Annotated in this window: 48 protein-coding genes and 4 pseudogenes (1 of these 52 cut by a window edge); 34 read left to right on the top strand and 18 right to left on the bottom strand. The window is 72.0% G+C overall.

What is annotated here, in order from left to right; translation table 11 throughout:
* The 3 genes and pseudogenes from AB0O01_RS20130 to AB0O01_RS20120 form a co-directional block, all read left to right on the top strand.
* Positions 1–394, top strand: partial view of a metalloregulator ArsR/SmtB family transcription factor gene (locus AB0O01_RS20130; RefSeq protein WP_365315077.1) — the 3' portion only. Its footprint begins 23 nt before the window's first position; 394 of the gene's 417 nt are visible here — the last part of the coding sequence; the start codon falls outside the window, past its left edge; its stop codon occupies positions 392–394.
* A pseudogene (locus AB0O01_RS20125) lies at positions 391–882 on the top strand (SRPBCC domain-containing protein); the annotation flags it as partial. The gene AB0O01_RS20130 and the pseudogene AB0O01_RS20125, both read left to right, overlap by 4 nt.
* 355 nt (positions 883–1237) lie before the next feature.
* A complete protein-coding gene (locus AB0O01_RS20120) occupies positions 1238–1456 on the top strand; it encodes a DUF397 domain-containing protein (RefSeq protein WP_365315468.1) in 219 nt (72 codons plus the stop codon).
* Positions 1457–1824: 368 nt separating this feature from the next.
* Here AB0O01_RS20120 and AB0O01_RS20115 read toward each other — a convergent pair.
* Positions 1825–2289 (bottom strand): annotated as a pseudogene (locus AB0O01_RS20115) (ATP-binding protein); the annotation flags it as partial.
* Between the two features lie 352 nt (positions 2290–2641).
* Between AB0O01_RS20115 and AB0O01_RS20110 the strand changes: the two are divergent.
* From AB0O01_RS20110 to AB0O01_RS20085, 6 genes are all read left to right on the top strand, one after another.
* Positions 2642–3466 carry a helix-turn-helix transcriptional regulator gene (locus AB0O01_RS20110; protein WP_365315075.1) on the top strand — a complete coding sequence of 275 codons (825 nt, stop codon included), beginning with the start codon at positions 2642–2644 and terminating at the stop codon, positions 3464–3466.
* Positions 3467–3676: 210 nt separating this feature from the next.
* On the top strand, positions 3677–5140 hold the full coding sequence (locus AB0O01_RS20105) for an aldehyde dehydrogenase family protein (protein ID WP_365315073.1): 1464 nt from the start codon (positions 3677–3679) through the stop codon (positions 5138–5140).
* A 145-nt stretch (positions 5141–5285) separates the two neighbouring features.
* Entirely contained in the window at positions 5286–5834 is a 549-nt protein-coding gene (locus AB0O01_RS20100; protein ID WP_365315072.1) for a DinB family protein, read from the top strand.
* 37 nt (positions 5835–5871) lie between these two features.
* Positions 5872–6513: a PadR family transcriptional regulator gene (locus tag AB0O01_RS20095; RefSeq protein ID WP_365315070.1), complete on the top strand. Its 642-nt coding sequence runs from the start codon at positions 5872–5874 to the stop codon at positions 6511–6513.
* A 163-nt stretch (positions 6514–6676) separates the two neighbouring features.
* Positions 6677–7636, top strand: coding sequence for an ATP-binding cassette domain-containing protein (locus AB0O01_RS20090; protein ID WP_365315069.1), 960 nt, complete (start codon positions 6677–6679; stop codon positions 7634–7636).
* A gap of 14 nt (positions 7637–7650) precedes the next feature.
* Entirely contained in the window at positions 7651–8454 is an 804-nt protein-coding gene (locus tag AB0O01_RS20085) for an ABC transporter permease (protein WP_365315466.1), read from the top strand.
* A 334-nt stretch (positions 8455–8788) separates the two neighbouring features.
* On the opposite strand, the gene AB0O01_RS20080 is transcribed toward AB0O01_RS20085, so the two are convergent.
* The gene (locus AB0O01_RS20080; protein ID WP_365315067.1) at positions 8789–10072 is read right to left on the bottom strand and encodes an ion channel protein; all 1284 of its coding nucleotides are present in this window, start codon (positions 10070–10072) and stop codon (positions 8789–8791) included.
* 139 nt (positions 10073–10211) lie between these two features.
* Here AB0O01_RS20080 and AB0O01_RS20075 point away from each other — a divergent pair, with 139 nt between their 5' ends.
* Positions 10212–10979 (top strand): MerR family transcriptional regulator, encoded by a 768-nt coding sequence (locus tag AB0O01_RS20075; protein WP_365315065.1) that lies wholly within the window; start codon positions 10212–10214, stop codon positions 10977–10979.
* 764 nt (positions 10980–11743) lie between these two features.
* On the opposite strand, the gene AB0O01_RS20070 is transcribed toward AB0O01_RS20075, so the two are convergent.
* Positions 11744–12109 carry a YbjQ family protein gene (locus AB0O01_RS20070; protein WP_365315063.1) on the bottom strand — a complete coding sequence of 122 codons (366 nt, stop codon included), beginning with the start codon at positions 12107–12109 and terminating at the stop codon, positions 11744–11746.
* Between the two features lie 139 nt (positions 12110–12248).
* Between AB0O01_RS20070 and AB0O01_RS20065 the strand changes: the two genes are divergently transcribed.
* Positions 12249–13358: a VTT domain-containing protein gene (locus AB0O01_RS20065; protein WP_365315062.1), complete on the top strand. Its 1110-nt coding sequence runs from the start codon at positions 12249–12251 to the stop codon at positions 13356–13358.
* Positions 13359–13421: 63 nt separating this feature from the next.
* Here the strand turns inward: AB0O01_RS20065 and AB0O01_RS20060 are convergent, their stop codons facing one another.
* Positions 13422–15086 carry a threonine/serine exporter family protein gene (locus AB0O01_RS20060; protein ID WP_365315061.1) on the bottom strand — a complete coding sequence of 555 codons (1665 nt, stop codon included), beginning with the start codon at positions 15084–15086 and terminating at the stop codon, positions 13422–13424.
* A gap of 122 nt (positions 15087–15208) precedes the next feature.
* Positions 15209–15700 (bottom strand): inorganic diphosphatase, encoded by a 492-nt coding sequence (locus AB0O01_RS20055; RefSeq protein WP_355745171.1) that lies wholly within the window; start codon positions 15698–15700, stop codon positions 15209–15211.
* A gap of 79 nt (positions 15701–15779) precedes the next feature.
* On the opposite strand from AB0O01_RS20055, the gene dacB reads away from it, so the two are divergent.
* The 6 genes from dacB (at position 15780) to folE (ending at position 24167) form a co-directional block, all read left to right on the top strand.
* A complete protein-coding gene (gene dacB, locus AB0O01_RS20050; protein WP_365315059.1) occupies positions 15780–17375 on the top strand; it encodes a D-alanyl-D-alanine carboxypeptidase/D-alanyl-D-alanine-endopeptidase in 1596 nt (531 codons plus the stop codon).
* A gap of 320 nt (positions 17376–17695) precedes the next feature.
* Complete coding sequence (locus AB0O01_RS20045; RefSeq protein WP_365315057.1) at positions 17696–18820, top strand: zinc-dependent metalloprotease; 1125 nt, start codon at positions 17696–17698, stop codon at positions 18818–18820.
* 211 nt (positions 18821–19031) lie between these two features.
* Positions 19032–20201, top strand: a complete 1170-nt coding sequence (tilS, locus tag AB0O01_RS20040) for a tRNA lysidine(34) synthetase TilS (RefSeq protein ID WP_365315056.1) — start codon at positions 19032–19034, stop codon at positions 20199–20201.
* Between the two features lie 64 nt (positions 20202–20265).
* Positions 20266–20826 carry a hypoxanthine phosphoribosyltransferase gene (gene hpt / locus AB0O01_RS20035; protein WP_365315465.1) on the top strand — a complete coding sequence of 187 codons (561 nt, stop codon included), beginning with the start codon at positions 20266–20268 and terminating at the stop codon, positions 20824–20826.
* 263 nt (positions 20827–21089) lie between these two features.
* Positions 21090–23132, top strand: coding sequence for an ATP-dependent zinc metalloprotease FtsH (gene ftsH, locus AB0O01_RS20030; protein ID WP_365315054.1), 2043 nt, complete (start codon positions 21090–21092; stop codon positions 23130–23132).
* A gap of 429 nt (positions 23133–23561) precedes the next feature.
* Positions 23562–24167 (top strand): GTP cyclohydrolase I FolE, encoded by a 606-nt coding sequence (gene folE, locus AB0O01_RS20025; RefSeq protein WP_355745159.1) that lies wholly within the window; start codon positions 23562–23564, stop codon positions 24165–24167.
* Between the two features lie 254 nt (positions 24168–24421).
* Here folE and AB0O01_RS20020 read toward each other — a convergent pair whose 3' ends face one another.
* The 6 genes from AB0O01_RS20020 to AB0O01_RS19995 all read right to left on the bottom strand — a co-directional run bounded on the left by AB0O01_RS20020 (position 24422) and on the right by AB0O01_RS19995 (position 29750).
* A complete protein-coding gene (locus AB0O01_RS20020) occupies positions 24422–24910 on the bottom strand; it encodes a DUF3180 domain-containing protein (protein ID WP_365315052.1) in 489 nt (162 codons plus the stop codon).
* An 87-nt stretch (positions 24911–24997) separates the two neighbouring features.
* Positions 24998–25606, bottom strand: coding sequence for a 2-amino-4-hydroxy-6-hydroxymethyldihydropteridine diphosphokinase (gene folK / locus AB0O01_RS20015; protein WP_365315051.1), 609 nt, complete (start codon positions 25604–25606; stop codon positions 24998–25000).
* Complete coding sequence (folB, locus tag AB0O01_RS20010) at positions 25603–25962, bottom strand: dihydroneopterin aldolase (RefSeq protein WP_365315049.1); 360 nt, start codon at positions 25960–25962, stop codon at positions 25603–25605. Before folB ends, folK begins: the two co-directional genes overlap by 4 nt.
* Positions 25963–26312: 350 nt before the next feature.
* Positions 26313–26834 (bottom strand): nuclear transport factor 2 family protein, encoded by a 522-nt coding sequence (locus AB0O01_RS20005; RefSeq protein WP_365315047.1) that lies wholly within the window; start codon positions 26832–26834, stop codon positions 26313–26315.
* Positions 26831–27748, bottom strand: a complete 918-nt coding sequence (folP, locus tag AB0O01_RS20000; protein WP_365315046.1) for a dihydropteroate synthase — start codon at positions 27746–27748, stop codon at positions 26831–26833. Before folP ends, AB0O01_RS20005 begins: the two co-directional genes overlap by 4 nt.
* 199 nt (positions 27749–27947) lie before the next feature.
* Positions 27948–29750, bottom strand: coding sequence for a phosphatidylglycerol lysyltransferase domain-containing protein (locus tag AB0O01_RS19995; protein WP_365315044.1), 1803 nt, complete (start codon positions 29748–29750; stop codon positions 27948–27950).
* A 1040-nt stretch (positions 29751–30790) separates the two neighbouring features.
* On the opposite strand from AB0O01_RS19995, the gene AB0O01_RS19990 reads away from it, so the two are divergent.
* On the top strand, positions 30791–32506 hold the full coding sequence (locus tag AB0O01_RS19990; protein WP_365315042.1) for a hypothetical protein: 1716 nt from the start codon (positions 30791–30793) through the stop codon (positions 32504–32506).
* Between the two features lie 85 nt (positions 32507–32591).
* On the opposite strand, the gene AB0O01_RS19985 is transcribed toward AB0O01_RS19990, so the two are convergent.
* Complete coding sequence (locus tag AB0O01_RS19985; protein WP_365315040.1) at positions 32592–34196, bottom strand: PH domain-containing protein; 1605 nt, start codon at positions 34194–34196, stop codon at positions 32592–32594.
* Positions 34197–34324: 128 nt separating this feature from the next.
* Positions 34325–34828 (bottom strand): PH domain-containing protein, encoded by a 504-nt coding sequence (locus AB0O01_RS19980; RefSeq protein WP_365315038.1) that lies wholly within the window; start codon positions 34826–34828, stop codon positions 34325–34327.
* Positions 34829–34859: 31 nt separating this feature from the next.
* Between AB0O01_RS19980 and AB0O01_RS19975 the strand changes: the two genes are divergently transcribed.
* A complete protein-coding gene (locus AB0O01_RS19975; RefSeq protein WP_365315036.1) occupies positions 34860–36011 on the top strand; it encodes an NADH-quinone oxidoreductase subunit D in 1152 nt (383 codons plus the stop codon).
* Positions 36012–36171: 160 nt separating this feature from the next.
* Here AB0O01_RS19975 and AB0O01_RS19970 read toward each other — a convergent pair whose 3' ends face one another.
* Entirely contained in the window at positions 36172–37188 is a 1017-nt protein-coding gene (locus AB0O01_RS19970; protein ID WP_365315463.1) for an SAM-dependent methyltransferase, read from the bottom strand.
* A gap of 247 nt (positions 37189–37435) precedes the next feature.
* Between AB0O01_RS19970 and AB0O01_RS19965 the strand changes: the two genes are divergently transcribed.
* From AB0O01_RS19965 to AB0O01_RS19955, 3 genes are all read left to right on the top strand, one after another.
* Positions 37436–38638 carry a sensor histidine kinase gene (locus tag AB0O01_RS19965; RefSeq protein ID WP_365315034.1) on the top strand — a complete coding sequence of 401 codons (1203 nt, stop codon included), beginning with the start codon at positions 37436–37438 and terminating at the stop codon, positions 38636–38638.
* 122 nt (positions 38639–38760) lie between these two features.
* Positions 38761–39432: a response regulator transcription factor gene (locus tag AB0O01_RS19960; protein ID WP_365315032.1), complete on the top strand. Its 672-nt coding sequence runs from the start codon at positions 38761–38763 to the stop codon at positions 39430–39432.
* 107 nt (positions 39433–39539) lie between these two features.
* Complete coding sequence (locus tag AB0O01_RS19955) at positions 39540–40172, top strand: AAA family ATPase (protein ID WP_365315030.1); 633 nt, start codon at positions 39540–39542, stop codon at positions 40170–40172.
* 351 nt (positions 40173–40523) lie between these two features.
* Here AB0O01_RS19955 and AB0O01_RS19950 read toward each other — a convergent pair whose 3' ends face one another.
* Complete coding sequence (locus tag AB0O01_RS19950) at positions 40524–41624, bottom strand: DUF5937 family protein (protein ID WP_365315028.1); 1101 nt, start codon at positions 41622–41624, stop codon at positions 40524–40526.
* Between the two features lie 254 nt (positions 41625–41878).
* Here AB0O01_RS19950 and AB0O01_RS19945 point away from each other — a divergent pair, with 254 nt between their 5' ends.
* A complete protein-coding gene (locus AB0O01_RS19945; RefSeq protein ID WP_365315026.1) occupies positions 41879–42112 on the top strand; it encodes a hypothetical protein in 234 nt (77 codons plus the stop codon).
* A 148-nt stretch (positions 42113–42260) separates the two neighbouring features.
* Here AB0O01_RS19945 and AB0O01_RS19940 read toward each other — a convergent pair whose 3' ends face one another.
* Positions 42261–43694 carry a beta-eliminating lyase-related protein gene (locus AB0O01_RS19940; RefSeq protein ID WP_365315024.1) on the bottom strand — a complete coding sequence of 478 codons (1434 nt, stop codon included), beginning with the start codon at positions 43692–43694 and terminating at the stop codon, positions 42261–42263.
* Positions 43695–44012: 318 nt separating this feature from the next.
* On the opposite strand from AB0O01_RS19940, the gene AB0O01_RS19935 reads away from it, so the two are divergent.
* The 10 genes from AB0O01_RS19935 (at position 44013) to AB0O01_RS19890 (ending at position 53344) form a co-directional block, all read left to right on the top strand.
* Complete coding sequence (locus AB0O01_RS19935) at positions 44013–44960, top strand: DUF2520 domain-containing protein (protein ID WP_365315022.1); 948 nt, start codon at positions 44013–44015, stop codon at positions 44958–44960.
* On the top strand, positions 44957–45949 hold the full coding sequence (panC, locus tag AB0O01_RS19930; RefSeq protein WP_365315020.1) for a pantoate--beta-alanine ligase: 993 nt from the start codon (positions 44957–44959) through the stop codon (positions 45947–45949). Before AB0O01_RS19935 ends, panC begins: the two co-directional genes overlap by 4 nt.
* Entirely contained in the window at positions 45946–47691 is a 1746-nt protein-coding gene (locus AB0O01_RS19925; RefSeq protein WP_365315018.1) for an L-aspartate oxidase, read from the top strand. The genes panC and AB0O01_RS19925 overlap by 4 nt, the downstream gene beginning before the upstream one ends.
* A gap of 5 nt (positions 47692–47696) precedes the next feature.
* Positions 47697–48668 carry a carboxylating nicotinate-nucleotide diphosphorylase gene (nadC, locus tag AB0O01_RS19920; RefSeq protein WP_365315017.1) on the top strand — a complete coding sequence of 324 codons (972 nt, stop codon included), beginning with the start codon at positions 47697–47699 and terminating at the stop codon, positions 48666–48668.
* 14 nt (positions 48669–48682) lie between these two features.
* A complete protein-coding gene (locus tag AB0O01_RS19915; RefSeq protein ID WP_365315015.1) occupies positions 48683–49480 on the top strand; it encodes a type III pantothenate kinase in 798 nt (265 codons plus the stop codon).
* 1094 nt (positions 49481–50574) lie between these two features.
* Positions 50575–51237 carry a hypothetical protein gene (locus AB0O01_RS19910; protein WP_365315461.1) on the top strand — a complete coding sequence of 221 codons (663 nt, stop codon included), beginning with the start codon at positions 50575–50577 and terminating at the stop codon, positions 51235–51237.
* Positions 51238–51398: 161 nt separating this feature from the next.
* Positions 51399–51590, top strand: a complete 192-nt coding sequence (locus AB0O01_RS19905) for a hypothetical protein (RefSeq protein ID WP_365315013.1) — start codon at positions 51399–51401, stop codon at positions 51588–51590.
* Between the two features lie 156 nt (positions 51591–51746).
* Complete coding sequence (locus tag AB0O01_RS19900) at positions 51747–52232, top strand: BlaI/MecI/CopY family transcriptional regulator (RefSeq protein WP_365315011.1); 486 nt, start codon at positions 51747–51749, stop codon at positions 52230–52232.
* A 9-nt stretch (positions 52233–52241) separates the two neighbouring features.
* On the top strand, positions 52242–52784 hold the full coding sequence (locus AB0O01_RS19895) for an amino-acid N-acetyltransferase (protein ID WP_355745093.1): 543 nt from the start codon (positions 52242–52244) through the stop codon (positions 52782–52784).
* 224 nt (positions 52785–53008) lie between these two features.
* The gene (locus AB0O01_RS19890; protein WP_355745090.1) at positions 53009–53344 is read left to right on the top strand and encodes an Lsr2 family protein; all 336 of its coding nucleotides are present in this window, start codon (positions 53009–53011) and stop codon (positions 53342–53344) included.
* Here the strand turns inward: AB0O01_RS19890 and AB0O01_RS19885 are convergent.
* A pseudogene (locus AB0O01_RS19885) lies at positions 53323–53511 on the bottom strand (hypothetical protein); the annotation flags it as partial. The gene AB0O01_RS19890 and the pseudogene AB0O01_RS19885 overlap by 22 nt on opposite strands.
* 429 nt (positions 53512–53940) lie before the next feature.
* A pseudogene (locus AB0O01_RS19880) lies at positions 53941–54450 on the bottom strand (hypothetical protein); the annotation flags it as partial.
* A gap of 441 nt (positions 54451–54891) precedes the next feature.
* Between AB0O01_RS19880 and AB0O01_RS19875 the strand changes: the two are divergent.
* The gene (locus tag AB0O01_RS19875) at positions 54892–57417 is read left to right on the top strand and encodes an ATP-dependent Clp protease ATP-binding subunit (protein WP_355745088.1); all 2526 of its coding nucleotides are present in this window, start codon (positions 54892–54894) and stop codon (positions 57415–57417) included.
* Positions 57418–57671 lie beyond the last annotated feature (254 nt).

Here is a 57671-nt window from a genome sequence, read left to right as displayed (position 1 = left end):
GGACACACCCCCACCGCACGGAACTGCGGCACCCCCCGGACCGACCCCCGCCCCCCAGACAACCACCCCCACCGACCGCCTCTTCGCCGCCCTGGCCAACAGCACCCGGCGTGAAGTGCTGCGGCTGCTGCGGGACGGCGGCCCGCAGTCCGTCCAGGCGCTGGCCGATCACTTCGCCATGCGGCGCCCGAGCCTCTCCGAGCATCTGAAGGTGCTCAGAGAGGCCGGTCTGGTCTCCGAGCAGCGCTCCGGCAGGCAGCGTATCTACCGCCTGGAGGCGTCCCCGCTGGCCGATGTACAGGACTGGCTGCACCCGTACGAGCGCTTCTGGCGCGAACGGCTGACCGGCCTCGGCGCGCTGCTGGACCGGATGCCCGACGATGGGGCGACATGAGCACCGCCTCCCCGGACCAGCCGAACCGGCCCCACGAACCCGCCGACGACGACCTGACGGCCATCCATGTCGACCACTTCTTCCCCCATCCACCCGCCAAGGTCTGGCGCGCGCTGACCGAGCCCGAGCTGCTCGTGCAGTGGCAGATGCCAGGTGCGGAGCACTTCCGGCTGGAGGTCGGTCATCACTACCGGATGACTTCGGTGCCAAGGCCGAACACGGGATTCTCCGGCACGGTGGAAGTACGTGTGCTGGCCTACGACATTGAACGGATGCTTCGAGTCCGCTGGGCCGACACCGATCCGACCAACTCCGCCGACTGGACGCTCACGTGGACATTGGAACAGGAAGGGCGGGGAACGCGTCTGTTCCTAGTGCACGAGGGATTCGACCCCGACGATCCTGCGCAGTTGATGGCGCGGAGGATCATGGGCGGAGGGTGGAGATCGCATGTCATGCGGTCTCTGGGGCAGACGCTCGACCGGATGGAAGCACCGGATGGAAGCAGATGGAACCACATCCGTGAAACGTCCGTGAAAACGAATGGATCACCCTGGGGGAATGGGTAAAGCTGGGGCGGCGGAGGTAAAGCGGTCGTCAAAGCTGTAATCACAGGAACACCCCGCGTGCACGTGCATCTGCGCATGCATTCGCCCATGCATCCGCAGGTGAACAAGGTTATGATCCGGCACAGTTGACCGATGCATCAATGGCCACACCAGCCAGTGCACCACCGGGGAGCGACCTGTGGACCACGACGTGTACGACGGTGATGTGTACGACGGTGACCCCTATGGCGGTGACCTCTACGGCGGAGTCCCCGCCCCCGGCGTCTACAACGGCATGGCCGCCGCCAAGCTGGGCTCAGTGGCCTGGCAGAAGAGCCGGCACAGCAATTCCCAGGGATCCTGCGTGGAGTTCGCGAGACTGCCCGGCGGCGCGGTCGCCGTACGCAACTCGAACTTCCCGGACGGTCCCGCGCTCGTCTACACCCGCGCCGAGATCGAGGCCATGCTGCTCGGTGTCAAGGACGGGGAGTTCGACCATCTGATCGCCGGCTGAGGCGCGGCCCGTCCGGCGCGCCCACGGACGTGTCGCGCGACGGGTCGCGGGGCCTGGTCCGTACCAGCCGGTAACGCGCGTAGAACCGGGGCACCATGAAGTGCTCCGGTCCATCAACATCCATCGCCGGGCCGAAGGCCCCCTCTCAGCCGGGCCTCACCCCGCACCCGGACCCCCTCCACCCCCTGGACCCCTTCCATCCCCCGGGCATCCTCCCCGGGTATCAGCCCGCCCCTCTCGCCGCCACCGATCTCCCCACCGCGGTCCACCCCACCGCGGTCCACCCCACCGCGGTCCACCCCACCACGATCCACCCCACCACGATCCTTCTCACCGCGGTCCAACTCGCCGCGCTCCTCCCCGAGGCCGAACATCGCCCAGACGACCTTCCCGGGCAGTGATCCGGCCAGCGGGTGCCAGCCCCAGCTATCGCTGAAGGAGTCCACCAGGAACAGCCCCCGGCCGGACTCCGCCGAGAAGTCCTCGGTCTCCCGGGCGACCGGTGTATCGGCGCTGGGATCGCGTACGGCGCACACCAGGCGGCCGGTCCAGCGCATCAACTGGAGCCGCACCAACTGCTCATGGCCCAGCGGCCCCACCGGACAGGGGTCGGGGTGCGGCAGGGCGTGGCGCAGCGCGTTGGTGACGAGTTCGGAGACCACCAGGCAGATGTCGTCGAAGCGGTCGCCCACGTCCCAGCCGCCCAGGGTGGCGCGCGCGAACCGGCGGGCCTCGCGCACCGCTTCGTAGCGGGCGGGCAGGGCGCAGGAGGCGGCGTCGGACGCGGCCGAGGGGTCCAGTGGCGGAAGGCCCTGCCGTAACGGCTTGAGCATGGTCGATCCATTCGTCCCCATGCGAGGCACTCCCGGGAATTCGCGGTCGTTGCGATGCAGCGGTGGCGCGAGTCCATGGTTTCGGATGCGTACATCAGATGCAAGGGCAGATGCACGTGCACGCGACCGAATTGGACCCTCCCGTACCGCTTGTTGGTCATTTTTTCCGTCACCTTTGCGCCACCTGTGGGCAGTGAGCGGCCCGGAGCGGATGCGGAATGTTTGGCTTCTTTCCGTCTCTGTAACCGGACGAGTACTGCTCGAAGTGCTTTAGTGGCAGACTGCGGGCCCTGAAGACGGTTGGGAGGCGGCGAACGTGAGCGCGGGAGAGCCCGGATCGGTGGTGCGACGCATGCTGCTCGGCTCGCAACTCAGGCGACTGCGCGAGGCGCGCGGCATCACGCGCGAAGCGGCGGGGTACCACATCCGCGCCTCCGAGTCGAAGATCAGCCGGATGGAACTGGGCCGGGTGAGCTTCAAGACGAGGGACGTGGAGGACTTGCTGACGCTGTACGGCATCACGGACGAGACCGAACGCGCCTCCCTGGTCTCCCTGGCCCGTGAGGCCAATGTGGCTGGCTGGTGGCACAGCTACTCGGACGTCCTGCCGACCTGGTTCCCCACCTATGTCGGCCTGGAGGGCGCGGCCTCCCTCATCCGCGCCTACGAGGTGCAGTTCGTGCACGGTCTGCTCCAGACCGAGGCGTACGCCCGCGCGGTGGTGCGGCGCGGGATGAAGGGCGCCGGTGAGGCGGATGTCGAGCGGCGGGTGGCGCTGCGGCTGGAGCGGCAGAAGCATCTGGTCGCCGAGGACGCCCCCGACTTCCACATCGTCCTGGACGAGGCCGCGCTGCGCCGCCCCTACGGCGACCGCGAGGTGATGCGGGGACAGCTCCAGCATCTGATCGAGATCTCCGAGCGGCCCAACGTACGGCTCCAGGTCATGCCGTTCGGCTTCGGCGGGCACTCCGGCGAGTCCGGTGCCTTCACCCTGCTCAGTTTCCCGGAGTCCGATCTGTCCGACGTGGTCTATCTGGAGCAGCTCACCAGCGCCCTCTATCTGGACAAGCCCGAGGACGTCGCCCAGTACGAGACCGCCCTCAAGGAACTCCAGACGGACAGCCCCGGTCCCGCGGAGAGCCGGGATCTTCTCCGCGGACTGCTTCAACTCTCCTGAAACACAAGTACGATGACGTGCGATCAGAGCGTCAGGTTTTCCGGGTGGGTTCCGGGCGGCTCTCGGTGGCCGGCCGCGCGGTGTCCGTTCGGCGGGCCGGACTCTCATGGATTCCGCCGCTTTCCACGGCTTTGACCGCTTTGGCTTCCACGGCTTTGACCGCTCCCGCTGCGTGACCGGCAGCCGGGGCGGCGGGGATTGAGGGATCACATGTCGTCGTCGTACTTCACCGACCTGGCCCAGCAGTACATCGACGGTGAGTGGCGCCCGGGTACCGGCGCCTGGGACATCATCGATGTCAATCCGTACGACGGCGAGAAGCTCGCCTCCATCACCATAGCCGCGGCCGATGAGATAGATCTGGCCTACCGCGCGGCCGAGCGCGTCCAGCGCGACTGGGCCGAAACCAACGCCTTCACCCGGCGGGCGGTGATCGAGCGGGCCCTGCGCCTGGTCGAGGAGCGCGAGGACGAGATAGCCGAGGCGATCATCGCCGAACTCGGCGGCACGCGCGTGAAGGCCGGTTTCGAACTCCATCTCGCCAAGGAGTTCCTGCGCGAGTCCATCGGCCTGGCCACCACCGAGCAGGGCCGGCTGATCCCCTCCCCGGTCGAGGGCAAGGAGAACCGGCTCTTCCGGGTCCCGGTCGGGGTCGTCGGGGTCATCAGCCCCTTCAACTTCCCTTTCCTGCTCTCCCTCAAGTCCGTCGCCCCCGCTCTCGCCCTCGGCAACGGCGTGGTCCTCAAGCCCCACCAGGACACTCCGGTCTGCGGTGGCACCCTGATCGCGAAGATCTTCGAGGACGCGGGACTGCCGCCGGGCCTGCTCAATGTCGTCATCACCGACATCGCCGAGATCGGCGACGCCTTCATCGAGCACCCGGTGCCCAAGGTGATCTCCTTCACCGGCTCCGACAAGATCGGCCGCCATGTGGCCGTCGTCTGCGCGGGCGGGTTCAAGCGCGCCCTTCTGGAACTCGGCGGCAACAGCGCCCTGGTGGTCCTGGAGGACGCCGACCTCGACTACGCCGTCGACGCGGCGGTCTTCAGCCGGTACGTCCATCAGGGCCAGGTCTGCATGGCCGCCAACCGGATCCTGGTGGACCGCTCGGTCGCCGCCGAGTTCACCGAGAAGTTCGTCGCCAAGGTCAGGTCCCTCAAGACGGGCGACCCGCGGGACCCGGATACGGTGATCGGCCCGGTGATCAACGCCTCCCAGGCGGAGATGATCTCGGCGTCCGTCGAGCAGGCACTGGCCGAGGGCGCCACCGCGCTGCTGCGGGGCGAGACCCGCGACAACCTGATCGAGCCATCGGTCCTGACCGACATACCCGCCGATTCCCCGCTGCTGCGGGAGGAGATCTTCGGCCCGGTGGCCCTCCTCATCCCCTTCGACGGCGAGGAGGAGGCGGTCCGGCTGGTCAACGACACGCCGTACGGCCTCAGCGGAGCGGTGCACACGGGCGACCCGGAGCGGGGCGTGCGCTTCGCGCGGCGCGTCGACACGGGGATGTTCCATGTCAACGACGGGACCGTGCACGACGAGCCGCTCGTGCCCTTCGGGGGCGAGAAGAACTCCGGGGTGGGGCGGCTGAACGGCGAGTCGACGGTGGACGCGTTCACCTCGCTGAAGTGGGTCTCGGTGCAGACGGGGCGCAGCGGGTTCCCGTTCTGAGGCACCCTTGGTCCGCCTTTCTCTGCTTCTCTCCGCTTCCCCTCCCGGCACGGGCGGCATTGGGTCAGGGTCTGACCTCATTGCCCCCTAGCGTCATCGGTGTCAGCAGGGCAAGGGACATCCGATCAGGGAAGCGGGGCCAGTCATGGTCACTCACGTGCGGGCCGAGGCGGCGGGCGACGAGCGCGGGGCGCTGCTCGCCTTCATCGAGGAGCAGCGCGGCGGCATCCGCCGTTCCGTGCTGGGGCTCACCGAGGAGCAGGCGGCGGCCCGGCCGAGCGCCAGCGAACTGACCCTCGGCGGGCTGCTCAAGCATGTCGCCGAGGTCGAGCAGAGCTGGATCGCCCGCGCCAAGGGCGAGCCGCCGGCGGTGGCGCGGGACGAGTCGAACTGGCACGAGTGCTTCACGCTGGTCGACGGCGAGAGCGTGGAGTCCCAGCTCGCGTACGGGGAGAAGGTCGCCGCAGAGACGGAGGCGTACGTCCGCTCGGTGCCGAGCCTGGACGACACCTTCCCGCTGCCGGACCAGCCCTGGTTCCCGCCCGAGGGGCGGGTCTCGGTGCGCTGGGTGTGTCTGCATCTGATCCGCGAGATCGGGCGGCACGCGGGGCACGCGGACATCATCCGCGAGTCGCTGGACGGGAAGACGGCGTTCGAGCTGGTGGCGCTGGAGCGCGGGGAGACCTGGGGCTGACCGCCGCCCCCCGGTGCTTGACGCCTACCCTGAACCCATGTCAGCGATCCGTCTCCTGGTGCTGGGGGCCATCCGTCAGCACGGGCGGGCCCATGGGTACCAGGTCCGCAACGACCTGGAGTTCTGGGGCGCGCACGAGTGGTCCAACGCCAAGCCCGGCTCGATCTACCACGCGCTGAAGCAGATGGCCAAACAGGGCCTCCTGGTCGTGCACGAGGTGGCGCCGTCCACGGCGGGCGGTCCGCCGCGCACCGAGTACGAGGTCACCGGGAAGGGCACGGAGGAGTACTTCTCCCTGGTCCGCTCCTCCCTCACCGCCTACGACCAGCACCCCGACGTACTCACCGCCGCTCTCGGCTTCATGGTCGACCTGCCGCGCGCGGAGGTGCTCGACCTGCTGGAGGAGCGGGTGCGGGCGATCGGGGCGTGGCGGAAGGCCGTCACCGAGTACTACACCCCGGAGGGCGGCCCGGCCCAGCTCGGCCATATCGGCGAGATCATGAACCTCTGGGTGTATACCGCCGACACCGGCGCCGAGTGGACCCGCGGGCTGATCGACCGGATCCGCGCCGGGGCGTACACCTTCGCCGGGGAGGGCGAGCCGTTCGTCGGGGTGCTGGGGGAGGGCGAGGAGAACCCGTACGCGACGGGCGAGCGACACGCCGGGGACGACCGCTGAGCGGGGTCCCCTGGGGCCCGCTCTCACTGAGGAAGCGCTCATGCGCCCACGAAGCCCAGTAATCAAGTTTGACTAACAAGAGTCCGGGGAATTACTCTCCGGCGGTTGTTGTTAGTCAAGTTTGACTAGACGGGCTGGACTGAGCGAGGGAGTGGGTGGCGCAGTGTCCGATACGGCCATCGCCGTCGAAGGCGCGCACAAGACGTACGGCGACAAACACGCACTGGACGGGCTCGACCTCACCGTCGGCCGCGGCACCGTGCACGGAGTGCTCGGCCCCAACGGGGCGGGCAAGACCACCCTCGTCCGGATCCTGGCCACCCTGCTGCGCCCGGACTCCGGACGGATCACCGTGGCCGGGTACGACGTCCGGAGCCAGGCCCAGCAGGTCCGTCACCGCATCGGTCTGCTCGGCCAGCACGCGGCACTGGACGAGGAACTGGGCGGCCACCAGAACCTGGAGATGTTCGGCCGCCTCTACCACCTGGGCGCCCGGCACGCGCGCGGGAGGGCGACAGAGCTCCTGGAGCGCTTCGGCCTCCAGGACACCGGCCGCAAGGCGGTCAAGCAGTACAGCGGCGGCATGCGGCGGCGGCTCGACCTCGCCGCGTCCCTGATCGTGGAACCGGAGGTGCTCTTCCTGGACGAACCGACGACCGGCCTCGATCCGCGCGGACGCACCGAGGTGTGGTCCGCCGTCCGCTCCCTGACCGGCGGCGGTACGACGGTCCTGCTGACCACGCAGTACCTGGAGGAGGCCGATCAGCTCGCCGACCGGATCTCGGTGGTCGACCGGGGCCGGGTCGTCGCGGACGGCACGGCCGACGCCCTGAAGAACCTCATCGGCGGCGACCGGATCGACGTCGTGCTGCACGACGAGGGGCAGCTCGACACGGCCGTGGCGCTGCTGCCGATACCCCGGGACGAGGTGACGGTCGACCGGGACCGGCGGCTGATCAGCGCCCCGGTCACCGACCGGATGACCGCCCTCTCCGAGGTCGTACGGGCCCTGGAGACGGCCGGGCTCCGGGCGGAGGACGTGGCCCTGCGGCGGCCCACGCTGGACGAGGTGTTCCTGCATCTGACCGGGCGGGACGAGAAGACGAAGGAGAGGGTGGGATGAGTACGGACGTACGGATGAACGCGCGGGCGAACGCAGGGGTGAACACCGGTGGATCCGCTGTGGCGCACGCCCTGGCCGACGCGTGGACCATGACCCGGCGGGAACTCGCCCACTGGGCGCGGCAGCCGGTCGGGATCGTGGTGAACCTGGTCTTCCCGGTGATGCTGCTGGTGATGTTCGGCTATCTGGTCGGCGGCGGGCGCGGGATCACCGGTGACTACGTCGACTTCCTGGTGCCCGGCATGCTGGCGCTCACCATGGCCTTCGGGCTGGAGTCCACCATGGTCGCGGTCACCCAGGACCTCAACAAGGGCGTGATCGACCGCTTCCGCTCCATGCCGATGGCCAACGGGGCGGTGCTGGTGGGCCGGTCCGTCGCCGACATGCTCCAGTCCGCGCTGATGCTGCTGGTGCTGGTCGGTGTGGGGTTCGCCCTGGGCTGGCGGGCGACCGGCGGGGTCGGTGGCTTCCTGGCCGCGCTCGGACTGCTGCTGCTCTTCCGGTTCGCGATGCTGTGGATCGGTATCCATCTGGCCCTGGTGGCGGGCAAGCCGGAACTGGTGACGGCGGTGCAGATCCTGGTCTGGCCGGTGGGCTTCCTCTCCAACGCCTTCGCGAGCCCGGACTCCATGCCGGACTGGCTGGGCACGGTGGTGCAGTGGAACCCGATGTCCCATACGGCGACGGCGGTCCGCGATCTGTTCGGCAACCCCGGCGGGGAGCCCGGCCATGTCTGGGCGGCGGTGGTGTGGCCGCTGGCCCTGCTGGCGCTGTTCTTCCCGCTGGCGGTACGGAGGTTCGGGCGGTTGAGCAAGTAGCGGGGTGAGGGGGATGGACGGAGAAGGGGTGAGGTGGCGGGAGGGGAGAGGTGGCGAGAGGGGTGAGGTGGTGGGAGAGATGAGTGGCGGGCTCGGGGAAGAAAGTTCCGCCGGGGTGGGAACCCCGGGGCGTCGGGCGGTGTACCAGAAATAGCTGCCGGCTCGCCTGCCGGTGACACCGCCTGCTGCGGGGGATGCCCGCCCGATGTGGGAGATGCCTGCCCGCTGCGGGTGGCGCCGCGCACCCCGGTGCCTCCCGCGCGGGCGTCGGCATCGTGAATCGGCATCCGGATCGGCGTCAGCCTCGGTGTCGGTGTCGGTGTCGGTGTCGGTGTCAGCGTACGGAGGAGCCGTCCTTCTTGAGCTGCATCTGGGGGCGGCCGGTGACCAGCAGCCAGGCCGGAAGGGAGGCGATACAGAGGAGGGAGAGGATGGCGGGGGAGGAGACGAGGACCGCGGCGGTGAAGAGGCTGACCCAGCCCTGCCGGGTGATCGCCAGCAGCATGCCGAGGACGCCCGCCGAGACACCGACGGCCGGGTCCACGGCGGGGACCAGGGCATGGGCGGCGAGACCGAACGCGGAGCCGACGAAGACGGCCGGGAAGATCCGCCCGCCCCGGAAACCGCTGGACGCGGCGACCAGCAGCGCGGCCAGCTTCACCACGGCCATCACCGTGAACTGCCCGGCCGACCAGCCGTCCGGGTCATGGGCGAGTTCCGCCGTCTCGTCCAGCCCTTTGAACAGCGTCAGCGGGCCGCCCAGCGCACCGAGCAGACCCAGCACCAGCCCACCCGCGGGCAGGATCAGCAGGGGATGGCGCAGTTGGGAGAACGCGCCATGGACATACGGAAAGGCGTACACCGCACACATGCCGAGCAGCGCGGCGAGAGAGGCGACGACCAGACAGGACAGCAGATCGGCCCAGCCGGGGCGGTCGAACGGCGGCAGATGCAGATCGAAGCTGGGGTGGGCGACCAGGGTGGTCGTCAGGGCGCCCGCGGCGGCGGCGACCAGGGGCGCGAAGACGCTGTCCCACAGCTTGCCCCGGGTCTGACGGCCGGCGAGGGCCTCGGAGATGACCAGCGCGGCGGCGACCGGGGTGCCGAACAGCGCGCCGATCGTCGCGGCCTCCGCCAGTACCGGCCAGATGGCGCCGGGCACGGCGGGCAGCAGCCGGTTGCCCAGCCAGAAGGCGAGGCCGACATTGACGGCGATGATCGGGTTCTCCGGGCCCAGGCTGGGGCCGCCGGCCAGGGTCAGGGCGGTGGCGATCAGCAGGCCGGGCAGCACGACCGGCGGCATCACGGGCGCGTCCAGCCCGGTCAGGGCCGGGTCGGGCCCCGCGTGTCCGGGGACCTTCCACACCACCAGACCGGCGAGGATGCCGGTCCCGGTGAGGACGACCAGTATCCAGAGCACGGAGTAGCGGCCCACGCCGAGTGCGTCGGGGAGGTTGTTCCAGAGCACGTGCTGGAGTTGCTCGGCCAGCCCGCTGACGCCGAGGAAGAGCAGGCTCGCGCCCACACCCACGACCAGCGCGGGAAGGATCAGGGGCAGCAGCGCGCGGGCCGGGGTCGCCGGAGTGCTCGGCGCCGGCGACGAGGTGTCGTGAGCCACCCGGGCCACGATAGACGGGCGAACCATGCATATCGGGCGCAATGGCTGCCATTCCTCCCGGAAACATCCTCCAAGACCGGGCTTGCACCTCACGTGGCGTGAGGCAGGAAGGTGAAGGGCGTACGAGGAAGGAGCGGAAGTGGGCTACTCCGTGGGACAGGTCGCCGGTTTCGCCGGGGTCACGGTGCGCACCCTGCACCACTACGACGACATCGGTCTGCTCGCCCCCGGCGAGCGCAGCCACGCGGGGCACCGGCGGTACAGCGACGCCGACCTCGACCGGTTGCAGCAGATCCTGTTCTACCGGGAGCTGGGCTTCCCGCTCGACGAGGTCGCCGCCCTGCTCGACGACCCGGACGCGGACCCGCAGGCGCATCTGCGCCGCCAGCACGAGTTGCTGACCGCCCGGATCGACAAGCTGAGAAAGATGGCGGCGGCCGTGGAGCACGCCATGGAGGCACGCAGCATGGGCATCAACCTCACACCCGAGGAGAAGTTCGAGGTGTTCGGGGACTTCGACCCGGACCAGTACGAGGAGGAGGTACAGCAGCGCTGGGGCGACACCGACGCCTACCGCGAGTCGCAGCGCCGCGCCGCCGGCTACACCAAGGAGGACTGGAAGCGGCTCACCGAGGAGTTCGACGCGATCCACCGCCGGATGGCCGACCTGATGGCGTCCGGCACCCCGGCGGACGCACCGGAGGCGATGGACACCGCGGAGGAGCACCGCCGCTTCATCTCGGGCGCGCACTACGAGTGCTCGTACGAGATGCATGTCTGCCTGGGCGAGATGTATGTCTCCGACCAGCGCTTCACGGCGAACTACGACAAGATCCGCACCGGCCTGGCGACGTACCTGAGGGACGCGATCGTGGCGAATGCCGGGCGGCAGGGGGGTGAGGGCTGAGGGCTGAGGGGGGTGAGGTGTGGGGGTGTGCGGGGTGCGGGGGCCGGTCCCCGGCGCTGGCGCTGGTCCTGGGGTTGGCTTCGGGTGCGGGGGTGCGGGGGTGCGGGGGTGCGGGGGTGCCGGGCATCGGGCATCGAGTGTTGGGCGCTGGGTGCTCGGCGTTGCGGGCTGGGTGTCGGGGTACTGGGCGCTCCGCGTCGAGGCTGGCTTCGGGTGCCGGGTGCCGGGTGCCGGGTGCCGGGCGTGGGGGTGCTGGTGTCGGGTGTCGGTTTCGGGGGTGGGCTGGGGCGATGCTGCTGCCGGTCGCGGTGCCGGGGTGGCGGTTCCGGCAGGGGTGGTCGTCCCGTACCGCTCCCGGCCGACGGTCTTCTGAGCCGCTCTGCCCATCGAGCCGCCGTTCCTGTCCGCCGAAGCCGCCCTCGCCCACTGGGTTCCCGGCTTTCCGGGTCGCCCTCGCCCACCGGGTCGCCCGGCCACCGGGTCGCCCTCGCCCACCGGTTCTCCCGGCCACCGGGTCCCCGGGTCGCCCTCGCCCGCCAGGTCCCCCGAGCCGACGGTGTAGCCACCGCCCACGCCGGGGCGGGTTCCCTGGCTGCCCGAGGCGCCACCCCGGTTTCCCCTGCACCCCGTGGACGCCACCCCACGCCCCTACCCGACGGAGTCCCCCTACCCCCGCCCGAGTCACCCCCCTCGCCCCTGACGGAGCCGCGCCCCGCCCCCGACGGAGTCACTCCCCCGTGGTGTGCGTCACGTCCCCGAGGGCGTCAGTCCTTGACCAGGACGACCGCCGTGCCGTAGGCGCACACCTCTGTGCCGACGTCCGCGGCCTCGGTGACGTCGAAGCGGAACATCAGGACACCGTTGGCGCCGCGGGCGCGGGCCTGTTCGACCAGGCGCTCCATGGCCTGGTTCCGGGTCTGCACCAGCGTCTTGGTCAGCCCGCGCAGCTCCCCGCCGACCAGGGACTTCAGCCCGGCGCCGAGCTGGCTGCCGATGTGCCGGGACCGCACGGTGAGTCCGAAGACCTCGCCGATCACCCGGTCCACGCGATAGCCCGGTACGTCGTTCGTCGTCACGACCAGTACCTCGGGCTCGGGTCCCTGTCCGCCGCCGTAGTCGTCCATGCCCATGACTCACAGCTTGGTCCCCCTCGGCGCACAGTGCATCCTGGAGGCACGGGTGGAACCTGGGACGGACACACAGCGTTGATAGCTTTGTCCGGCCGTACGGACGCCGAAGTTCTCAACACCCTTTCAGGAGCAAGGAATCGTGACGACGCTTGCCCTCGGACCGAGCTGGCTCGATCCGAACAACCTGCTCGACGACTTCGGCATCTGGGGCCTGCTCCTGATCGTCTTCGCGGAGTCCGGTCTGCTGATCGGGTTCTTCCTGCCGGGTGACTCCCTGCTGTTCACGGCCGGTCTGCTGATCACCTCCGGGCAGCTCGACTTCCCGCTGTGGGGCGCGGTCGTGCTCATCGTGATCGCCGCGATCGTGGGCGACCAGGTGGGCTACATGTTCGGCAAGAAAGTCGGCCCCTCGCTGTTCACCCGGCCGGACTCGCGGTTCTTCAAACAGGAGAATGTGCACAAGGCGCACGAGTTCTTCGAGAAGCACGGCCCGAAGTCCCTGGTCCTGGCCCGCTTCGTGCCGATCGTGCGGACGTTCACCCCGATCATCGCGGGCGTCAGCGGGATGCGGTACCGCTCGTTCCTGATCTTCAACGTCGTCGGTGGTGTCCTCTGGGGCGCCGGTGTCACCCTGCTGGGCTCCTGGCTGGGCAATATCGCCTTCGTCAAGGAGAACATCGAGGCGATCCTGATCCTGATCGTCTTCATCTCCGTGCTGCCGATCGTCTTCGAGGTGCTGCGCGCCCGCCGGCAGAAGAAGAACAACCCCCAGCCGGCCACCCAGCAGCAGGACCAGTTCCAGCACCAGAACCAGCAGTCCCCGCAGCAGCCCTACCCCTACGCCCAGCAGCAGCCGCCGGCCATGGACGACGCCACGACCCAGCTCCGCCGCATCCCCCCGGGCCCCGGCACCCACCAGCCCCAGGCCCTCCACACCCCCCACGCACCGCAGGGCAACCAGAGCCCTCAGGGTCACCCGAACAACCAGGGGCATCAGGGGCACCCCGGCAACCAGGGCTACCCGCAGCAACAGCAGTACCCGCAGCATCAGCCGGGCTACGGCCAGCCGCAGGACCCGTACTACGCGGCACCCCAGCCCCAGCCGCAGCCCCACGCTCAGCCCCAGCCCCAGCAGCCGTACCCCCACCAGCAGTACCCGCCGCAGCAGTATCCCCAGAACCAGCAGCCGCACCAGCCCCAGCAGCCCCAGCAGCCCCAGCCGGGGCAGTACCCCTACAACCAGGGCTGACCTCTGACCGCTGATCACACAGGCGCCCGCCCTGCTCCTCCGCCCCACCCGGCGGGGCAGGGCTCAGAACCCCCGGGTCCGCTTCGCCGCCCGGCGGCCCGCGGTCGCCGCGCCCGGTACCCGCAGCATCAGCCGGGAGAGTTCCGCGCCCAGATTGACGCCGATGGCGATGGCCATGGCGAGGGCCGCCGCTTTCGTCAGGGACGCCAGTCCGCTACTGATCTCGTTCTGGGCGATCGACAGCACACCGAAGTAGGTCGCGGAACCGGGCAGCAGGGGCCCGATCGCGGCGGTGGTGTACGGCAGGGCGGAGGCGTACCGGTACCGGGACAGCAACTGGCCGAACAGCCCGACCAGGCCCGCCGCGACCGCCGTGGACGCGACCGGTGAGAGATTCCCGGCGTAGTGCAGGGCGCCGTAGACGCACCAGGCGACCCCGCCGTTCAGGGTGACGGCGAGGACGGTGGACCGTTCCTGCTGGAGCAGGACCGCGAAGGTGAGGGAGAGCAGCATCGACGCGGCGATCTGGAGCCCCGGCCGCTCGGCGATGGTCAGCGCCGCGTCCGGGTTCAGTTCGGCGCCGAGCTGGACGCCGAAGTACAGCACCACCAGCACCCCGACCACGATCCCGACGAACAGGTACATGACCTCCAGGAGCCGGGCCGCGGCGGTGATGTAGAAGCCGGTCAGCCCGTCCTGCACCCCCGCTACCAGCGCCCGCCCCGGCAGCAGCGCGAACAGCCCACCGGTGATCACCGCGGAGGCCCCGACGTCGATGTGCGCCACGGTCAGCGCGATCCCGACGGCGGCCGGGGGCATCGCCGCGACCACGAACTGATAGAACTCCGGCAGCCCGCGCCCGGCGCACCACCAGGCCAGCCGGTCGCCCAGCATCGCGCCGAGCGCCGCCGCGAAGAACACCAGGACATCACCGCCGACCAGCACCGAGGCGGCCCCCGCCAGCAGCCCGCTGGCGCCGGTCAGGACCCAGGTCGGATAGGGGTGCCGGTTGCGGCGGATCTCGGCGAGGCGCCGGTACGCCTCCTCCAGCGAGAGATGGTTCTCGGGATCGCTGAGGTCGTCCACCAGCCGGAACACGGCCGCCAGCCGCGTGTAGTCGGTCGCCCGGCGCCGCACGGTCCGCGAGGCGGTCACCGGGTCGTCGACCAGGGACGGCTGGTGGGAGATGGAGAGCAAGGTGAAGGTGACGGTCGGCTCGCAGCGGTCCAGCCCGTAGGAGCGGCACACGGCGAACATCGCCGCCTCCACATCCTCCGCGCCCTCGCCGCCCGCGAGCAGCAGCTCACCGATGCGCAGGGTCAGGTCGAGCACACGGGGGACGGCCGGACCGGCGTCGTCCGCCTTCTGCACGGCCTCCGGAGCGGGGCGTTCCGCGACCGGCATCCGGAGCATGGTCCGCATCCGGTCCTGCCAGGGCGCGTCCTTCGTCAGACTCACCCTCGGCAGCCCGCCGGGCGGGGTGAACGCGGGCGGCGCCTGCCCGGCGACATAGGTGCTCGGCGTGGTGAAGGCCGACCCCTCCGCCTCGGCCGTCGGCGCCGGTACGTCCAGCCCTTCCGGCACGGCGAACTCGGAGGTGGTCTCCGGCTCCCCGCCCGCCCGCGCCACGTCCAGGCCCGCCGGAACCGAGAACTCGGAGGTCACCTCCGGATCGAAAACGCCCCGTGCCTCGTCCGAATGCGGCTTACGGTGCTCCGCGTCCGTCACTTAAAGCAGCGCTCCCTGTACGACTGCGTCCCAACGGCCTCAGTATGCGCACAGACAAGCGAAAGGCCGCACGCGGGATGCGTACGGCCGTTCGCCGATGGTCCTCTGACAACCCGAAGGGCTCAGTGGCCGCCCTGCTCCTTGAAGCGCTTGTACGACCGCTCGATCTCGGCCTCGGCGTCGGTGCGGCCCACCCAGTTGGCGCCCTCGACGGACTTGCCGGGCTCCAGGTCCTTGTAGACCTCGAAGAAGTGCTGGATCTCCAGGCGGTCGAACTCCGACACGTGGTGGATGTCGCGCAGGTGCTCCACCCGGGGGTCGGACGCCGGGACACACAGCAGCTTGTCGTCGCCGCCGGCCTCGTCGGTCATGCGGAACATGCCGATCGCACGGCAGGTGATGAGACAGCCGGGGAAGGTCGGCTCCTCCAGGATGACGAGCGCGTCCAGCGGGTCGCCGTCCTCGCCGAGGGTGTTCTCGACGAAGCCGTAGTCGGCCGGGTAGCTGGTCGAGGTGAAGAGTCGGCGGTCCAGGCGGATACGACCGGTCTCGTGGTCCACCTCGTACTTGTTGCGCGAACCCTTCGGGATCTCGATCGTTACGTCGAACTCCACCGGTGGCTCCTCCATGATCAGCACGCAGTTGTGGTGGTTAAGTGTCCCTCACGCAGGTGTGTGATCGCGAAAGGGGCTGGTGGTCGTGCCCGAACAGGGTCGCTGGCGGGCGGGAGAGCGGGTGACACGGCTCACACGAGCCGTACGGCCGCGGCTCACGCGGGCGGCGGAGGCCGCGAGGCCCCACGCCACGCGCTGGGCCCGCGCAATGAAACCGCAGGTCAAACGGGTGACCACGGTGAAGACCTGGCAGTACACGACCGGCGCGGCGGCCATCGGGCTCGCGCTGGCGGCCGGAGTGGTGACCGCCGCGGGGCCCTTCGACGCCACGGGCCAGCGCACGGCGGAGCGCGATACGGCCGCCGCGCAGCGGAATTCGGGTGGCGCAGATCACGGTCGTAATTCCGGTACGTCCGCCGGAGCACCCCGTCCGGCCCCCAGCGCGGCCTCCGTGCTGGAGGCTCTCGGGGTCTCCGCGGGCCCGGCCGGAGGGGTGAAGGCACCCCCGAACGGCGGCAGGACCCTTGCCGAGGTGCTGGACCCGCTGTTCAAGGACGCCGGTCTGGGCGACCGCCGGGCCGCCTCGGTCGTCGACGTCACCACCGGCGAGCGGCTCTACGGCGTCAGCTCCGGGGCCTCGCTCACCCCGGCCTCCACCACGAAGATCGCCACCGCCGTCGCCGCGCTGGACGCCCTCGGCCCGGACCACCGCCTGACCACCCGGGTTGCCTTCGAGCCCGGCACCGGCGAGGTCGTCCTCGTCGGCGGCGGCGACCCCACGCTCACCGCCCGCGAGGACAGCGGCGGCTCGGCCGACCTGCGCGCCCTCGCCGAGCGCACCGCGAGGGAACTGAAGAAACGCGGCACCACCGAGGTCACGCTCTCCTACGACACCACCCTCTATGCCGGGGACGCACGCCACCCGATCGGGGTCAACGACAACCTCGCCGAGGTCACCCCGCTCATGGCCGACCAGGCCCGCACCGACGACTCCACCAGCGGCCCCGCCCCCCGCCACACCGACCCGGCGGCCGAGGCCACCCGCTCCTTCGCGGGCTTCCTCAAGAGCCACGGCATCACCTCCGAGCCCCCGGGCCCCTCCAAGGCCACCGCCCGCGCCGAGACCCTGGCGACCGTGACCTCGCCCCCGCTGTCCACGCTGGTCGAGCGGATGCTGACCCACAGCGACAACGACATCGCCGAGGCCCTCGCCCGCCACACCGCCCTCGCCTCGGACCAGCGCGCCGACTTCAAGGGCGCCGGTACGGCGATCAAGTCCCGCCTGAAGAACCTGGGGCTGCCGGTCGCGGGCGCCTCCTTCAAGGACGGCAGCGGCCTGGCCCGCGCCGACCGGCTCACCGCCGATCTGCTCACCGCCCTGCTCGCCAAGGCTGCCGACCCCGCCCTCCCCGCCCTGCGCCCCGCCCTCACGGGCCTGCCGGTGGCCGGTTTCACCGGCACGCTGAGCACCCGTTACACCGACGGCGCCGCCGGCGTCGTCCGCGCCAAGACCGGCACCCTGACCGGCGTCAACACCCTCGCCGGCACCGCCGTCACCCCGACCGGCCAGGTCCTGGCCTTCGCCTTCCTGGCCACGGACACCACCGATCCCACAGCCGCCCAAACGGCCCTGGACACCACAGCAACAGCCCTGGCCACCTGCACATGCCACTAACGGCAACCCCCCAAGACGCGCAGCCCCCCGCCACCCCCTGAAGGGGCGCGGGGAACTGCGCGCCCAGCCACCCCCACCACCAGCCGAACGACAACCCGCCCCCGCATCCCGTATCCGCCCCCGCACTGACCAAGAAACGCCGCATCCCACCCCCTGAAGGGGCGCGGGGAACTGCGCGCCCAGCCCCACCCCAGCCCCACCCCACCGCCACCCGAACCGCCCGCCCAGCCACCCCCCCACCACCCCCCGGACGACAACCCCCCGCCCCCCAAACCCCCACAGCCTGCCCCCAGCGGCAGCGCTCACGTACCGTTGAGCGCATGACGCGCATCGGTGGTGCCGAGATGGTCGACTGGAATCTCGCGGTGGCGACCGCGACCCGGCTGGTGCGGCCGGGCCCGGAAGTGAGCCGTGACGAGGCCCGCGCGGTCGTCGCGGAGCTTCGCCGCCATGCCAGAGCCTCCGAGGAACACGTCCGGGGCTTCACCCGGATGGGGACCGGCGAGATCCATGACACCCCCGTCCTGGTGGTCGACCGCCCCGGCTGGGTGCGGGCGAACGTCGCCGGGTTCCGGGAGATCCTGAAACCCCTCCTGGAGAAGATGCAGGAACGTCGCGGCAGCACCCCCGGCGGTGCCGTGCTCGGCGCGGTCGGCGGCAAGGTGACCGGCGTCGAGCTGGGCATGCTGCTGTCCTTCCTGTCGTCCCGGGTGCTGGGCCAGTACGAGACCTTCGCCCCGGCGACCAGGGAACTCCCGGCCGGCGAGAAGAACGGCGGCCGGCTGCTCCTCGTCGCCCCGAACATCGTCCACGTGGAGCGCGAACTCGACGTCCAGCCGCATGACTTCCGGCTGTGGGTGTGTCTGCACGAGGAGACCCACCGGACCCAGTTCTCGGCCGTGCCCTGGCTGCGGGACCATCTGGAGGGCGAAATCCAGTCGTTCCTGGCGGAGACCGAGGTCGATCCCATGACCGTGCTGGAGCGGATCCGGGAGGCCGCGCAGTCGCTGGCGGGCGGGCGTCCGGAGGGCGAGGAGGACGACGGCGGGCGGTCCCTCGTCGAGATCGTGCAGACGCCGGGGCAGCGGGAGATCCTCGGCCGGCTGACCGCCGTGATGTCCCTCCTGGAGGGGCACGCCGACTTCGTGATGGACGGCGTCGGCCCGGCCGTCGTCCCGACCGTCGGGGAGATCCGGGAGAAGTTCCAGCAGCGCCGCGCCAAGGGCGCCTCCCGCCTCGACCTGGCCCTGCGCAAGCTGCTCGGCCTGGACGCCAAGCTGCGCCAGTACCGCGACGGCGAGCGGTTCGTGCGCGCGGTCGTCGAGGAGGTCGGTATGGACGGCTTCAACCGGGTGTGGACCTCGCCCAACACCCTGCCCACGAAGACGGAGATCGCCAAACCGGCGGACTGGATCGCGCGGGTGCACCGCAAGGCGGAGTCGTGAACCGCGGGGGTGCGTCGTGAATCCCGAGTGACGTGGTGAACCGGATCCGGCCGACGGCAGTCGAACGCCCCTCCAATCACCCGTCCGAGGGACCGTGGGCCCTGGGCAGGCGTGCAATGCTCGGGGAACCGCTCGGTTCTGTCACCATCTACACACTCTGAGTGACCGGACTCGGGCTCTCCCCCCGAAATATTCATGAAGGGAACCGGACATGGGTCCCCATCCTGCGGTCGCGGCGATACGCCTGGCGGTCCGCCGCGTCCTCCACGACATCCTCACCGAACACAGCCGCGTCCCCGACCCCACCGGCAGCGCGGCCGTCCCCCTGGCCGCCGGCTGCGTCGGCGCGGCCCCCGGGGGGCCCGCGGGCCGCACCGGTCTCGCGCCCGCCTGCGACCGCCCGTACGAGCGACCGCCGTCCCCGCTCGTACTCGTCGCCTGTTCCGGTGGCGCCGACTCCATGGCGCTCGCCTCCGCCCTCGCCTTCGAAGCCCCCCGCCTCGGTCTCCGCGCCGGCGGCATCACCGTCGACCACGGACTCCAGCAGGGCTCCGCCGCGCGCGCCGAGGACGTCGTCCAGCGGCTGCGCGGGCTCGGCCTGGACCCGGTCGAGGCCAGCGCCGTCACCATCGGCAGCGAGTCCGACACCCCCGCCCACGGCTCCGGCTACACCGGAGGCGGCGGACGCCGGGTGGGCCCCGAGGCCGCCGCCCGCGACGCCCGCTACACCGCCCTCGACGCCGCCGCCGAACGCCATGGCGCCGCCGCCGTCCTGCTCGGGCACACCCGTGACGACCAGGCCGAGACCGTCCTGCTGGGCCTCGCCCGGGGGTCCGGCATCCGCTCCCTGTCCGGGATGGCCGCGGTCTCGGGGGCCGACGGCCGTTACCGGCGTCCCTTCCTCCAGCTCGACCGGCAGACGGTCCGCAAGGCGTGCATGGTCCAGTCCCTGCCCGTCTGGGACGACCCGCACAACGCGGACCCCGCCTACACCCGCTCCCGGCTGCGCCACGAGGGCCTACCGGCCCTGGAGAAGGCGCTCGGCAAGGGCGTCGTCGAAGCGCTCGCCCGGACGGCACAACTGTCCCGGGACGACGCCGACGCCCTCGACGCCTGGGCCCGCCAGGCCGAGAGCGCCGTACGGGACTCCGCGGGGCTGCTGGAGTGCGCCAAGCTCTACGCGCTGCCCCCCGCCGTCCGCCGCCGGGTGCTGCGGCGCGCGGCGATCGAGGCGGGTGCTCCCGCGGGTTCGCTGTTCGCGCGCCACATCGAGGAAGTGGACCGGCTGATCACCGGCTGGCGGGGCCAGGGGGCCATCAACCTGCCGGGCAGAGTCGTCGCCCAGCGGCAGGGTGGCAGACTGGTGATTCGGCAAGGCTGAATCGACACCCCTCCGGACCCTCTCCGGCGAGGGTCCCGGTCAGCCGGTGGGACGACCGAAAGTGATGCGGGTGGACGCGAAAGACATGGGTGCCGACCTCCAGCAGGTGCTCATCACCAAGGAAGAGATCGACGCCAAGCTCGCCGAGCTGGCCGCCAAGATCGATGCCGAGTACGCGGGCAAGGACCTGCTCCTCGTCGGTGTGCTCAAGGGCGCGGTGATGGTCATGGCCGACCTCGCGCGGGCGCTGTCCACCCCCGTCACCATGGACTGGATGGCGGTGTCCTCCTACGGGGCGGGCACCCAGTCCTCCGGTGTGGTGCGGATCCTCAAGGACCTCGACACCGACATCAAGGGCAAGCACGTCCTGATCGTCGAGGACATCATCGACTCCGGACTGACCCTGTCCTGGCTGCTGTCCAACCTCGGCTCGCGCGAGCCGGAGTCGCTGAAGGTGTGCACCCTGCTGCGCAAGCCGGACGCGGCGAAGGTCGCCATCGACGTCGAGTGGGTGGGCTTCGACATCCCCAACGAGTTCGTCGTCGGCTACGGCCTCGACTTCGCGGAGAAGTACCGCAACCTGCCGTTCGTCGGCACGCTCGCGCCCCACGTCTACGGCGGCTGAGGCCCCCGCGGCGAGGGCCGCCGCCCCCCGGACCGTACGGACAGCCGGTGCCGCTGATCCGTACGGACCAAGCCGGACCAGGATGGACCAAGGGGGACGAGGAGATCGGGAACCCCAGCGGGTTCCGCGCCGTTGGAGCATGCGTAGACGGGAATGCCAGCCGTCCCATGCGTCGTCGGGCGACAATGCTGGGGTACCGTCAGAAGAACTGTCTTATCAAACTCACTATGGCAGGAGGGACGGGGCGGCACCGCTCCGTGTGGATGGACGTGAAGCGATACTTCCGTGGGCCGGTCATGTGGATCGTGCTGGCCGTCCTTGCCGTGGTCGTGTTGATGCAGGTCGTCGGCTCGTCCGGTGGCTACAAGACGGTGGACACCGGCCAGGTGGTCCAGGCGATCAACGAGAACCGGGTCGATGCGGCCCAGCTCACCACCGGTGACGAGCAGACCATCAAGGTCACGCTCAAGGACGGCCAGAAGATCGAGGGCAGCTCCAAGATCCAGGCCAGCTACATTGGCGACCAGGGCGTCACCATCGCCAATACGCTGCAGACGAAGTACCAGGACAACCAGATTCCGGACGGCTACACCGTTTCGCCGTCCAAGCAGAACCCGTTCGTCGGCATTCTGCTCTCCCTGCTCCCCTTCGTGCTCATCGTCGTCGTCTTCCTGTTCCTGATGAATCAGATGCAGGGCGGCGGCTCCCGGGTGATGAACTTCGGGAAGTCGAAGGCCAAGCTCATCACCAAGGACACGCCGAAGACGACCTTCGCGGACGTCGCCGGTTCGGACGAGGCGGTCGAGGAGCTCCACGAGATCAAGGAGTTCCTCCAGGAGCCCGCCAAGTTCCAGGCCGTGGGCGCCAAGATCCCCAAGGGTGTCCTGCTCTACGGGCCTCCCGGAACCGGCAAGACGCTTCTCGCGCGCGCCGTGGCCGGCGAGGCGGGTGTGCCCTTCTACTCGATCTCCGGATCCGACTTCGTCGAGATGTTCGTCGGTGTCGGTGCCTCCCGGGTCCGTGACCTCTTCGAGCAGGCCAAGGCGAACGCCCCGGCGATCGTCTTCGTCGACGAGATCGACGCGGTCGGCCGCCACCGCGGCGCCGGCCTCGGCGGTGGTCACGACGAGCGCGAGCAGACCCTCAACCAGCTCCTGGTCGAGATGGACGGCTTCGACGTCAAGGGCGGTGTGATCCTGATCGCCGCCACCAACCGGCCCGACATCCTGGACCCGGCGCTGCTGCGTCCCGGCCGCTTCGACCGCCAGATCGCGGTCGACCGCCCGGACATGCAGGGCCGTCTGGAGATCCTCAAGGTCCACCAGAAGGGCAAGCCGGTCGCCCCGGACGTCGATCTGTCCGCCGTCGCCCGCCGCACGCCGGGCTTCACGGGCGCCGACCTGTCGAACGTGCTGAACGAAGCGGCGCTCCTGACGGCGCGCAGCGACAAGAAGCTGATCGACAACCAGATGCTGGACGAGGCGATCGACCGGGTGGTCGCGGGCCCGCAGAAGCGGACCCGGATCATGTCGGACAAGGAGAAGAAGATCACCGCGTACCACGAGGGCGGTCACGCCCTGGTCGCGGCGGCCTCACCGAACTCCGACCCGGTCCACAAGATCACCATTCTGTCCCGCGGCCGGGCCCTGGGCTACACCATGGTCCTGCCCGACGAGGACAAGTACTCCACCACCCGCAACGAGATGCTCGACCAGCTCGCCTACATGCTGGGCGGTCGCGCGGCCGAGGAACTGGTCTTCCACGACCCGACCACGGGCGCCGCGAACGACATCGAGAAGGCCACCACCACGGCCCGCGCGATGGTCACCCAGTACGGCATGACCGAGCGGCTCGGCGCCATCAAGTTCGGCGGCGACAACACCGAGCCCTTCCTCGGCCGTGAGATGGCTCACCAGCGCGACTACTCGGAAGAGGTCGCCGCGCTGGTGGACGAGGAAGTCAAGAAGCTGATCGAGAACGCGCACAACGAGGCGTGGGAGATCCTGGTCGAGAACCGGGACGTCCTCGACAACCTCGTGCTGGCGCTGCTGGAGAAGGAGACGCTGGGCAAGGAGGAGATCGCCGAGGTCTTCGCCACCATCGTCAAGCGTCCCCCGCGGCCGGCCTGGACCGGCTCCTCCCGTCGCACCCCGTCGACCCGTCCGCCGGTCCTCTCCCCCAAGGAGCTGGCCCTGACGAACGGTGCCAACGGCGCGACTCCGGCGATCACCACGGCCAAGTCCACCACGGCCGAGCCCTCGGCCCCGGTGGCCGAACCGGCACCCGAGGAGCGTCCGGAGAGCTAGCGCCGACGGGCACCGCGGAGAGACCGAGCGCGGAGAGACCGAGCGGAGGGCACGGGTCGACCCCTTGAGGGGGGTGGGCCGGTGCCCTCCGGCTTTTTTGTTTGGGTGCGGCTTGGCGGGGAGCGGAGGGGGTGGGGGTGGTATCGGGGGCGCGGGGGCGCGGGGTGGTACTGGGGGAGTAGGGCGGTAGCGGGGCGTGGGGCGGTGCCGGGGAGTGGGGTGGTACTGAGGGAGTCGGGCGATAGCGGGGTGTGGGGCGGTGCCGCTTCGCTGCCCCGGTTGGGTTGCGCTGGGCCCTTAGGGGTCCTTCGGCCCCATCCGGCCCGGAATGGATACCGCGCCCCCCTGGTTCTAGCCTGGGGTGCGGAATTTCCGTAGGCCCGCAGATGAGGCGCGCGCCGCGCGACCCGTACAGGAACGAGGCACCCCATGACCGACGCCGTGACGCTGGACGGCGAGCGCCCCATAGGTGAGTTCGACGAGAAGCGTGCCGAGAACGCGGTGCGCGAACTCCTCATCGCGGTCGGCGAGGACCCGGACCGCGAGGGCCTCAGGGAGACCCCGGCGCGGGTGGCGCGGGCGTACAAGGAGATCTTCGCGGGGCTGTGGCAGCAGCCGCAGGATGTGCTGACCACGACGTTCGACCTCGGGCACGACGAGATGGTGCTCGTGAAGGACATCGAGGTGTACTCGACCTGTGAGCACCATCTGGTGCCGTTCCGGGGCGTCGCGCATGTCGGGTACATCCCGTCGACCAGCGGCAAGATCACGGGACTGTCCAAGCTGGCCCGGCTGGTGGATGTCTACGCCCGCCGGCCGCAGGTGCAGGAGCGCCTCACCACGCAGATCGCGGACTCGCTGATGGAGATCCTGGAGCCGCGCGGGGTGATCGTGGTCGTGGAGTGCGAGCACATGTGCATGTCGATGCGGGGGATCCGCAAGCCGGGCGCGAAGACCCTCACCTCGGCGGTGCGGGGTCAGTTGCGGGATGCGGCGACCCGGAACGAGGCGATGAGTCTGATCATGGCGCGGTGAGAGTCTGATCATGGCGCGGTGAGGCGGTACCGTACCTGCGGCCGAGGGGAGTTGTCGCGCGCTGGTGGTGAGGGCGGGGGCGCCTCGTTGGTGGTGGGGCGGGTGGTGCCGATAGCGGCCCCTGGAGGAGTCGGGGTGGCCTGTCTGGCGGGCCGCGACGTGCGAGGTGGCCTGCCCCCGGTCTGCCCGGTCTGCCGATGGTGTGTGACGTGGCCGGTCTGGCTGTCCGGCTGTCCGGTGTGTTGCCGGGGGTGTCAGGTCGTGGGGGCGGTGCCGGTCGTGTCGTGGTCGTCGTCGTCCGGGAGCTTGCAGACGTGCTCCAGGAACAGGGCCGCCGCTATCACCGCGATGCCCGCCACGACCGAGAAACCGGCGTAGATCGCCTGGTCGCGGCGGGCCGGGACATCGAGAAGCTCCAGCAGGAAGACGCCCGTGCCGCCGTACATACCGGCGACCAGGGCGGCCACCAGGGCGCTGGCCTGGCCGAAGACGACGGCTCGTGCGGCCATCAGCGGATCGACGCCCTTGGCGCCCGGCTCGCGCTCGCGCTGGGCCTTGAGACGGGCGCGCAGCGAGAGCGCCGTGGACAGCAGGACGACCGCGATCAGCGCGAGGACGATGGGGGCGGCCAGGGGCACACTGGGCAGGGTGCCCACCGAGTTCCACAGGCGGGCGGCTGCCCAGGACAGCACTCCGGCGACGACGAAAACGCCGATCAGCAGCCTGACGCGCAGCTCTCTCACGGTGTCCCTTCAGCTCCCGGGTCGATGGGCGGTCCGTCGACGCACGACCGCGCCCGGCGGGCCCTGCGGTCGTGTCGACCTTAACGACTATTCGGGCAGCCGTAGTTCCAGGTCGCCGCGGGCCGCCACGCCGTCCCGGCCCACACCGGCGAGGAGGGCGGCGACCGGACCCCGGCCGGGCAGCAGGGCCGACGGGTCCACGTCGTGCCAGGGGGCGAGCACGAAGGCCCGTTCGTGGGCGCGCGGGTGAGGGAGGGTGAGCTGCGGGTCGTCGGACACCACATCGGCGTACGACACGATGTCGACGTCGAGGGTGCGCGGGCCCCAGCGCTGGTCGCGGACCCGGTGGAACGCCTCCTCGACCGCGTGCGCCCGCTCCAGCAGGGAGGAGGGCGGGAGGGTGGTCCTTAGGACGATGACCGCGTTGAAGTAGGAGGGCTGGCTGCCGGGGTCGACGCCCCAGGGCTCGGTCTCGTACACCGGGGAGACCGCCTTGACGCGGACGCCCGGGGTGTCCTCCAGCGCGTCGATGGCGCCCTGGAGGGTCTCCAGGCGGTTGCCCAGGTTGGAGCCGAGGGCGACGACGGCTCTTCGCGGGTTCTGGAGGGTGGTGTCGGCGGCGTCGACCCGCTCGACGACGGAGGCGGGCACCGGCTGGACGGTCGGGTCGCTGTGGCCCTCGGTGAAGGCGGTCATACTCGGCTCCGGCTGATGGTGACGGTCACGTCGTCGAAGGGGACCGTGATCGGCGCGTCCGGTTTGTGGACACAGACCTCGACCTCCTGGACCTCCGGGTGCTTCAGACAGACCTGCGCGATGCGCTCGGCGAGCGTCTCGATGAGGTTGACGGGTTCGCCCTCGACGACGGCGACGACCTCCTCGGCGACGATGCCGTAGTGGACGGTCTTCTCCAGGTCGTCGTCGGCTGCCGCCGGGCGCGTGTCCAGCCCCAGGACCAGGTCCACGAGGAAGGTCTGGCCCTCCTCGCGCTCCTTGGGGAACACCCCGTGGTGCCCGCGGGCCTTGAGGCCGCGCAGCGCGACACGATCCACGCGAATCACTCCTGCAATCGTCGGTGGGGGCCGGTCCGTACCGCGTGCGGGCGAACGGTCGGCCACGAACGAATCTACCTGCGGGCACTGACAGTCCCGGGCCACGGGGGTCCGGGGGCGGGCCGGGGCCGGGCGGATTCACCGGGTGTTTCCCCCGGGGAACCCGGCCGGTCGGGGTCGGAAACCGCGCCTACCCCGGGGTAGGTGATTCCAACCACCTTTCGGGCCGGGGTCGTCTTGTTCGTTTGCCCTGTCCGTTTGTCCTATTCATTGATCTTGTTCGTTTGCCCTGCTCTGTTCCGCTCTGTTCCGATCTATTCGCTCTATTCGCGCTGGTCTGATCCGTTCTGTCAGGAGAGGGTTTCGTCCGGGGCGGGTGGTTCGTCCGTGTCGTCCTCGTCGTTCTCCGCCAGGACCGGGGAGGCGTGGTGGGACCAGAGCTTCCAGCCGTCGTCGGTGCGCCGGAACACATTCGTGGCCACCACGAGCTGACCCACCAGCGGGCCCAGCTCGCCGCCCTCCTCGGGGGCGGGGCCGCCGCTGAGGATGTTCTCGGTGCAGGTCACCAGCGCGGTGTCGCCGGTGACGGACACATGCACATCCGTCAGGAAGAACTGGATGTAGTCCGTGTTGGCCATGATCAGCGCGTAGGAGCGCAGCACCTCGCCGCGTCCGGTGAGCGCATGCCAGCCCGGGTGCACGCAGGAGATCACCCCGGTGTCGGCCGGGTCGTGGTACTCCTCGTCGACGCCGAGGTCGGACGGGCTGAGCCACTGCGCGGACACCGCCTCGAAATCGCCGCGCTCCAGCGCCTCGTAGTAGGCGGTGTTGGCGGCTTCCACCTGCTCGACGTCGATGTGGGGGGCGCTCACCTGTCTCCTTCGGTCGGCCGGGGGGTTGATCCGGGGGTGCGGGCCTCTTCTTCGGTGCGGGCCCGCTCCACCGCGTGGGCGACGCGTACGGCGTCGGCGGTGGCGCGTACCTCGTGGACGCGTACCGCCCACGCGCCCGCGTACGCGGCGAGCGCGGAGACGGCGGCCGTGGCCGCGTCGCGCTCGCGCGCGGGTGGGGGCGCGTGGCCCGGCCCGGCCAGGACCCGTCCCAGGAACCGTTTGCGGGAGGCGGCGACGAGGACCGGGTGGCCGAGGGCGTTCAGCCGGTCCAGCCGGGCGAGCAGCGCGAGATCGTGCTCGGCCTGCTTGGAGAAGCCGAGACCGGGGTCGACGACGATCCGGTCGGCGGCGATACCGCCCTCCCGTACGGCCCGCACGCGCGCGTGCAGCTCGTCGACGACCTCGGTGACGACATCGTCGTAGGAGCCCTGGACGTTGCCGCCCGCCAGGAAGCCGCGCCAGTGCATGACGACGAAGGGCGCGCCCGCCGCGGCGACGGCCGGGATCATGGCGGGGTCGGCGAGGCCGCCGCTGACGTCGTTGACGAGGGCGGCGCCGGCCGCGAGGGCCTGCTCGGCGACCGACGCGCGCATGGTGTCGACGGAGACCACAGCGCCCTCGGCGGCGAGGCCGCGGACCACCGGGACGACCCGGCGCAGCTCTTCCTCCTCGTCGACGCGGGTGGCGCCCGGCCGGGTGGACTCGCCGCCCACGTCGATCAGGTCGGCGCCCTCGGAGACCAGGTCGAGGCCGTGCTTGACGGCGGCCGTCGTGTCGAACCAGCGGCCTCCGTCGGAGAAGGAATCCGGGGTCACGTTCACGACCCCCATCACCGCGCAGCGGTCCCATGTGGGGAGTCCCGCGACGCTCCGGCGTCCGATCTGCTTGCTCATACGTTCAGCGTAGGCCCCTGGGTGGGGCGGATCGTCTGGTCGTCGTCCGCCCGCCGCCCGGCCGTCGCCCGGCCGTCGCTCGGGATCCGACGGCGGGGTGTGGGGGCGGGGTCCGACGGTGGGGTCCGGGGGCGGGTGCCTGGAGGGTGCGGGGCGGGTGCTGGTGGGGGCGGCACGGAGGCGGGGTGCGGCTGGGGTGTTATGCCGTCCGCACGTCCCGTTCCGGTAGGCCGTGGGCGCGGGGGCGGGCCGGGGTGGTGCGGCGGCGCAGGGGGAGCGGCGGGGCGGTCAGGAAGCCCTCGGCCCGCAGCGCGGCGACACCGATGCGGGGCAGGTCGGCGGAGGCACGGTAGACCACGAAACGGGGCTCCCAGCGGGGCCGGAACGTGGCGTTGAAGCGGTACAGCGACTCGATCCGGAACCAGCGCGAGAGACACAGCAGCAGCCCCCGCCAGGCCCGCAGCACCGGACCGGCGCCGATCCGCCCGCCACGGGTCGGCGCCGAGCGGACCATCGCGAAATTCAGCGACACGCGCGAGATCCCGAACCTCGGCGCGGCGCGCAGGGCCGCCACGGTCAGCAGCTCGTTCAGCTTGGGGTCGGCGGCGCGGTCGCGGCGCATCAGATCCAGGGACACGCCGTCCCCGCCCCAGGGAACGAAGTGCAGGACGGCCCTGAGGTCGCCATAGGGGCCCGGTTCCGCCTCGGCGCGGTGGGCGGTGGCGATCAGGCAGTCCCCGACCGCGGGGTCGCCGACACGGCCCAGCGCCATGGAGAAGCCGCGCTCGGTGGCGGTGCCCCGCCAGTCGTCCGCCGCCCGGCGGATCCGGTCCAGCCCGGCCGCGCCGAGGTCACGCACGCGTCGTACCCGGGTCTCGTAACCGGCGCGCTCGATGCGGGTGACCATCCGGCGCACGTTGCGCATCGCGCGGCCGGCGAGCGAGAAATCCGGGACGTCCACCACCGCCTCGTCGCCCGGTTCGAGCGCGTCCAGGCCGGTCTCGCGGGTCCACACCTCGCCGCCGGTCTCGGAGCAGCCCATGACGGCGGGCGTCCAGGAGTGGGCGCGGGCCACGTCCATGAAGCGCTCCATGGCGCCGGGCCACGCCTCCATGTCCCCGATCGGATCGCCGTCGGCGAGCATCACACCGGAGACCACGCGATAGGTGACGGCCGCCTTGCCGCTGGGCGAGAACACCACCGCCCTGTCGCGGCGCAGGGCGAAGTGGCCGAGCAGGTCCCGGCCGCCGTGCCGTTCCAGCAGGGCGCGCAGCCGCTGCTCGTCGTCCTCGCTGAGCCGCGCGGCCGGGTGCTCGGGGCGGAAGGCGAGGTAGACGGTGGTGACGGCGGTCAGCAGGCCCAGGGCGCCCAGGGAGGCGGCCACCGTCCAGGAGGTGCTGCCCTTGTAGTCGACCGGGCCCTGGACGCCGAGCAGGCCGTACAGGACGTGGGTCAGGCGGGCCGCCCAGCTCGGGTCGCCCACCATGGGGCCCTGGTGGACGCTGACGATCACCAGGCCCAGCGCGAGCGAACCGGCGCCCATGAGCACGAAGTTGGCCAGCGCGCGCCAGCGGCTGCGCGGGTCGGGCAGGGCGGCGAACTGGCCCCGGTGGCGCAGCAGCACCCACAGCAGGGCAAGCGCGAGAAGGACGCCGGCGAGCGAGTGGCGGTAGGCGAACTGGGCGACGGCGCCCACCGGGAGCAGGGCCACCGCCGCTCGCCAGGCCCGCCGCTTGCGGCGCCGCAGGCCGCGCGCGAGGAGCAGCAGCAGGACGCCCGCGCTGAGCGAGAGGGCCGCCGCGAACGGGCCCAGCGCGCCGGGCAGCACCTCCGCGAGGGCGTGCGCACGGCTGTGCCGGAAGCGTGGGAACACGCCCGCGGCGATGTCCAGCAGGCCCACCAGCGCGCAGGCCCCGGCGACGAGGACGGGCACCGACCGGGGGTGCGGACCGCGCAGCCGCCGCCGCACCCTTCCCGCCCGTGCCGGTGCTGTGCCCGACATTTCCCCACCTTCCGTGACAGCCATCGCATCCCGCTGTTCCGAGAGAGACCCCGTGGCCGTCCCGATTCGGGCATCCGGCCACATTGCGCCCTCTAGGACGACGAGTCGGGGGATGAGGTTCACTCCGCCGTTCAAAGGTGGTTCAAAGCCCGTGAAAAGTCGGGGCATGCCCTAGGGGGGGCGGTCTGCCGGGGGCAGGGGCGCGTGCGGTGATCGCGCGCGGGAGGGGGCCGGTAATGGGGAATGCGGGGTCTCTTCCGGGAAGCGTCGGCACCTCTCCGGGGGATCTTCCGGGGTTCTCCGGAGGTTCTCGCGGGGTTCTATGGGGCAACTGCCGGGCATCTCCCGGGTGCATCTCCGGGGGCATCGGCGGGTGGCATCCGCCGGGTATCCCGGGGTGGCATCCGTGCGCGATCTCCGGGGGCCTTGAGAGCCATCTCGGGCTCTCTTGCTCTCTTGAGGTCGACTTCGCGCCGACTTCGCCCGGACTCCGCGCCCACTTCGCGCCCACATCGCACCCACTTCGCGGTGCTCTTCGCCGGGCGTCTTCGTCCTGGCCTTCGGCGTGGTCTTCGTCGCGCTGTTCTCGACAGGGGACGGGAGAGGGCAGGGGAATGCGCCATGGAGGGGGGAACTCCGGCGCTGCGTGGGGCGATGGGCGGTGGACAGGGGGCCGTCCCCGGGGGGCGTTCGGCGTGCGTGCCCGGCGTGTCGCGGTAGGCGGGAGGGTGGTGGAGGGTGGTGGGGGAGAGGAGTGAGGGGTGCGGGGTGCGGGGGCGGCAGGGAGGTCGGGGCCGGGGCGGTAAGAGGGACGGTCCGGGATCGGGGGCGGGGTCAAATGGCCTTCGGATCAAGAGGATTCGTATTCCCGTGACGGGAATTGCGGCATCAACCGGAAGTTGATCATGCGGAGATCGCGCGGAACTCCGGTACGGCTCCGCACGCCGATACCGAATCGAAACCGAGTGAACGGTTCGGGGTGGCTGTGTTTTTGCGGCCCGGCGCACCACGATTCCCCTACGCGCGGTAAGTTTCTGGCCATGCCACGTGGACGTCACCGCCATTCCCCGCCCCTGCACCGGCTGCTGCCCCCGTCCGCAATCGCAGGCGTCGCCGTGGTCTGCGCGGTCGGCCCCTGGGTGTTCTCCGAGACCGCGGTGCTCCGCGCGCTGGCCGGAGTCGCCGCACTGACCGCTGTCGCCGGGGCGATCGTCATGCGCCGCTGGGACACACAGGCGGGCAAGCAGGTGGCCGACCTCGCGCGCGTGCGGGTGAGCGAGGAGTGGCGGCACGAGGAACGGGTCGCCGAACTGGAGGCCGACCTCGACGAGTCGCGCGAGCTGCGCGGCAAGCTGGAGCAGCGGCTGCGCGCCAAGCGCGCCGAACTGGCGGGCCTGCGCAATGAACACGCGGCCCTGCTGCGGCGGTACGCCACCGCGGAGACCGAGCGCGCGACCGCCCTGGAGGGGCGCCGCCTGCTGGAGATAGAGGCCGGGGAACCGGCGAACGCGCTGCCGCCGGGGGAATCGGCGGAGTCTGCGGCGGAGGCTGCCGAGGGGGCCGGGGACGCCGGGAGCGGTGGGAGCGGTGGGAGCGGCGGGTCCACCGTCTCTGTGTCCGACACACCGGCGCTGTTCTCGCCCGAGGGCTCGCAGTTGTTCCTCCGCGCGCGGGAGGCCCTCGTGCGGTTGGAGAAGCGGGGGCGGGAGAAGGGTCCTCAGAGTTCCGAGGGTTCCGAGAGCTCAGAGGGATCAGAGGGTTCCGAGGGGGCGCTGGAGGAGTCCGTGGCGACCGGCGGGGAGGCGGTTGCCGAGGGGGACACGCCGGAGCGGGCCGACATCGCCGTGGAGCAGGGTGACCCGGACCGGGAACGGGCCGACACCGCCCCGGAGAACGTCGGCACCGATCCGGAGCAGGGCGGTACCGCCCCGGAGAGCGTCGACACCGTCTTGGAGGAGGCCGCCACCCGCTCGGAGAGGGCCGCCAACCCCGGCGCCTCCGATTCCGCTGACCCCGACTCCGACCCTGACCCCGATTCCACGGACCCCGATCCCGACCCGAACGGCAGGGGTCCCGGTGAACCCGAGGACGCGGCCGACGAGGCCCCGGAGGCCGGGGCCGGGTCCCAGGGCGCCGGTACGGACAGCTCCGTGGCCGTTCCGGCGGGCGCGGACCTGCCGGCCGTGAGTACGCCGGAGCCCGCGCGGGCCGCCGTACCCGCCCAGGGCCGGGGCCCCGCCGGGCCGTCGCCCGCTGGGGCCGCCGAGGGCGGGGCGGGGGCGGCTCAGGAGGACGAGGCACAGGGGGAGCCCGGTGCGGCCGACGCGCGCGGGCACGCGGTCGCCGCGCCGACGACCCACACGCAGAGCGACGCCGCCGGGGCCGCCGAGACCCGGCCCGCCGGACCCGTACCGGTGCACCAGCCGACCGGGCACTTCACCGTCCCGACCGCCGTGGCCGTCGTCCCGCCCGCTCCGGCCCGGCGGCCGGCCGTGGAGGGCGGTTTCGACTTCTTCGGCACGCAGCAGCCGGAGGCCGCGGAGGGTGCGACGAGCGCCGTGCAGGACGAGGATCTGGCCGATGTCGTCGGCCAGGAGGCGCTGGACGCGCAGCGGCGGCGGGCACAGGCCGAGGACGGGCCGGGGCCGCTTCGGGAGCGCGCGGATGCTGGCGAGGACGGTCCCGTCATCGATCTGACCGCGCACGACGAGACCGAGCAGATCGACGTCCAGGGGCTGCGCAGCGCGGTCTCCTGACCTCCGGTCCGGGGCGGAGAGCCCGGTGCGCCGTGCGCGCGCCGGGCTCTCGGCGTTCCGGGTGCCGGTGAGCCGCCCGAGTGACTCAGGCCATCCAGCGGTCGGGGCGGGCGTCGCGGCGGCCGGTGCGGGAGCGTTCCGCCTGGGCGTGCAGCAGCAGCGCGGCCTCCTCGGCGTCCCTCAGACGCGCTGTCTCGACCTGGTTGGCCCCCGTGTCCACATGGACGTCCGCGACGCCCCACAGGCGCGCCCAGGGGCCTTGCGTGAGGCGCACGCTCTGGACCTTCGCGTGGGGGACGAGGGCGAGCCGGCGGCTCACCAGGCCCTGGCGGGTGGCGAAGACGGTGTCGGTGATCGCCAGCCCGTGGCCGCGCCACCACACCGGCACGCACCAGCGGGCCCGGCGCGGCGGACGGCTGAGCGCGTCCGGCGCGGGGACCGCCACCCCCGGCAGCACCCGCGCGATGACCGACTCCGCGACCTCGCGCGGCGCCACCGGCAGCAGCAGCGAGTTGTCCGAACCGGCCACGGCCAGTTCCACCTTGACCCAGCCGCGCCGCCGCCACAGCCACGGCTCGACGATCCGCACGGTCTGCACCCGCCCCGGCGGCACCGTCTCGTGCGCCCGGTCGAGCAACCCGTGGTCGATGCGCAGTCCGTCCGGCGACTCGGCGAGCGTCCAGTCGTACTCGCTCACGAACCGTCCCACGCTGCTCGCGCCCGCCGCGCCGATCAGCGGCAGACCGGTCGCGATCACCGTCCACAGGCTGTGGGTGAAGTACCACAGCACCGGCGGTACGACGGCCGCGGCGACCAGCGTGCCCCAGGTGGCGCCGGTCAGGACCAGGGAGATCGCCAGGTCCCGCGCGGGCACCCGCAGCAGTTGCCGCGCCGGTGCCTCGCCGACCTCGTGCGCGGTCTCCGGCGCGAAACCGGCCGCGCGGGCCAGCAGTTCGGCCCGCAGCGCGCGGGCCTCGCCCTCGCCGAGGAAGGCGAGTTCGTCCTTCTTGTCGGCCCCTATGACATCGAGCCGCAGCTTGGAGACGCCCGCCACGCGCGCGAGGAGCGGCTGGGTGATGTCGATCGCCTGGATGCGTTCCAGCCGGATGTGCGCGGTACGCCGGAACAACAGGCCGGTACGGATGCGCAGTTCCGAGTCGGTCACCGCGAAGTGGGTGAACCACCAGGTGAGGAAGCCGTACAGGGCGGCGGCCGGGATCAGCACCGCGAGGGCGATCACCAGGGTGGTCGTCGTCAGCCGGGTCAACTGGCGCTGTGCCTGGTCCGGGTCGTGCAGCGCCCAGCCGATGATCACGGCGATCGGCGCCCAGGCGCGGCGTAGGGGCGTGATGGGGTGCAGGCGGCGTTCGGGGAGGGGGGTTCCTGGTGCCGTTGCCGTTGCCGTTGCCGTTGTCGGGGGTTTGGGGGTGTGGGTGGCCGGGTCTGGTGTGGTCCTGGTCTCGCGGTCGGTCGGGTCGGCCGTGGCTCGGGTCTGCGGGTCGGTTCCGTCCGCCGCGACGCCGGTCTGCGGGTCCGTCCCGACCCTCGCAGTGCCGGTCTGCTGGTCCGTCCCGTCCGTCGCAGTGCCGGGCACCCGGTCCGTTGCGTATGGCGTGCCGGGCACCCGGTCCGTGGCATCCGTCGTGCCCGTCCCGCGCGCGGGCGCCGCCCCCGGAAACCCGGTCCCCATCACCTCCGGAGCCTCAACCGCCTCCAGAGCCTCAAGCGCCCCCGGAAACCCCTCCGCCCCTTCCGCCCCCTCCGCCCTCGCCGTCTTCCCGGCGGGCCCCACAGGGCCGCCGTCCGCCCCCGGCGTCCTCACAGCCCCGCCGATCGGGCCTCGCCCAGTTCGGTGAGGCGGTCGCGCAGGCGTTCGGCCTCGGCCGGGTCCAGGCCGGGGATCCGGGCGTCGGACGCCGCGGCGGCCGTGTGGAGCTGCACGCTCGCCAGCCCGAAATGCCGCTCCACGGGCCCGGAGGTGACCTCCACGAGCTGCATCCGCCCGTACGGCACCACGGTCGTCTCGCGCCACAGCACGCCCCGGCTGATCAGCAGGTCGTCGGAGCGCTCCGTGTACCGCCAGGACCGCCAGTTGCGCTCCAGCATGACCCAGCCCCCTGCCATCAGCGCCAGTGGCAGCAGGGCGAAGGCCGCCCACGCGGGGCCCGCCAGCAGCCCCGGCAGCAGTCCGGCCGCCAGCGTCAGCAGGCCCAGCCAGACCACCAGCAGCAGCCGCCGCATCCGCAGCAGGCCGGGCGGCAGCCCTGTCCACACCGGTTCGGCCCGTGCCGTGCCCGCGCTCGGCGGGCTCCCCGTCTCCATGCCGCCAGCCTACGTAGGCCAGACTGGGGCCATGACTCCCACGACGGAGACCATGGTCGGGATCGGCGGCGCCGCGGAGAGCACCGACATGGTGCTCAACATCGGACCGCAGCATCCGTCCACCCACGGAGTGCTCCGGCTGAAGCTGGTCCTCGACGGTGAGCGCATCCAGCGCGCGGAGCCGGTGATCGGCTACATGCACCGGGGCGCGGAGAAGCTCTTCGAGGCCCGCGACTACCGCCAGATCATCATGCTGGCCAACCGCCACGACTGGCTCTCGGCGTTCTCCAACGAGCTGGGCGTGGTCCTCGCCGTCGAACGGATGCTCGGCATGGAGGTGCCCGTCCGCGCGGTGTGGACCCGCACCCTGCTCGCCGAGCTGAACCGGGTCCTCAACCATCTGATGTTCCTCGGCTCCTACCCCCTGGAGCTGGGCGGCATCACCCCGGTCTTCTACGCGTTCCGCGAACGCGAGGTCCTCCAGAACGTCATGGAGGAGGTCTCGGGCGGCCGGATGCACTACATGTTCAACCGGGTGGGCGGCCTCAAGGAGGACCTGCCCGCCGGATGGGCCTCCCGCGCGCGGGCCGCCGTCGCCGGGGTGCGTTCGCGCATGGACCGCTTCGACGACCTGGTCCTGGGCAACGAGATCTTCCGGGGCCGCACCCGCGGGGTCGGGACGCTTGCCCCGGACACCGCGCAGGCGTACGGCGTGAGCGGGCCCATCGCGCGGGCCTCGGGCGTCGACCTCGATCTGCGCCGCGACGAGCCGTATCTCGCCTACGGCGACCTCCAGGACGTTCTCCGGGTCGTGACCCGGACGGAGGGCGACTGCCTCGCCCGCTTCGAGTGCCTGCTCGACCAGACGCACAACGCCCTCGACCTCGCCGACGCCTGCCTGGACCGTCTCGCCGACCTCCCGCCCGGCCCGGTGAACCAGCGGCTGCCGAAGGTCCTCAAGGCGCCCGAGGGGCACACCTACGCCTGGACCGAGAACCCGCTCGGCATCAACGGCTACTACCTCGTCAGCAAGGGCGAGAAGACCCCGTACCGGCTCAAGCTGCGCTCGGCGTCGTACAACAACATCCAGGCCCTCACCGAACTGCTGCCGGGCACCCTGGTGGCGGACATGGTGGCCATCCTGGGGTCGATGTTCTTCGTCGTCGGGGACATCGACAAATAGGGCCCGGTTTCGGCAACGGCGCCGGTCCGGGGAGCAGCGCCCGCTCCGGAAGCAGTGCCCGTCCCGGAAGCAGTGCCGGTCCCGGCGGCAGGCGGGGCGCCCGTTCCGGAGGTCGGCGGCGCGCCCGTCCCGGTGGCCGGTGAGGCGCCCGCCCTGGGTGCTATCCGGCCGCCTCCCCCAGCGGGTCCGCGACACCACCCAGCGGGTCCGCGACACCACCCAACGGGTCCCCGACATGCCCCACCGGCGTCACCAGCCAGCCGAAGTCCCCGAGACCGCCCCCGGCGGTCAGCTCCGCGGCCTCTCCGGCGCTCGCCAGGGCCCGTACGTAGGCCGCGGGGTCCGTGGTCGCCAGGGTGAGCGGGGGACGCTCCCCGGTGACGCCCAGCGCCCGCAGGGCGGCGCGCTGGCTCAGGACCCGCCCCTGGTGCCCGGCGGCGTCCCGCGCGTGCGCCGCGCACGCGTCCAGCGCGACATGGGCCGTCACATCGCACGACCCGTCCGGTACCGGCGCCGTCCCGCGGCCCGCGCGGAAGCCGGTGAGGGTGCCGTAGGGCGGGCGGGAGTCCGCGGTGTGCGCGTAGTCCACCGCTACCGCGGCCCCGCGCGCGAGGCTCGCCACGGCGTCCGCCCAGGCCGTGTCCCGGGGCCGCCCGATCTCGGCGCGCAGCCCCTCGTCGGCCGGCAGCGGCCACCACCGCGCCAGCCATGCGGCGTCCGCCCCGCCCACCGGCCCGCCGAGCCGCTCGGTCCCGTCGTCGGCCACGAGGACCAGCCGGGCCACGCCCGAGCCGTCGACCTCGGCGACATCCACGGGCACGTTGTCCAGCCACTCGTTGGCGAACAGCAGCCCCGTCACCCCGCGCGGCGGCTCGGTGCGCCACTCGATCCGGGGGTCGAGGCCCCGGGGCCGGTCGGCGATGTCCACGCCGTACGCGCGCGTACGGGCGGCCACGTCCGGGGGGAGCGCGGCCAGCACCCCGGTGACCAGCTCGCCGCGGCCCGCCCCCATGTCGACGAAGTCCAGCACCTCGGGACGGCCCAGGGCCACGTCCAGGCGGCCCAGGAGCCGTGCCACCGCGCCCGCGAACAGCGGCGAGGCGTGCACGGACGTACGGAAGTGCCCGGCGGGACCGGGGCCCCCTGGGCGACGGTAGAAGCCGTGCGGGCCGTACAGGGCCTCCTGGGCGGCCTCCCGCCAGCCGCGCGGAGACGGTGGCGCCCCCGGAACCGGAGCGTGGAGGCCGCGGCGGCCGGAGCGGGGTACGGAATCGGCCGTATCGGCGCCCCTGGTGTCGTCCGTCACGTCGTCAGGCTATGCGCACCGGTGAGTGTGGCCTCCACCTTGGGGAGTATGCGGACGCGGTACGGATCGACCCTTCGGTTGACCCGGGCACACATCTCGTTTCCCTACGCTGGGTTACGTGCAGCGTCTCTACGACTTCATCCGCAGACACCCGACATGGGTCGACGGCTTCTGGGCCTTCGTACTGGTCGGTATCTCCGTGATGAGTTCGGTGGCCACCCAGGCCGAGACGGGGACAGACGCCCCCTGGCTGATCATTCCCGTCGCGCTGCTGCTGGGCGTCGTGGTCACCCTGCGCCGACGGCTGCCGGAGCAGATGCTGATCCTCGCCGTGGTCGTCGGCGTGGTGCAGCTCGTGCTGGATGTGTCGACCTCGGTCGCCGACTTCGCGATGCTGGTGATCGTCTACACGGTCGCGGCCAACGGCGCGCGCTGGGCGTCCCGGTTCGCGCTGGTCGGCGGTCTGTGCGCGGCGCCGATCGCGCAGGCCCGCTGGCCGATGGCCGAGACCAGCCCGGCGGGGAACGTGGCGGTGGCGGTGCTCCAGACGGTGCCGTTCGCGCTGGCCTGGGTGCTCGGCGACTCGCTGCGCACCCGCCGCGCCTACTTCGCCCAGTTGGAGGAGCGCGCCGCCCGGCTGGAGAAGGAGCGCGAGGCCCAGGCCAAGGTCGCCGTCGCCGCCGAGCGGGCCCGTATCGCGCGCGAGCTGCACGACGTGGTGGCGCACAACGTGTCGGTGATGGTGGTCCAGGCCGACGGCGCCGCCTATGTCCTGGACGCCGCGCCCGACCAGGCCAAGAAGGCCCTGGAGACCATCTCCTCCACCGGCCGCCAGGCCCTCGCCGAGATGCGCCGCCTGCTCGGCGTGCTGCGCACCGGAGAGCACCAGGAGAGCGGCGAGTACGTGCCCCAGCCGGACGTCCAGCAGATCGAGGACCTGGTGGAGCAGTGCCGTACGGCGGGACTGCCCGTCGACTTCAAGATCGAGGGCACGCCCCGCCCGCTGCCCAGCGGCGTCGAGCTGACCGCGTACCGGATCGTCCAGGAGGCGCTGACCAACACGCGCAAGCACGGCGGGCCCAACACGGGCGCGAGCGTCCGGCTGGTCTACTTCGACGACGGCCTCGGCCTGCTCGTCGAGGACGACGGCAAGGGCGCCCCGCACGAGCTGTACGAGGAGGGCGGCGTCGACGGGCAGGGGCACGGCCTGATCGGTATGCGCGAGCGCATCGGCATGGTCGGCGGCACCCTGGACGCCGGTCCCCGCCCTGGCGGAGGATTCCGCATCAGCGCCCTGCTCCCGCTCAAACCGGCGCACTGACGCCGCCGCCCGCCCGACGGTGCGTACGCACGACCCGACTGCGAGACCGATATGCAAGTCCGCTTGACGAATCCCATGGCAGTACCGCCCCACCCGGTCGAAGGAAACGGAAGAAGAGCCCGATGACGATCCGTGTGATGCTCGTCGACGATCAGGTGCTGCTGCGCACCGGATTCCGGATGGTGCTCGCCGCGCAGCCGGACATGTCGGTCGTCGCGGAGGCGGGGGACGGCGTCGAGGCGCTCCAGGTGCTGAGCGACACGGAGGTGGACGTCGTCCTCATGGACGTCCGGATGCCGAAGCTGGACGGTGTGGAGACGACCCGCCGGATCTGCTCCGACCCCCATCCGCCCAAGGTGCTCATCCTGACCACCTTCGACCTCGACGAGTACGCCTTCTCCGGCCTCAAGGCGGGCGCCTCCGGCTTCATGCTCAAGGATGTGCCGCCGGGCGAGCTGCTGGCCGCGATCCGCTCCGTGCACAGCGGGGACGCCGTGGTGGCCCCGTCGACCACGCGCCGCCTCCTGGACCGGTTCGCCCCCATGCTGCCCAGCACCGGCGCCCAGCCCGAGCACAAGGAACTGGAGCGCCTCACCGGCCGGGAGCGCGAGGTGATGGTGCTGGTCGCGCAGGGGCTGTCCAACGGGGAGATCGCGGCGCGGCTGGTCCTGTCCGAGGCGACCGTGAAGACCCATGTCGGGCGCATCCTCACCAAGCTGGGGCTGCGGGACCGGGTGCAGGTGGTGGTCCTGGCGTACGAGACGGGGCTGGTGCGGGCCGGCGGGCAGGGGTGATCCGGCGCCGGGCGGGTCCGGGGACCGGGGCCCACCGTGGGGAGCGGGCGGGCCAGCCTGTCGGGGACATGGCTGACTGCCGCCCGGCGCGCCGGTAGGGTCTGCGCATGCTCCTGTGGATCAACGGCCCCTTCGGGGGCGGCAAGACACAGACCGCACACGAGATACGGCGCCGCCTGCCCGGCAGCGTGATCTGCGATCCCGAACTCCCCGGCTTCGGCCTGCGCCGGATGCTCCCGCCCGAACTGCGCGGCGACTTCCAGGACCTCGCCGCCTGGCGGCAGGGTGTCGTCGAGGTCCTCGACCTCGCCCTCACCAAGCACGACGGCGTGGTGATCGCGCCCATGACGATCACCGACTCCGGCTACTTCACCGAGACCGTCGGACGGCTGCGCGACCTCGGTCACGACGTCCAGCACTTCACACTGCTGGCCCGGCGCGAGACCGTGCTGAAGCGGCTGCGCGAACGCGGGCTCGGGCAGGTGATCCGGTTCGTCGCCGGGAAGAAGGCGACGCCCGGGCGGGAGAGCTGGGCCGAGCGGCAGGTGGATCACTGTCTGGAACGCCTGGCGGAGCCGGAGTTCGCCGAGCACTTGTGGACGGACGACACGACCGTCCCCAAGACCGCGGACCGGATCGCCGTCCTCGCGGGGCTGAAGCTGCGCCCCAACACGGAGGGCGCCCTGCGGACCAGGCTGCGTCAGGCGGGGGTCGGGGTGAGGCACATCCGGCTGGACTGAGGGGCGGGTCGTGCCGGGCGGGGCTTCGGGGGGTGGGGCTGAGTCGGCCTGGTGGCCTCGGGCCGGGCCTGGGTTGGTCCTGAGCGGGGTATCGGAGGCTCGGTGCGTTGCGCGGGGGCCCGGAGGGACTGGGGTGTCCTGCGTGGGGCGAGTGGGGCCACTGACCGGCTCGGGGCGCCTTGCACGGGGCCTCACAGGGCGGTGCGTGTCATCCGGGCGCCGCTCCCGGCTCCCTCCCGGCGCCGCTCCAGATATCCATCCCGGCACCGCTTCCGACACCCCTCCCGGTCTCAGCGCCCGTCGCGGGGGGAGGCCCAGGAGGTGGCGTCAGGGGCTTCCCCCTGGGCCTCGTCAGCGGAGCACCCCCTCCAGGAAGTCGCTCCCCAGCCGGGCCACCACCGCCACATCGAGCTGGTGCAGCACATAGCGCCCGCGGCGCCGGGTCGTCACCAGCCCCGCCTTCTTGAGCACGCCCAGATGCCGGGATATCTCCGGCGCGGTCATGCCGTGGGTCTGCGCCAGCTCCGTCGTCGTGTACGCGCTGCGGGCCAGATGACGGCAGATGCGCATCCGCACGGGGTGCGACAGCGCCGTCATCCGCAGGGCCAGCTCCTCCACCGAGGGCGGGCGGACCGGCTCCGGGGCGCTGACCGGGTAGTGCAGCAGGGGCTGCCAGCCCTGGCGGTGCAGCACATTCAGATGCGGTCGGCCCAGGCTGGTCGGGACGAGCAGCAGCCGTCCGCTGGCGGCGATCCGGCCCTCGATCAGCTTGTCCACCACCACCTCCCCGGCCCGCTCGTCGAACCGCACCGCGGGGGACACCGCCGCCAGCGCCTCGGCGAGGCCCTTGCGCCGCAGCAGCTCCGTCTTGTGCCGGGCGTCGGCCGCGAGCTGCGGGCGCAGCTTGCCCCAGATCCCGGCGAAGAACGCCTCGTCGCAGTCCTCCAGGAAGCGGCGCAGCCAGGCCCGGACACTGGGCGGGTCGTCCAGCAGCCGCTCGGTGAAGCGGAGCTGGCGCTGCCCGCGCGAGGCGGCCACCCCGAGCGCCCGCGCGTGTCCCTCGCGGCTCGCCAGGTAGTTCGGCGGCTGGAGGTCGTACTGGAGGGTGCAGGTGAACTCCAGGGCCGCGTCCACGAACTGCTCGTCCGTCAGCTTGTCCAGGAGGTCCAGCTCCTCGGCGAGCGTCCCGCCCGGCAGCACCTCGCCCGGGAGCCCGGCGGACGGCATGAACACATCGGAGTACGTCGACCGCCACAGGAAGTCCGCCTCGCACATACGGTCGGCCACATGCGGGTCCAGCCCCGCCGTCACGCCCGTGGCCCAGCCGCGCAGGCCCGGGTGGTGGCCCGGCTCCGCCAGCACATGCAGCGCCATGCACAGCTCGGCCAGGGGGGAGGGCACGACGGAGATCCCCTCCGGCCGCAGCCCCGTCATGTCGATGCGCACGCTCATTCCCCCATGGTGCACCCGCCCACTGACAACGCCCCCGACCAGCGGGTTTACCGATGAACGAGAGATGTCGCCCGATTGACGAGGCTGGTCAATCGGGGCGACTTCCGGCGCGCGGGGAAGCAGCCTGGGAGGCCCTGAGGCCCTGAGGCCCTGAGGCCCTGAGGCCCTGAGGCCCTGCGGCGGTCGCGGCGGAGGTCGGCACGGTGGCCCCGCGGGAACCGACCCCTCACGGAACGGAAGGCGAACCAACGGCCATGAGCAGCACGCAGCAGTACCTCCTCGACACCTACCGCGCCGCCCAGCACGGCGAGCCCGTGCCGCCCGCGCCCGGCACGCACGACGCGCGCGTGGTCCGCGAGATCCGCACCTACCGGCGGTTCCGCGCGGTCCTCGCCGGGCGCCCGGCGGACGGCCTGCTGCGCCGACTCCTCACCGCCGCCGTCACCACGCCCTCGCGGCGCCGCCGCGACGCCCACTCCGCGTGCTGAGCGCGCGGGCGCGATGCCACCCTCACCGGCCGTAGCCGAGCCGCCGACCCTGACCGCGCCGCACCAGCCCTGACACCGCGACCAGCCCTGACACCGCGCCGCACCAGCCCCCACCGCGCCGCCCCGGCCCCGCCGCGCCCCACCGGCCCTAACCCCGCCCGGCGGTCTCCTCCCGCAGGATCGCCACGAACCCGGCGACCGCCGTCCGCACATCCGCCGGCGTCCACTCCAGCCCCTCCGCGCGGACCTCGATCTCGGTGACGGCCAGACCGGGGCCGGGCGCGTCCCAGGACCGGCCGAACAGCAAGGTGCGGGTCTCCTCGGCATGGCGCAGGGCGGCCTCCGCGACGAGGTCGGCGTCATGGGGCAGCCAGAGCTGGAACTCGTGGGTGTGCGGCACCTCGGGGTGCACCCGGAACCAGGGCAGCCCCGCCGCCGTGAACCCCTCGCGCAGTGCGGCGGCGACCACGCGCGCGTGCCGGACGTACTCCGGCAGCCGGGGCAGCTCGCGCTCCAGCCCGGCCAGCGCCGTGAGCACCGTCGGGAACTGCTGGAAGACCAGCCCGCCGTACCGGTGCCGCCAGCTCCTGGCCTGCTCCACGAACGGCTCCGGACCGGCCATCGCGGCGCCGCCGAGGCCGTTGAGGGACTTGTAGAACGACACGTAGACGCTGTCCGCGAGGCCCGCGATCTCCGGCAGCGGGCGGCCGAAGTGCTCGGTCGTCTCCCACAGGCGCGCGCCGTCGAAATGCACCACCGCCTCGCGCTCCCGCGCCGCCCCGACGATCTCCGTCAGCTCGTCGAACGTGGGCAGGACGAAACCGGCGTCCCGGAGCGGCAGCTCCAGCATCAGCGCCCCGAAGGGCTCCTCGAAGTCCCGCACCTCGGCGGCGGTCGGCAGCCGTGGCTCACGGGTCAGCCGGACCGGACGCAATCCGCTGACCTCGCTGAAGGCGTTGCGCTCATGCACCTCGGGATGGGCCAGCGCGTGCAGGGCGACGGTCCGGTCGCCGGTGCGCGACGCCCAGCAGCGCAGCGCGATCTGCTGCGCCATCGTGCCGGTCGGGAAGAACGCGGCGGCCTCCGTGCCGAGCAGCCCGGCGACCTTCTCCTCCAGGGCGGCCACGATGCCGTTGCCGTACAGGTCGACGGGCTGGTCGAGGTCGTACAGGTCCCCGACGTCGTCCAGGACCGCGAGCCGGTCGCGGAGCGAGCTGAGCAGGGTGGAGCGCCCGAGGCGGCGCCGGGCGCCCCGGTGGGCGTGCCTGCGGCGCTCGAAGCGGCGGAGACGGCGGGCTTCGGCGGAGTCGGAGTCGGGGACGGAGCCGGGGTCCGGGTCCTGGTCGCCGTCCGGGGCCGGGGGAGCTGTCGGGTCCAGGTCGGCTGTCGGGGCCGGCCCCTGCCCTGACGCCGGCTCCGGCCCAGCCCCTGGTTCCGACTCAGGCCCTCGCCCCGGTCCGTCGGGGTCGGGATCCGGTCCGTCGGGATCGACCGGATCCCCATCCCCAGGGGCCCGCACCCCCTGCGCCTCCCGCCCGGCGCCCCTGGCCCTTTCCGCTGCGTCCCGCTCCCCATCACTCATGCCCGGGATCATCTCCCGCCCCCCGCGCGCGGGCACCCGCTTTTGCCGCGCGCCCCTCCAGCGCGGCCACCCTCCCCGCGGGGAGCGCCCACCCTTCGGCCCCCGCTTCGCGGGCAGCGCCCTACTTTGCGGGCACCCTCCCCGCAGGCAGCGCCCCACCCTTCGAGCACCCTCCCCGCGGGTGCCGCTGCCGCCTTCCCCACTCCCACCCACACCCTGTGGACAACCGGAACCGGACACCCCCGGAACCAATCGCGTTAACATGACGAGAAATCGTCCGGTACCCGGAGCGGACTGGAACGGGAAGGCCGCAGTCGCGTGAGTACAGTTCACCAGCCAGATCCCAGGGACCGCCCCGCGCGGCTCGCCGTGGGGGTGGTCGGCGCCGGGCGGGTGGGGCCCGCGCTCGCCCTGTCGCTGCAACTCGCCGGGCACCGCCCCGTCGCCGTCTCCGGGGTCTCCGACGCCTCCCGGCGACGCGCCGCCGAACTGCTGCCGGACGTGCCGGTGGTAGCGCCCGCCGAGGTGCTCGGGCGGTCCGACCTGGTGCTGCTGACGGTGCCCGACGACGCGCTGCCCGGCCTGGTCTCCGGCCTCGCCGAGACCGGCGCCGTACGCCCCGGGCAGCTCCTCGTGCACACCTCCGGCCGGTACGGGGCGCGGGTACTGGACCCCGCCCTGCGCGCGGGCGCGCTGCCCATCGCCCTGCACCCCGCGATGACCTTCACGGGCACCCGGGTGGACGTCCAGCGCCTGGCGGGCTGCTCGTTCGGCGTCACCGCGCCCGAGGAACTGCGGATGGCCGCCGAGGCCCTCGTCATCGAGATGGGCGGCGAACCGGAGTGGATCACCGAGGAGAGCCGCCCGCTCTACCACGCGGCGCTCGCGCTGGGCGCCAATCACCTGGTCACCCTGGTCGCGCAGTCCATGGAGCTGCTGCGCGCGGCCGGGGTCGGCGCGCCCGACCGGATGCTCGGCCCGCTCCTGGGCGCCGCCCTGGACAACGCCCTGCGCTCCGGTGACGCGGCGCTGACCGGGCCGGTCGCGCGCGGGGACGCGGGCACGGTCGCCGCCCACATCGGGGAACTGCGCCGGCACTCCCCGGCGACGGTCGCCGGGTATCTGGCGATGGCGCGGGCCACCGCCGACCGGGCGCTCGCCCAAGGGCTGCTGAAGCCGGAGCTGGCCGAGGACCTGCTCGGCGTGCTCGCCGAGGGGACCCCCGGCGCCGAGGGCACCCGCGGTGCCGAAGGAGACGCCCGATGACCACCACCCTGCTGCGGACCGCCGCCGAACTCCACGCCCGCGCGCGTGGAGGGCACCGGGCGGTTGTGATGACCATGGGTGCCCTGCACGAGGGCCACGCCACCCTGATCCGGTCCGCGCGGACGGCGGCCGGACCGGACGGCGAGGTCGTGGTGACCGTCTTCGTCAATCCGCTCCAGTTCGGCGCGGGCGAGGACCTGGAGCGCTATCCGCGCACCCTGGAGGCCGATCTCAAGGTCGCCGAGCAGGCGGGCGCGGACGTGGTCCTCGCGCCGGCCGTGGACGAGGTCTACCCGGGCGGCGAGCCGCAGGTGCGGATCAGCGCGGGCCCCATGGGGGAGCGCCTGGAGGGCGCCGCGCGTCCCGGGCACTTCGACGGGATGCTCACCGTCGTCGCCAAACTGCTCCACCTCACCCGCCCGGACACGGCGCTGTTCGGGCAGAAGGACGCCCAGCAGCTCGCCCTGATCCGCCGCATGGTGCGGGACCTGAACTTCGGGGTGGACATCCGCGCGGTGCCCACCGTCCGCGAGGACGACGGGCTCGCCCTGTCCAGCCGCAACCGGTTCCTGTCGGACCGGGAGCGGCGTACGGCGCTGGCGCTGTCCCAGGCGCTGTTCGCGGGCGGCGACCGGCACGCGGCGCAGGAGGCGCTGCGCGCGCGGGCCCGCGAGGTACCCGCCACCCGCGCGCGGGCGGAGGCGCTCAGCGCGCTCGGCGAGTCCCGCGCGGCGGCCGACGCGCACGCCGTCGCCAAGGCGGCCCCCGGCTCACCGGCCGCCGTCCGCGCGGCGGCCCGCCTGGTGCTGGACGAGGCCGCCCGGCTGACCCCGCCCCTGGAGCTGGACTACCTGGCGCTGGTCGACCCGGCCGACTTCACCGAGATCGGGGACGGCTTCACGGGCGAGGCCGTGCTCGCCGTCGCCGCGCGCGTGGGCGCGACCCGGCTGATCGACAACCTGCCCCTGACCTTCGGAGCCGCCCCGTGACCAGCGCCAGCACGGACACCGACACCCCCACCGGCATACGGCTGCACGCGCCCGCCCCGGGCTGGTCGATCGCCGCGGACGTCGTGGTCGTCGGCTCCGGCGTCGCCGGGCTCACCGCCGCCCTGCGCTGTGAGGCTGAGGGCCTGAGGACCGTCGTCGTCACCAAGGCACGGCTCGACGACGGCTCCACCCGCTGGGCCCAGGGCGGTATCGCGGCGGCCCTGGGCGACGGCGACACGCCCGAGCAGCATCTGGAGGACACCCTGGTCGCGGGCGCGGGCCTGTGCGACGAGGACGCCGTCCGCATCCTCGTCACCGAGGGCCCCGACGCCGTACGGCGGCTGATCGCGACCGGCGCGCACTTCGACGAGTCGGCCGAGGGCGGTCTGGAACTGACCCGGGAGGGCGGCCACCACCGCCGCCGGATCGCGCACGCGGGCGGCGACGCCACCGGCGCGGAGATCTCCCGCGCCCTGGTGGAGGCGGCCCGCGCGCGGGGCGTCCGCACGATCGAGAACGCGCTCGTCCTGGACCTTCTGACGGACGCGGAGGGCCGTACGGCGGGTGTCACCCTCCACGTCATGGGCGAGGGCCAGCACGACGGCGTGGGAGCCGTGCACGCGCCCGCGGTGGTGCTCGCCACCGGCGGCATGGGCCAGGTCTTCTCCGCCACCACCAACCCGTCCGTGTCCACCGGCGACGGTGTCGCCCTCGCCCTGCGCGCGGGAGCCGAGGTCAGCGATCTGGAGTTCGTCCAGTTCCACCCCACCGTGCTCTTCCTCGGCGCGGACGCGGAGGGCCAGCAGCCGCTGGTCTCCGAGGCGGTACGGGGCGAGGGCGCCCACTTGGTGGACGCCGACGGGGTGCGCTTCATGGTCGGGCAGCACGAGCTGGCCGAGCTGGCGCCCCGGGACATCGTGGCCAAGGGCATCATGCGGCGGATGCAGGAGCAGGATGCCGAGCACATGTTCCTCGACGCCACACATTTCGGCGCCGCCATGTGGGAGCACCGCTTCCCGACCATCCTGGCCGCCTGCCGGGCGCACGGCATCGACCCGGTGCACCGCCCCATCCCGATCGCCCCGGCCGCCCACTACGCCTCCGGCGGCGTCCGCACCGACGCGCGGGGCCGGACGACCGTGAGCGGGCTCTACGCGTGTGGGGAGGTCGCCTGCACGGGCGTGCACGGCGCGAACCGGCTCGCCTCCAACTCGCTCCTGGAGGGCCTGGTCTACGCCGAGCGCATCGCCGCCGACATCGCCGCCCGCCGCGACCGCGACCGGCTGCCCGCGCGCGTGCCGCGCCCGCTGCCGTACCCCGAGGTTCCCGAGCATCCGCTGCTCGCCCCGGAGGACCGTTTCGCCATCCAGCGGATCATGACCGACGGCGCGGGTGTGCTGCGCTCCGCCGCCTCCCTGGAGCGGGCCGCCGGACAGCTCCGGCGGCTGCACCGGGACGCGCGCGAGGCCCTCGCCGAGAACGGCAAGACCGCCGAGCCCGGCGTCGACACCTGGGAGGCCACCAACCTGCTGTGCGTGGCCCGTGTCCTGGCCGCCGCCGCCCGGCTGCGCGAGGAAACCCGGGGCTGCCACTGGCGCGAGGACCGCGCCGACCGCGACGACCCGGCGTGGCGCCGCCACATCGTCGTACGGCTGAATCCTGACCGCACGCTCGCGGTGCGCACCACCGATACCGCAGACTTCCCCCCGACCCGCCAGCACCGGCCTTCCCAGGAGCAGTGAGCCCAGTGAGCACCCCCGACCTCCCCCTCGCCCAAGCAGGCGGCTGCGGCGACGGCTGCGCCTGCGGCGCCGACGAGGAATACCCCGAGTGCGGTCTGGACCCCGCGCTCGCCGAGCTGCTGGCCGCCGCCGGGCTCGACCCGCTGGAGGTCGAGGACATCGCCCATGTGGCCGTCCAGGAGGACCTGGCGGGCGGTGTGGACGTCACCACGGTCGCGACCATCCCCGAGGAGGCCGTCGCCACCGCCGACTTCGTCGCGCGCGAGGCGGGCGTCGTGGCGGGCCTCAGGGTCGCCGAGGCGGTGATCTCGGTGGTCTGCGCCGACGAGTTCGAGGTCGAGCGGCACGCCGAGGACGGCGACCGGGTCGAGGCCGGGCAGCCGCTGCTGTCGGTCACCACCCGCACCCGCGACCTGCTGACCGCCGAGCGCAGCGCGCTCAACCTGCTGTGCCGCCTGTCCGGCATCGCCACCGCCACGCGCGCGTGGGCCGACGTTCTGGACGGAACCCGCGCCAAGGTCCGCGACACGCGCAAGACGACCCCCGGGCTGCGCTCCCTGGAGAAGTTCGCGGTGCGCTGCGGCGGGGGCGTCAACCACCGTATGTCGCTCTCGGACGCGGCCCTGGTCAAGGACAACCACGTGGTCGCCGCCGGGGGCGTGGAGCAGGCCTTCAAGGCCGTCCGGGAGGCGTTCCCGGACGTGGCGGTCGAGGTGGAGGTCGACACCCTGCACCAACTGCGCGAGGTGCTCGACGCGGGCGCCGACCTGATCCTGCTGGACAACTTCACGCCCGGCGAGTGCGAGGAGGCCGTGGCCCTGGTCGACGGCCGCGCCGCCCTGGAGGCGTCCGGCCGGCTCACCCTGGACAACGCCAGGGCCTACGCGGACACCGGCGTCGACTACCTGGCCGTGGGGGCGCTCACGCACTCCGCCCCGATCCTGGACATCGGCCTCGACCTGCGCGCGGCGCAGTAGGGGGCGGGACGGCCATGCTGCTGACGATCGACGTAGGCAACACGCACACGGTGCTCGGCCTGTTCGACGGCGAGGACATCGTCGAGCACTGGCGCATCTCCACGGACGCCCGCCGCACCGCGGACGAGCTGGCGGTGCTCCTCCAGGGCCTGATGGGCATGCACCCGCTGCTCGGCGACGAACTGGGCGACGGCATCGACGGCATCGCCATCTGCGCCACGGTCCCCTCCGTGCTGCACGAACTGCGCGAGGTGACCCGCCGCTACTACGGCGACGTACCGGCCGTCCTGGTCGAACCCGGTGTCAAGACCGGTGTCCCGATTCTCACCGACAACCCCAAGGAGGTCGGCGCCGACCGGATCATCAACGCGGTCGCCGCGGTCGAGCTGTACGGCGGCCCGGCGATCGTCGTGGACTTCGGCACGGCGACGACGTTCGACGCGGTCAGCGCGCGCGGGGAGTACATCGGCGGGGTCATCGCGCCCGGCATCGAGATCTCCGTCGAGGCGCTCGGGGTGCGCGGCGCGCAGCTCCGCAAGATCGAGGTGGCCCGCCCGCGGAGCGTGATCGGCAAGAACACGGTCGAGGCCATGCAGGCGGGCATCATCTTCGGCTTCGCCGGCCAGGTCGACGGCGTGGTCAACCGCATGGCCCGCGAACTGGCCGACGACCCCGAGGACGTCACCGTCATCGCCACCGGCGGACTGGCCCCCTTGGTCCTCGGCGAGTCCTCGGTCATCGACGAGCACGAGCCCTGGCTGACCCTGATCGGCCTGCGCATGGTCTACGAACGCAACGTCTCGCGGATGTAGGAACGGGGTGCCCCGCGCGGGGCGCTCACCGGGCGAGGGCCCGGTCGCTCGGCGGGCACCGGCCCCTGTGCGCGTGGTGGGGTGCTCGTTCGCTCGGAGGCAGGGGCGGGTCCTTGCCACGTAGCGGACCCCCCGCGGGCGGCGGGGGCGCTCATTCCACCGGGGACCTGGGCGGTGCCCGCGGCGCAGTCGGCCCCGCGAGGGTGTCGCCCCTCCCGTGCGCGGCAAGGGTGCTCGCTCCTTCCCTCGGGCGTCCCGGGTGGGTCGCTGTCGCACAAGGGGCCAGCGCGGGGCAGGGGTGGCTTGCCCAAAGGGTGCCCAGCCTGGGTCGCTGTCGTGCGTGCGGGCCCGTGCGGGGGCCATTCCTCTGTGGCCGGGGCGGGTGCCCGCGCCAACGGGCCTCTCGCAGGGGTTCCCGCTGGGCAGTGGGCCCCGCGTGGGTGACTTCCTCTCCGGGTCCGTCCTCCCCGGTGCTCCCCAGGGGTGGGCTTGGTTCGGGTCCCCGCCGTAGCGGGGTCCCGGCGCCCGTTCAGCCCCTCCGGCGCGTGGCGCGTGTGCGCGCCTCCGACGGGCGCCCCGTGCGGGTCCTTGCCCACGCGCAGCCCGTGCGTGCGTCCACTGCTCGTGCCTCGCGCAGCGACTGACCCGGCGGGCGCCCCACGCGGGTCCCGCCCCGCCCAGGGTCGGCACAAACGCCCCCCGCCGACGCCCCCGCGGGTGCCTGCCCCGCATCGATCGGGGCGCCCGGTAGCGCGGCGCGCTCAGGGGCAGGCCCAGGGGCCACCCCACCCCACCCCACCCCACCCCACCCCACCCCTCCGCACCCCCTGTGGGTGCCTCCCGGCGAACCGCCCGGCACAGGTGTCCACGCCAGCGGACGCCCCGCACAGGCGCCCACAGCCGAGGATGCCCCGCGAGGGCCCCTACCCCCCAAAGTTCTCCACCCCAAAGCCCCCACCTCCACACCAAAGCCCCCCCACCCCCCTACCCCCACCCGGGTATCTCGCCCACGCCACACCCACCCCCTGTGTCGAGTTTGTCTGATTAGTGCGTATCTTTGGGATATGCCCACGCCTTACGGATCCCGTGGCGGCATGGCGTTCGGCGGGGAGGAGTTGCGCGTGATCCGGCGCGCGCTCGCCCTCGCCCTGGAACCCGGCCGCGCCTCGGACGAGGACGTTCAGGACTGTCTCCGGCTCGCCGAGTCGCTCGACGAGGCGACGCGTGAGGCCGCGCGGCTGAGAGCCTTCCTCGTGGCCGACCTCGCGCGCTACCGAGCCGCGCTCCCCGGCACCGCCGGCGGCTATCTGACGCTCCTGGAGGAGGTCCTGGCCGCCGGGTACCGCCCGGTCGCCGACGATCTCGCCGCCCTGCGCGCCCTGCGCGGCAACCCGGCCGCCGCAGCCCTCCTCGACCGCTGCCAGACCCTCGCGGAACGGGATGTCCGCACCCGCCTGGCACGCCGTACGGCGCTGCGCACGGGCCGCCCGGACCTCCCGGCCGTCCCGGTCTCCCGGGTCCGTCTGACGGCCCTTCCCGGCGGTCTGGCGGACGACGGCGGACAGCTCGCCGAGCCCGGCCGCAAGCCCGCCGAGAAGCAGCCCGCCGACAAACCGGCCCGACCGCCCGCGAAGCGCCCCGAGCAGCCCGCCCCGCAGCCCGCGCGGCGCCCCATCCCCACCCCGGGCGAGGTCTTCCCGCGCCGCAAGCCCCCGCAGCCGCCCTCGGGCCCGCCCCAGCAGTTGGCCGCCGGCTGACACAGCCCCCGCAGTGCCCCGCGCGCGAGGGGCACGCCCGAATGCGCAATGTGTGCCGGATGGCCGTCCGTACAGCGCCCCCGCGCGTGGGGCGCGCCCCGGCCCCGGCGTCCCCCTGCCCCCGCCCCGGGCGCCCGGCGGCCCACGTCTACCCTTGAGCCATGGACTACGTCTCCGCGCTGCTGCCCCCGGCCGTGATGGCCGTCTTCTTCATCGGTGTGATCCGCGTGATCGTGAAGACGCAGGGCGGCACCCAGAAGGCCAAGGAGGACGCGGCCGTCGACGCCGCCTTCGCGCGCGCGAGGGGCGTTCAGCAGCCGTCGTCCACCGCGCGGGCCACGGCCGACGACTGACCGGCGCCCGGCACGGACGACTGATCGGCGTCTCACACACCGGTACCCCGCGCCCGGAGGGCCGTCCGCCCGACCTTGGTCCGATTTGCCCACGTTTTTTGTAAAGACGCACGTCCAGCACGTCATCACCGAGATCTCCCACTATTGTGCTGAGTTGTGCCTCGCCCATTGGGAGAACTCGAAGACGCCGTCATGACCCGGGTGTGGAAGTGGAACCGCCCGGTGACCGTTCGAGAAGTCCTGGAAGACCTTCAGCAGGGGCGGTCCATCGCCTACACCACGGTGATGACCGTTTTGGACAATCTCCATCAGAAGGGCTGGGTCCGCCGCGAGGCGGAAGGCCGGGCCTATCGATATGAGGCGGTCTCCACCAGGGCCGCCTACGCCGCCGCCCTGATGAACGACGCATGGGCGCAGAGCGACAACCCGGCCGCGGCTCTCGTCGCCTTCTTCGGCATGATGAGCGAGGAACAGCGCCACGCCCTCGCCGATGCCGTACGCATCGTCCAGGGACCGGAATCACCGCAAGAACCGGAACCCGGGCAAGTCGCCACCGAGAACACCGGGGAGAAGCCCGCCGAGAACCCGGCCGAGAAGCCCGGTGAGAACCCCGGCGCGGCGCCGCAGGACGGCGGGCGATAGCGTCCGTTCATGTCCGCACAGAGCGCAGAGAGCCCCGAAGTCACCGCTAAAGCCATCACCGTCCGGCGGGCCCGGACCAGCGATGTGCCCTCGGTGCGCGCACTACTGGACGCGTACGCCCGCGACCGCATCCTCCTCGACAAAGCGACGGTGACCCTTTACGAGGACATCCAGGAGTTCTGGGTCGCGGAACGCGACGACAACGCCGAGGTCGTCGGCTGCGGCGCGCTGCACGTGATGTGGGAAGACCTCGCGGAAGTCCGCACTCTCGCGGTGAAGCCCGGACTCAAGGGCGCCGGTGTCGGCCATCAGTTGCTGGAGAAGTTGGTGGACACCGCGCGCTGGCTGGGCGTTCGGCGCGTTTTCTGTCTCACCTTCGAAGTGGACTTCTTCAGCGCCCACGGCTTCGTGGAGATCGGTGAGACACCGGTCGACACCGATGTCTACGCGGAGCTGTTGCGTTCTTACGACGAGGGCGTCGCGGAGTTCCTCGGTCTCGAACGAGTGAAACCGAACACCTTGGGCAACAGCCGGATGCTGCTGCATCTGTGATCGGCGCGGCATATTCCGCCGGAGCCCCATGCCCAGGTTCCCTATGTCCGAAACGCGCACGTTTCATGGCCGCCGCCGCCCTGTGGGTCTCTCCCAGGGGTTTGTGTTTTTCCAGCAAAAGCGGTTTGCTTTCCGACGTACTGCGTAGTGCATATAACAGGGGAGCGGCGAAACGGCGGACGCCGCAGACCCCGGCCCTCACGTTATCGATGAAAGGAAATCCGGTGGCACAGAAGGTTCAGGTCCTTCTTGTCGACGACCTCGACGGCGGCGAGGCGGACGAGACCGTGACGTTCGCTCTGGACGGCAAGACCTACGAGATCGATCTCACGACGGCCAATGCGGACAAGCTGCGCGGCCTTCTTGATCCGTATGTGAAGGGCGGTCGGCGTACCGGTGGCCGTGCTTCGGGTGGACGTGGAAAGGCGCGCGCCGCTTCCGGTGGCAGCCAGGACACCGCGGCCATCCGCGCCTGGGCGAAGGAGAACGGTTACGAGGTCAACGACCGCGGCCGTGTCCCGGCGACCATTCGCGAGGCTTACGAGAAGGCCAACGCCTGAGCGCACGGGCGCCGCAATCGGATGCGGTGGCAGTGAGCGGCCACCGTGTCCACGACGCGCACGAGATCGGGGGCGCCCCCACCGCCCCCCATGGCCGACAGGGTCGGCAGCGAGGACTCGACCTCGCCCCCCGGCTCGGGGGGCCGCAGCCATACGGCGGCCCCCTGCAAGGGCTCGGGACCGCACGGGGACTCCGTATCGCACGCGGACACCGCCCCGCAGAGGGACTCTGCACCGCACCGGGCTACCGCACCGCATCCGGGCCCCGGCCCGCCCCGACCCTCCCCGCGTGAGCACCCTGGCCCGCACCGGCGGCCCGCGCCCCGCGAGGACCCCGATCCCCACCGGCTGTCCTCCCCGCGCGAAGGCCCCGGCCCGCACCCGGACCCCGATCCCCACCGGCAGTCCTCCCCCCGCGAAGGCCCCGGCCCGCACCCGGACCCCGGTTCACACCGGCAGTCCTCCCACCGCGAAAGCCCCGGCCCGGACCCCGATCCGCACCGGCAGCGCTCGCCCCCCGGGGCACCCTCACCGCCGACACACCTCCGCCCGGCCGGCAGCGGTACCAGCGCCGACACCGGTTCAGACACCGGCACCGGCACCGGAGCCGTCATCACCCCACCCGCCCCGATCGCCACCAGATCCAGCCCCGCGGCCAGCGCCCCCCACTCCAGCCAGTCCAGCACCCCCGGCAGCTCCTCCGCGGACCCCGCGGCCACCAGCAGCCGCATCCGGACCCCCCGCGCGGCACACCCCCGGCCGTCGACGGGACACCCCCGTCCGTCGACAAGGCCCCCCTCCATCTCAGCCCCACCCCGCCCGCCCCCGGTATTCGCCAGGGCCACCGGCGAACCGGGCGCGAGATGACGCAGCGCCGCCCGCCCCGCCTCGGCCGGCACATCCAGGACGTCGAACCGCTGGCCCACCCGAAGTCGGGGCGGGGATCCGGGCACGGTCGGCCAGCCCAGTTCGTTCTCATACCAGCGCCGCACATCCCGGCAGGAGGCCGCGTCCCACCGCCGTACATCCCGGCAGGCCGCGCCGAGCGGGCTGCGGGGGCCGCGGGGGCCGGGGACTGTGGCGTACGGGGGAGGGGCGCCAGCCATGCCAGCAGCAACCGGTTCCCGGACGGTGGAGTTACGCTGAGTGTGTGTACGAATGCGGAGAGTGGTGAAAGTGAAGGTGTGCGGGGGTGCGGGGTGGCGCAAGGTTGTTCGCCCGTAGCGGAGGGAACCAGGGGGTGCGGCATGGACTGTCAGTGGCGGAGGGTAAGACATGCCTAGTGGGAGGGGGCGACACGCAGAAAAGGCCGTCTCGCGTTCGCCATGGGCGTACAGATGGCAGGGGTAACTGCCTGGCCTGCGGGAACATCGTCTCGCACCATCAGGTTGGAGCAGTTGTCGTCATTCGGGGTCAGGAGGCAGACGTGGTTCTCGGTCCGGTGTCGGCAGTTGGAATGAGCGGTCCCCGCTTGCGGGACTAAGCTGCGGAAGGACAGGGAGGGGAAGTTCCCCCCACTGCCTGACCGCTCTGAGGAGCGATTAACGATGTTCGAGAGGTTCACCGACCGCGCGCGGCGGGTTGTCGTCCTGGCTCAGGAAGAAGCCCGGATGCTCAACCACAACTACATCGGCACCGAGCACATCCTCCTGGGCCTGATCCACGAGGGTGAGGGTGTCGCCGCAAAGGCCCTGGAGAGCCTCGGCATTTCGCTTGAGGCGGTCCGTCAGCAGGTGGAGGAGATCATCGGTCAGGGCCAGCAGGCCCCGTCCGGGCACATCCCCTTCACTCCTCGTGCCAAGAAGGTCCTGGAGCTGTCGCTCCGCGAGGCCCTTCAGTTGGGCCACAACTACATCGGCACGGAGCACATCCTGCTCGGCCTGATCCGCGAGGGCGAGGGCGTCGCCGCCCAGGTCCTGGTCAAGCTGGGTGCCGATCTCAACCGTGTCCGCCAGCAGGTCATCCAACTGCTGTCGGGCTACCAGGGCAAGGAGACCGCCACCGCCGGCGGCCCGGCGGAGGGCACGCCCTCCACGTCCCTGGTCCTCGACCAGTTCGGCCGGAACCTCACCCAGGCCGCCCGCGAATCCAAGCTCGACCCGGTCATCGGGCGCGAGAAGGAGATCGAGCGGGTCATGCAGGTGCTGTCCCGCCGTACCAAGAACAACCCGGTCCTGATCGGTGAGCCCGGCGTCGGCAAGACCGCCGTCGTCGAGGGCCTCGCCCAGGCCATCGTCAAGGGCGAGGTGCCCGAGACCCTCAAGGACAAGCACCTCTACACCCTGGACCTCGGCGCCCTGGTCGCCGGCTCCCGCTACCGCGGTGACTTCGAGGAGCGCCTGAAGAAGGTCCTCAAGGAGATCCGCACCCGCGGGGACATCATCCTGTTCATCGACGAGCTGCACACGCTGGTCGGTGCGGGTGCCGCCGAGGGCGCCATCGACGCCGCCTCCATCCTGAAGCCGATGCTGGCCCGCGGTGAGCTCCAGACCATCGGCGCCACCACCCTGGACGAGTACCGCAAGCACCTGGAGAAGGACGCGGCCCTGGAGCGCCGCTTCCAGCCCATCCAGGTCGCCGAGCCGTCCCTGTCGCACACCATCGAGATCCTCAAGGGCCTGCGCGACCGCTACGAGGCCCACCACCGGGTCTCCATCACGGACGAGGCGCTGGTCCAGGCCGCCACCCTGGCCGACCGGTACATCTCGGACCGCTTCCTGCCGGACAAGGCGATCGACCTGATCGACGAGGCCGGTTCCCGGATGCGCATCCGCCGGATGACCGCGCCGCCGGACCTGCGCGAGTTCGACGAGAAGATCGCCGGCGTCCGCCGCGACAAGGAGTCCGCGATCGACTCGCAGGACTTCGAGAAGGCCGCCTCCCTGCGCGACAAGGAGAAGCAGCTCCTCGCCGCGAAGGCCAAGCGCGAGAAGGAGTGGAAGGCCGGCGACATGGACGTCGTGGCCGAGGTCGACGGCGAGCTGATCGCCGAGGTCCTCTCCACGGCCACCGGCATCCCGGTCTTCGAGCTGACCGAGGAGGAGTCCAGCCGCCTGCTCCGCATGGAGGAGGAGCTGCACAAGCGGGTCATCGGCCAGGTCGACGCCGTCAAGGCGCTGTCGAAGGCGATCCGCCGTACGCGCGCGGGCCTCAAGGACCCGAAGCGCCCCGGTGGCTCGTTCATCTTCGCGGGCCCGTCCGGTGTCGGTAAGACCGAGCTGTCCAAGGCGCTCGCCGAGTTCCTCTTCGGCGACGAGGACGCGCTGATCTCCCTCGACATGTCCGAGTTCAGCGAGAAGCACACGGTCTCGCGGCTCTTCGGTTCGCCCCCCGGCTACGTGGGCTACGAAGAGGGCGGCCAGCTCACCGAGAAGGTCCGCCGCAAGCCGTTCTCCGTCGTCCTCTTCGACGAGGTGGAGAAGGCCCACCCGGACATCTTCAACTCGCTGCTCCAGATCCTGGAGGACGGTCGCCTGACCGACTCCCAGGGCCGGGTCGTGGACTTCAAGAACACGGTCATCATCATGACGACCAACCTCGGCACCCGGGACATCTCCAAGGGCTTCAACCTGGGCTTCGCCGCCCAGGGCGACACGAAGACCAACTACGAGCGCATGAAGAACAAGGTCCAGGACGAGCTGAAGCAGCACTTCCGGCCCGAGTTCCTCAACCGCGTCGACGACGTCGTCGTCTTCCCGCAGCTCACCCAGGAGAACATCCTCCAGATCGTCGACCTGATGATCGGCAAGGTGGACGAGCGCCTCAAGGACCGGGACATGGGCCTGGAGCTGTCCCAGTCCGCGAAGGAACTGCTGTCGCAGAAGGGGTACGACCCCGTGCTGGGCGCCCGGCCGCTGCGCCGGACCATCCAGCGCGAGATCGAGGACTCCCTGTCGGAGAAGATCCTCTTCGGCGAGCTGCGCCCCGGCCACATCGTGGTCGTGGACACGGAGGGCGAGGGCGAGAGCAAGACCTTCACCTTCCGCGGCGAGGAGAAGTCCGCGCTCCCCGACGCCCCGCCCATCGAGCAGGCGGCCGGCGGCGCCGGACCGAATCTGAGCAAGGAGGCGTGACGATCACGCCGTGAGAGAGGGGAAAGGGCCGGTGCCTTCGGGCACCGGCCCTTTCCTTGTGCGCGGGCGCGGGAGGGCTACTGGCCCCTTGTGCGTGGGTGGGCCAGTGGCTTGGTGCGCGGGAGAGGAGGGCCACCGCTCGTCGCCCCTCGTTTCCGCCCGACTGCCCGACTGCCCGACTGCCCGACTGCCCGACTGCCCGACTGCCCGACTGCCCGACTGCCCGACTGCCCGACTGCCCGACTGCCCGACTG

Origin of the sequence: Streptomyces sp. NPDC093252, from assembly GCF_040683675.1 — a bacterium.
Taxonomy (GTDB): domain Bacteria; phylum Actinomycetota; class Actinomycetes; order Streptomycetales; family Streptomycetaceae; genus Streptomyces.
Note: the sequence above shows the minus strand (reverse complement) of the source record. Positions and strands in the feature narration are given on the sequence as shown.

Excerpts from the sequence above, each read along its gene's own strand:
- AB0O01_RS19995 (WP_365315044.1), bottom strand. The coding sequence starts at position 29,750 with ATGTCGGGCACAGCACCGGCACGGGCGGGAAGGGTGCGGCGGCGGCTG.
- AB0O01_RS19905 (WP_365315013.1), top strand. The coding sequence starts at position 51,399 with ATGGACTACGTCTCCGCGCTGCTGCCCCCGGCCGTGATGGCCGTCTTC.
- tilS (WP_365315056.1), top strand. The coding sequence starts at position 19,032 with ATGGGTCCCCATCCTGCGGTCGCGGCGATACGCCTGGCGGTCCGCCGC.
- hpt (WP_365315465.1), top strand. The coding sequence starts at position 20,266 with ATGCGGGTGGACGCGAAAGACATGGGTGCCGACCTCCAGCAGGTGCTC.
- AB0O01_RS19990 (WP_365315042.1), top strand. The coding sequence starts at position 30,791 with ATGCCACGTGGACGTCACCGCCATTCCCCGCCCCTGCACCGGCTGCTG.
- AB0O01_RS19980 (WP_365315038.1), bottom strand. The coding sequence starts at position 34,828 with ATGGAGACGGGGAGCCCGCCGAGCGCGGGCACGGCACGGGCCGAACCG.
- folE (WP_355745159.1), top strand. The coding sequence starts at position 23,562 with ATGACCGACGCCGTGACGCTGGACGGCGAGCGCCCCATAGGTGAGTTC.
- AB0O01_RS19960 (WP_365315032.1), top strand. The coding sequence starts at position 38,761 with ATGACGATCCGTGTGATGCTCGTCGACGATCAGGTGCTGCTGCGCACC.
- AB0O01_RS19975 (WP_365315036.1), top strand. The coding sequence starts at position 34,860 with ATGACTCCCACGACGGAGACCATGGTCGGGATCGGCGGCGCCGCGGAG.
- AB0O01_RS19895 (WP_355745093.1), top strand. The coding sequence starts at position 52,242 with ATGTCCGCACAGAGCGCAGAGAGCCCCGAAGTCACCGCTAAAGCCATC.
- AB0O01_RS20120 (WP_365315468.1), top strand. The coding sequence starts at position 1,238 with ATGGCCGCCGCCAAGCTGGGCTCAGTGGCCTGGCAGAAGAGCCGGCAC.
- folK (WP_365315051.1), bottom strand. The coding sequence starts at position 25,606 with ATGACCGCCTTCACCGAGGGCCACAGCGACCCGACCGTCCAGCCGGTG.
- AB0O01_RS19915 (WP_365315015.1), top strand. The coding sequence starts at position 48,683 with ATGCTGCTGACGATCGACGTAGGCAACACGCACACGGTGCTCGGCCTG.
- folP (WP_365315046.1), bottom strand. The coding sequence starts at position 27,748 with ATGAGCAAGCAGATCGGACGCCGGAGCGTCGCGGGACTCCCCACATGG.
- ftsH (WP_365315054.1), top strand. The coding sequence starts at position 21,090 with ATGGACGTGAAGCGATACTTCCGTGGGCCGGTCATGTGGATCGTGCTG.
- AB0O01_RS20085 (WP_365315466.1), top strand. The coding sequence starts at position 7,651 with ATGAACGCGCGGGCGAACGCAGGGGTGAACACCGGTGGATCCGCTGTG.
- AB0O01_RS19955 (WP_365315030.1), top strand. The coding sequence starts at position 39,540 with ATGCTCCTGTGGATCAACGGCCCCTTCGGGGGCGGCAAGACACAGACC.
- panC (WP_365315020.1), top strand. The coding sequence starts at position 44,957 with ATGACCACCACCCTGCTGCGGACCGCCGCCGAACTCCACGCCCGCGCG.
- AB0O01_RS20095 (WP_365315070.1), top strand. The coding sequence starts at position 5,872 with ATGTCAGCGATCCGTCTCCTGGTGCTGGGGGCCATCCGTCAGCACGGG.
- AB0O01_RS19910 (WP_365315461.1), top strand. The coding sequence starts at position 50,575 with ATGGCGTTCGGCGGGGAGGAGTTGCGCGTGATCCGGCGCGCGCTCGCC.
- AB0O01_RS19875 (WP_355745088.1), top strand. The coding sequence starts at position 54,892 with ATGTTCGAGAGGTTCACCGACCGCGCGCGGCGGGTTGTCGTCCTGGCT.
- AB0O01_RS20105 (WP_365315073.1), top strand. The coding sequence starts at position 3,677 with ATGTCGTCGTCGTACTTCACCGACCTGGCCCAGCAGTACATCGACGGT.
- AB0O01_RS19945 (WP_365315026.1), top strand. The coding sequence starts at position 41,879 with ATGAGCAGCACGCAGCAGTACCTCCTCGACACCTACCGCGCCGCCCAG.
- AB0O01_RS19985 (WP_365315040.1), bottom strand. The coding sequence starts at position 34,196 with ATGGGGACCGGGTTTCCGGGGGCGGCGCCCGCGCGCGGGACGGGCACG.
- AB0O01_RS19940 (WP_365315024.1), bottom strand. The coding sequence starts at position 43,694 with ATGAGTGATGGGGAGCGGGACGCAGCGGAAAGGGCCAGGGGCGCCGGG.
- AB0O01_RS20110 (WP_365315075.1), top strand. The coding sequence starts at position 2,642 with ATGCTGCTCGGCTCGCAACTCAGGCGACTGCGCGAGGCGCGCGGCATC.
- AB0O01_RS20100 (WP_365315072.1), top strand. The coding sequence starts at position 5,286 with ATGGTCACTCACGTGCGGGCCGAGGCGGCGGGCGACGAGCGCGGGGCG.
- AB0O01_RS20045 (WP_365315057.1), top strand. The coding sequence starts at position 17,696 with ATGACGCGCATCGGTGGTGCCGAGATGGTCGACTGGAATCTCGCGGTG.
- AB0O01_RS19950 (WP_365315028.1), bottom strand. The coding sequence starts at position 41,624 with ATGAGCGTGCGCATCGACATGACGGGGCTGCGGCCGGAGGGGATCTCC.
- AB0O01_RS20070 (WP_365315063.1), bottom strand. The coding sequence starts at position 12,109 with ATGGGCATGGACGACTACGGCGGCGGACAGGGACCCGAGCCCGAGGTA.